This is a genomic window from Simiduia curdlanivorans (assembly GCF_030409605.1).
GTDB lineage: Bacteria > Pseudomonadota > Gammaproteobacteria > Pseudomonadales > Cellvibrionaceae > Simiduia > Simiduia curdlanivorans.
Window position 1 is genome coordinate 864,386 of record NZ_JAUFQG010000004.1, and the last position, 57,671, is coordinate 922,056.

The following is a 57,671-nucleotide window of genomic DNA, read 5'->3' on the forward strand; positions in this document are numbered from 1 at the left end:
AAATCACTCGCAGCTACCACTGTAATTCGGAGGATTGGCCTTTAAGGATTTTACAAGCGCCAAGGATGGCGCGCGAGCGACTCTGTGCAGGACAGCACTGATGGAGCGGTAAAATCCTTGAAGGCCAAGCCCTATTGCTAAATATAGGTACAAACGTCGGGATCAGGCCTTACATTTGACATTTATGGTCAGCCCCACATAAACAATACCTAAATATGCTTTTTCTTACCCTACTCTGAGAAAGCACCCATTGATTAACATTCAATCAGAAACTTTCTCAAGTATTTCTTTGAACTTCTCAGATTCAGAAAAACTCGCCATGTTACGCCGATATTTATTCATAAATTCTGGCGATACGTTTTTACAAAGTAAGGCATCTTCATGAATGACAATCGGATGTTCTTTGGCGTAGGTGAAGGGAGTTAGGTTTCTATTATTGAAGTAAAGTAGGGCATCTGGAGTGTAAGCTGCTACTGCGTCAACTCTATTAAGTTCCAGCATCTTAAATAGGCTATCAAAGTCTGATACCTGCACCGTCGCGATTTTCAATGCCTTAGTGCGTTTAATAAAACTCTTACCAAAAGACATGCCCGCTTGCAGCGCAATGGTCTTACCCGCTAGTGCTTCTATATCTTTGATCGGCATTTTATCTTTTTGTGAAAAGATATAGGCAACCGCTGAGTTGTACGCAGGCAACTGTATTGCGCCAAGCGTTTCGGCGTAGTCGTAGAATTCTGGATTGTCGTTCATGGGGCTAAGGCAGCAAGCGGAACACTGTTCAAATATGCGTAGCGCCCGTTTAGGCGGTGCAACTTGAATTTTATAGTCAAACTCTGAAGGCAAGACCTCGGCTAACACCCTATCATATTTTCCCTTTTTATCGGTCTGGTGTAAGCCTTCTATATCATAGGCAACGATATGTATTACAGACTCTGCGTAGCTGAAATAGGATGCGAAGAGGAGTAAAGTCAAAACCAACTTACCTTTTTTCATTCGTACCTTGAAAAATAATGAATCAGAAAAATGTAACTGGTTTTTTGGATTAGTGCTAAGAACAAGTAAATTTTAGTGCGGGTATTCTAATTTGGCTAGCTAAAAGCACGGAGCATGTATTCATACTCCGTGCTTCTCCTAATGATAGAAGCTCAAAAACAAATAAGTCGCTAGGATCACCGCCACCCATAACACCATACTTCCGGCTGGGTAGCTCTGAGACAGCAGGCCACTAAATCGACTATTTCTCACCGATAGGTAGGCTAAGAAAATATCAATTTTTGCGAGGAAAAAGCTTCGCAACATTTGGTCTACTTTCCAAATTACACCAAACATTCTTTGTAACATTTTCGGGAAAAATCGACGGTAGAACCAATCAACATCTAAATTCGTTGAGCGAAGCTCTGGCGGATAGAGACCCTTAAGATTAAGCCAAACAAATGCTAGCGCTGAGAAAAACAGCAGCTGTGTTTGTGCCAACACGTGGGTAGCATCATAAGGGTTATAACCCGTGTCATAAGGCAGCAACGAGTACAATGCTGCTGGATAAACACCAATCCCAATACACAATGTTGCTGCAATCGTCATAGCCACCACCATATTCAACGGCGGATCACTTGCACGCAAACCTGAGTCATGGGCGAAGAATGCAAAGTATGGAATTTTAATACCAGCATGGTGAAATACACCAGCAGAGGCAAACAACAACATTAGCCATATCCAGCCGTAGCCATTTTCCATTGCTGCCGTCATAACCATAGATTTGCTAACAAAACCGCTAAACAGCGGGAAGGCCGAAATAGAGGCAGCACCAACAATACACAGAATGGTAGTTTTTGGCATGGTTTTATAAAGGCCGCCAAGATCGGAGCCGTTTATTCGGCCCGTCATGTGCAACACGGCACCCATAGACATAAACAACAAGCCTTTAAAAATCACATCGTTAAAGGCGTGAGAAACCGCACCATTGATAGCCAGCGCGGTTCCGATACCCACACCGACAACCATAAACCCAACTTGGTTTATCAGGCTGTAAGCCAAAACTCTTCGCAGATCATTTTCAATAACGGCAAAGAAAATTGGGAAACACGCCATAGCGGCGCCAATATAGACCAGTAGCTCCGTGCCAGGGTAGCCTCGTGCTAATGCGTAAACGGCAACCTTAGTTGTAAAAGCGCTTAGAAATACTGTGCCAGTTACGGTGGCTTCCGGATAGGCATCGGTAAGCCAATTATGTGCAAAAGGAAATGCGCATTTAATTCCAAAAGCAATAAATATCAGCCAACCCGCGATGCCTTCCAAACCAATAAAGTCAAAACCAATGGTTTGATTTTCGTGCATGTAGAACAAGGCACCAGCGAGCAACAACACGCCCGAAAGCACCTGAACAATTAGGTAACGTATACCAGCCTGATAGGATCGCTCTGTTCGGCGGGCCCAGACTAGAAATACGGAAGTGAAAGCTAGCAGCTCCCAGAATACAAACAGTGTTAATAAGTCGCCAGCAAATACCGCTCCTATGCCGCTGCCTGCGTACAGCATTCCGGCCACTTGCTGAACTTTATCTTTAACATGTAAGGAATAGATAATGGCGATAAATGCCGCTATGTGAAATACATAGCCGAACATTATGCTCAATTTATCTGCTCGGTAAGGTATTAACTGGTACTGGAGAAAGCTGGTTTGTAGGTGCACACCTTCGGGCACCATCCAAAGATGTATCGCACTCAATACCGGAATTAAAACCAATATAGTGCCACGCACTTTCCCCTGGGTTACTAGGGCTAATAAAGCTCCAATATAGAAAGGAACAAACGGCGGAATTTCAAGCATCCACATAACATACTCCCATGAACGAGTGAGTCGATATGTAGCGATTGCACATTAGTAAGGCCTGACTATTCATCCTTATCCGTCCCTTCAACATCGCCATAGTAGTCCTCTGATCGCATGAGAAAAGTGCGCATCCAAGTAGCGACTATGACGAGAATGACGCAGCCGATAAATCCGTAGATAGGATAAAAGCCCCAGAGATTCTCCCAGCTATGAAGCACATGGCGGTGAATAACGAAATCAAGCAAAAACAATATTCCACAACACCCATACAATAGGTAGAGAATACGTTTTACATTCTTCGGGTCATCGAATATGCCCTTTGGGGCTAAGGCTTTTTCATCTGCATGTTCATTACTATTGTGCATATGCGGCTCCTGAAGCGTCTAGGACGGCTAAAGCCAATTCATATAGTGGTTGCGGGTAAATAAACATAACTAGGCATATGGTTGTGGTAAAGCAAATGGCAATCAAAGATGGCAGGGGTGCTTCATGAACAGTTTCATCAGGGGATGAGGCACCGTTATTCGAGAAAAAGGCGCGCAGTGGTATGGGCAACAAATAGGCGATATTGAGCAGCGAACTTAGCATTAAAATCGACATTAATATAAGTTGCTCAGCTTCTAAGGTACCCATCACTAAATACCATTTACTCCATGTACCGCCGGTGGGCGGCACACCTATGATACTTAAACTTGCTATAAAGAAGGCTGCCATGGTGATGGGCATTTTTTTGCCAAGTCCTCGCATATCGCTGATATTGGATTTATGCGCCGCTACTAGAATCGCGCCAGCACAAAAGAACAAGGTAATTTTGCCAAAGGCATGGGTGCCAATATGCATCGCACTGCCAATAATACCTGATGCATTGGCAAGTAAGGCGCCAATGGTGATGTAACCCAACTGGCTCACCGTTGAGTAGGCAAGTCGAGCCTTTAGGTTATCTTGACGCATAGCAATGAGCGATGCGAAAAGCACAGAAAATCCCGCCAAATACAGTAAAAATTGTGTACTTGGCAATTCCGCTAGCAAATCTATGCCGAATATAAAAACACAAACTTTTAATACGGTAAAAACGCCAGCCTTTACCACCGCAACAGCGTGCAAAAGCGCACTCACTGGCGTAGGCGCCACCATTGCGGCAGGCAGCCATCGATGAAAAGGCATTATTGCTGCTTTACCTATACCCAGTATAAAGAGTACTAAAAGCACTCCGGCTAAGGTTTTATCTACATCGGCGGGAAATATTCCGCCGGCAGAAAAATCTAACGACCCTGCTATATAGCCTGTACTGATGATCGCGAGTAAAAAGAAAAGAACTGAGGTACTTAGGAGTATTCCTAAATAGATTCTTCCGCCTTTCTTTGCCTTTTCGGTACCGGCGTGGGTAACCAGTGGGTAGGTGGATAAGGTTAATACTTCATAGAAAATAAACAGGGTGAACAAATTTTCAGCAAACGCAATGCCCATTACGGCACTAATAGCTATCGCAAAACAAGCATAAAAACGTGTTTGGTTTTCTTCTTCATGGCTACGCATATAACCAATGGCATAAAGAGTCGTCACTGGCCAAAGAATCCCTGCAATGAGCGCGAAGAGCATACCTAGCGGTTCAATGGAGAAGCTAAGGGACAGTCCGGGAATAACTTCCCACCAATGGACCTCTATGACTTCGCCGTTGAGCACGCCTTGATACAAATTCACCACGCAAAAAAGTACCAACGCGGTTGCAACAAAGGTGACTGCTTCTCGTAAGTTTGGCTTTGCCCCAGCAGCTACAATGCCCGCAATAGCTATCAATGGGAGAAGAATGGTCAGCTGTAACATCAACGTCAAAGACATATTCATAGCCCTGAACCAAATAGACTTTGAGCAGCGGATTGCGCCACGTCAACGCTAACCCGGGTATCTATACCAAAGTAGATATTTGCGAGTACCAATATCCATACGGGTATAAGTAAACCTAAAGGGGCTTCTTTAACATGACTGTTGGTATCTAGGGGTTGCTTAAAATACGCCGCTTCAATAATGCGCCAGACATAGATAATGGCCAGCAAAGAACCTAGCAATACAAGCACGGCTACGGGCCACCAGCCTTTTTCAAGCAAGGCGACAACTAGGTACCATTTGCTGATAAAGCCAACCGTGAGCGGCACACCGATTAAACTTAAACCGCCCACAGCGATAGCAGCCATAGTCAGTGGCATTTGCTTCCCAAGTCCCTGAAACTGGCTGAGCTGCACGCTGCCAATACGATAAATTACGGCACCTAAAGCTAAAAACAGCGCTCCTTTCATGAGCGCGTGATTGAACAAATGCAACAAGGTAGCCGTTAAGCCTGCCGCTGTGCTGACGCTGTAGCCAACAATCATGTAGCCGATTTGTGCCACGCTCGAGTAAGCGAAGATGTGTTTCACATTCTGCTGGTAGATTGCCCTAGTGGAAGCCACGAAAATGCCGAGTAGCCCCAGCGCGACGAAGAGTGTTTGTAAGGGCAGGGTGGTAAAAGAAAATGACAGCCCAAAGATGGAATAGGTGAAGCGAATTAACAAATAGATCGCCACTTTCGTTGCCGTTGCGGCAAAAAAAGCGGTTACTATCGAGGGCGCGTAAGCATAGGCGTTGGGTAACCAGAGGTGCAGTGGAAAGAGTGCCAACTTAAGGCAGATCCCAACAATAATGAAAGCAAAGGCGGTAAATACTGTTCTTGTTTGCTCTACCTCCGGCAAATGGGCGGCAAGATCACTCATGTTGAGCGTGCCAGTCATTTGGTACATAAGGCCAATGCCAATTAATATAAACGTCGCTCCTATAGTCCCCATTATCAGATATTGATAGGCAGCCCAGAGTGCACGCCTATCTTTGCCCAATGCAATGAGTGCATAGGCCGATAAGGACGATATTTCCAAAAACACAAACACATTAAAAGCATCACCTGTAGCGACGATACCCAACATGCCGGTCAGTGATAGAAGATAAAGGATATAAAAGAGTGTTTGTTTGTCTTTTGGAATTTCTGTTTCAATACTCGTTTGTGCGGCAAGAAGCACAACTGTACTGATCGCAGAAATGATTAACAGTAGGTATGCATTGAGCAGATCTATTCGATATTCGATACCCCAAGGCGGCTGCCAACCACCAAGGTAATACGAAATCACACCGCTTGTTAGCACCTGTTGTAATAACTGAACGCTAATTAGAAAAGCGATGGCGCTTGCAATAAGGCTAAACAGCCATACCACTTTAGTATGCCTAATGAAAAGGCAAAGCGGTGCCGCAAGCAGCGGTATAATAACTTGGAGTATGGGGAGATGATTTAGCACGCTTGATTATCGACCTTTTGAATTTCTGCTTCTTCGATGCTGCCATAGGTTTCTTTGATTCTAACGGTCAAAGAAAGACCTAAAGCAGTGGTTGCTATACCAACAACAATCGCAGTAAGAATTAGAACATGTGGAAGGGGGTTCGAATAAATCTCTATGCCTTCGGCCACTATCGGTGCGGTACCACCATCAATTTTCGCCATGCTGATGTAAAAAATAAATACCGATGTTTGAAAAATAGTAAGGCCGACAATTTTTTTTATTAAGTTTCCGTGGGCAATGACAATATAAAACCCAATCATCATCAATACCACTACAATCCAGTAGTTATATAACCCTAATAGCATTTAGACACTGCCTTTTTCTTTGTTTTGTCCAAGCTCGGAGCGATCTGCAAAATTATAAAAGATAATTAGCATTACCGAAGCCACTGTACACCCAACACCAAATTCAATAAGCAGAATACCCAGGTGCTGACCGGCGATAGGGTTGGTTGCCAATACGCTATAATCTAAGAAATTTCCGCCTTTTATAAAAGAAACAATACCGACACTGCCATACAAAAGAACGCCGAGTGCTGCGGTAATTTTTATAATGGAGTGGCTAATAATTCTTCGTGCTGCACTCAAACCAAAAAGCATTGAGTAAAGTATTATGCCTGCAGAGAAAATAACACCCGCTTGAAAGCCACCACCCGGGCCGTAATCTCCATGAAATTGAACATAGAGAGCAAACAGCAAAATAAACGGAATGAGAATTTTTATGGCAACGCGCAATATGAGATGCTGATCATGTAAAGAGCGATTAACTCTTTCAAACTCTTTCAAGGTCTCTTTGCAGTAAACGACTGAGAGTAGGGAAATAACAGCAATTCCAGCCGTGAAAATGACAATCGCTTCACCAAAAGTATCAAACCCCCTATAACTGGCCAACACAGAAGTAACGATGTTTATAACACCCACTTCCTGCATGGAGTCTTGAATGTAACGTGGTGCAACGTGATGGTGAATGGGCGCATCAGCACTGCCGAAATAAGGCATATCTAAAGTGCCGTAGATCAATAGACAACCTGTAACTGACACAACAAACAATGCCAATAGAGGTTTGTGTCGCTGGGGACTTTCAGCTCTACCTGTCATTGTTATTGTGATCAACATTAACAAAGTAGCTATACCAGCACCCACTGACGCTTCCGTGAATGCCACATCAACGGCATCCATGGTGACAAAAAAGCTGGCTGAAAGAAGGCCGTAGATGCCTGTTAACATAATGACAGCAAGCAGATCCTTCATTTGCACTATGGCAAGCGCAACAATTACAAGAAACGACAGTAGAACGACGTCAACAATGGAACCTACAGCTAAAGCGCCCACTTATTTATTCTCTTTTTTGTCAATAAGAGGCCTAAGCCCACTATATACTGCTGCTTTCGCTAACGCGTGACTCGCTGATGGGTTGATAAACAACATCATCATTAAAATCATAATCAATTTTACAACCACCATGCCATTCGGGCTTTGGAGCATTAACCCAATTAAAATGGACCCAGCCGCTAAGGTGTCTGTGACACTAGCCGCGTGCATTCTGGTAAAGAAATCCGGGAATCGTAAAACACCCACAGCGCCAGATACCAAAAATAGGATACCGACTAAAAGGAAACATCCGCTAAGGATATCCATTACCTGGTCCATCAGTACTCCTCGTCAATTGAATCAGTTTGTACGGCTTCGCTAAAATGCAATAAGCCAACCACACTAATGAAATTGATCAACGCATAAACAATGGCGATATCTAAGAATTCTGGACGCCCCATAACAAATCCAAGTAGCGCAATAAATAGGACGGTTTTAGTACCAAACATATTTACTGCCAAAATTCGGTCATAGAGTGTCGGCCCTACAATCGCTCGACCGATTGCTAAAATCATGACAACTAGAATAGCGATGGTGGCGGCGGCTATCATTCGCGCTCCAATTGGCTAACTTTACGGTCCATTTTGCCTTCCATTAACGTTTTAATATTGCCTTCAAGTAGTGAATGCACTAAAAATCGATCATCTTTCAAATCGACTGTAACAGTACCAGGGGTTGTGGTAATGGAGTTTGCGTATATAACTTTACCTAAACTGGTAGTTTGGCTTACCCGGATAGTCTTTAGTGTAGGCGAGATGGTAGAAGGCCCAAGCCATATATGCTTTACGACCGTTAAGTTGGAAATTACTATTTCTTTAGCCAACCAAATTAGGTATTTAGGAAGTTTAAAAGATAGCCTAATGGAATGGGATTCATGATCAACAACATCCATTCTGTGCGCCAGAAAAGCAACGAACGCGACCGAAACTGCCCCTAGGATCAACATTAGCATGTCGTAATGGCCGGAGTTTAGTATCCAGAACAATGATGTTGTAGCGATAATATATAGTATGTGACGCATTAGGTTTGCGCTCTCCAAATAACAGCCGCATCTGCGGTTCAAGGTTTCGCGTGGGTTCTACTGCACTTGTGCTGGACTTTAGCAACCTACTTGAACAGCAATTTACACAGCGCTAGTGAGCGCCACTCTTCAAGTAACTGGCTCATGCGGATTAGCACCTCGGTGTTTTTTATAATTCCCCAATACCACAGCGCTATCAATAACGCCTAAAACAGCTACCTTTCACTCGGTTTAGCCTAGTAGTGTAGATCATCAAGTTCCTACACGCTGTTTAGTTATTCGACGGACAACTCTGGCGCCTATAGAAGTTTCCAATCTATTCAAGAAATTCTTGCTATAGAGCGCCCTCGCTTCCAGTCTCAACAGGCGTGGTCGCGAGTACCTGAAAGAGGCTTATCTCGTTTGCATCCCACCTAATTGCACAAATGAACTTAGGTAGTGTGGTAACAAACCTCACGCCATTTGACGATAGGTTGGGCGCCAATCCTATTCAGCCATTGAGTGCATGCTGTTGAAACTCGGCGTTGTACCCGGTGCTACTGTGCAACTCTCGGTTATATAACCGAAGATAGCTCAACTTACAGCGCTTTTTCAACTTCTAATATAAGGCTTACAAATGGTGGCTAGGCTTCAGCCCGATTCATTAAAATGGTTATTATTGGCTTTTTCTTGAAAAATGTTGCTGAATCACACCTTAAATGGCCCATTTACACGTTTTAGTGTAGATGGGCCGGTACTTAAGCCAACACGAATAAACAAACTAGGTCTGCTTTGGTGGTATAAGGCCTGTACCCTATCTACTCAACAGTTACAGACTTCGCGAGGTTTCTCGGCTGATCTACATCTGTACCTTTTACTATGGCCACATGATACGAGAGCAATTGCAATGGGATGGTATATACCATCGGCGCAATGGTTTCAGGTACCGAATGAACGTCGATGACAGTGACATCATCGGAGTTAGGAAAGGCATCAGCTTGATCTGAGAACACAAACAACTTGCCGCCGCGCGCCTGAACTTCCTCTAGATTCGATTTCAACTTTTCCATCAGTTCATTGTTCGGCGCAACGGCAACTATGGGCATGTCGCTATCCACCAACGCGAGTGGGCCATGTTTAAGCTCACCCGCGGGGTAGGATTCGGCATGAATGTAGGAAATCTCCTTAAGCTTGAGTGCTCCCTCCATGGCAACGGGATATTCCACACCGCGGCCAAGGAAAAGAGCATGATGTTTATCGGCAAACGCTTCACTGGTTTTTTTAATGACGTCATCCAGCAAGAGCGCTTTACTGACTGCTTCCGGAAGCGAAGCCAAGGCCGACACCATGTCGGACTCAACCGATTCTGATAGACCTTGGCGGCGGCCAAGTGCAATAGTTAACAGCTGCAAAGCGACTAACTGCGTAGTGAACGCTTTGGTTGACGCAACACCGATTTCTGGACCGGCGTGGGTCATGAACACCAAGTCTGATTCGCGAACAAGGGATGAACTTGGCGCGTTGCAAATAACAAGACTAGCGAGATAATCACTCTTCTTCGCTTCTTTAAGCGCTGCTAAGGTATCGGCCGTTTCACCGGACTGAGAGATGGTAACGAATAAAGTATCCTTTGGTACGAATACTTTTCGATAGCGGTATTCACTAGCCACCTCTACTTGGCAGGGAATATTAGCGATTGATTCCATCCAATATTTAGCAACTAATCCCGCGTGGTAACTAGTGCCACAAGCAACAATCTGAACACCTTTTACGCGATCAAAAATAGCTTTTGCTTCGGTACCAAAGGCTTCTTCCAACACATGGTGTTTAGATATGCGACCTTGTAACGTTCGCTTTAACACTTCTGGCTGTTCGAAAATTTCCTTTAACATATAGTGGCGATATTCGCCCTTAGATGCAGCCTCTGCTTTATCCGTTAGCTGCACTACTTTGCGCTCTACGAGCTCTTTATCGCCATTGAAAATAGAGAATTTTTTCCGTTCTAAATGAACAAAATCACCTTCCTCTAAAAATACAAAGCGATCGGTTACTTGGCGCAACGCCATTTGATCGGATGCGACAAAATTTTCTTCGATACCCAATCCTAAAACGAGCGGGCTACCACTGCGGCAGGCAATTAATTCATCTGGAAATTTCGTGTTTACCACGGCGATAGCATAGGCACCTTCGAATAGGGCAACAGCTTGCTGAGTGGCTTCAAGTAAACTTAAGCCGTTGTTTACTAAAGCGTGTATTTGATGCGCAATAACTTCGGTATCCGTTTCTGAAACAAAGACATAACCTTGGTTTTTTAAAGCTTGGCGCAGCTCAGCGTGGTTTTCAATGATGCCATTATGAACAACGGCTATGTCATTGGATTGGTGAGGGTGGGCATTTTTTTCAGTCGGTTTACCATGGGTCGCCCAGCGTGTGTGCGCAATTCCTACTGAACCTGACGCAGGATTGGTATCTAAGTTATCCACCAATCCTTTAACTTTGCCAACCGCTTTTCTAATTTGTAGGTTGTTTTCGGTATCGATTACAGCTAATCCCGCTGAATCATAGCCTCGGTATTCAAGGCGCATGAGCCCCTCGACTAAAATCGCGGTCACGTTGCGACTAGCAACTGCACCTACAATTCCACACATATTAATTCCCTGTCAGTTTGAATTTTTAAAAGCTATTAAGCGCATTTCCACTGTTTATTTTTTTGTTGGCTTTTGCCAACCTTCTATATTGCGTTGCTTTGCTCTAGCAATGGCAAGCTCTGCTTGCTCTATATTTTTTGTAATCGTAGAGCCGGCACCAACGGTTGCATCATTCGCTATCTCTACCGGTGCCACCAATGAACTGTTTGAGCCAATGAAAACCCGATCGCCAATGTGGGTTTTAAATTTATTAACGCCGTCGTAATTGCAGGTAATTGTGCCCGCGCCAATATTGACCGCCTCACCTAGCACCGCATCGCCGACGTAACTTAGGTGGTTTATCTTGCTACCCTTACCAACCTTGGTTTTTTTGGTTTCAACAAAATTACCCACCTTGGCGTTTTCAGCCAATTCTGTGCCGGGCCTGAGTCGTGCGTAGGGGCCAATTTCGCAACCCGATGCAATAGTCGTCTGCTCGAGATGGCTATTGGATTTGATGTGTACGTTGTCAGCAACACTGACATTGCGCAGGATGCAGTTCGGCTCTATGTAGACACCGCTACCTAGCGTCACCTCGCCTTCGAAGACGCAGTTCACATCAATTATCACATCGGTGCCACAGGTTAATTTGCCACGCACATCAAATCGATAGGGGTCGAGCAAGGTTACGCCGTCATCCATTAGCTTATCGGCATTGGTTTTTTGGTAAAAGCGCTCGAGCTCGGCTTGCTGGCGACGATTGTTGACCCCCAAAACCTCTAACTCAGATAGGGGATGAACACCATTAACCAATATACCGTCGCGCGAGGCTAGGGCGATTATATCGGTTAGGTAGTATTCGCCTTGGGCATTGTCGTTGGAGAGTTCTGGTAACCAGCGCTTTAATAGCGCGCCTTTTACCGCCATCACACCGGTATTCACTTCCTGCACGCGCAGCTGCGCCGGTGTGGCATCTTTCTGTTCGACGATAGCAACTATGTGCTTTTTTTGGTTGCGAAGAATTCGGCCGTAGCCCGAAGGGTCTGTCAGTACAACGGTTAGCAGCGCCATTTCAAAGTGATTCACTTTGGTGAGCATATTGCTCAACGTCTCTTCACCGATCAGCGGTACGTCGCCATAGAGGATCAGTACGATGGCGTCGTCACGCAATTGGTCGAGTGTTTGCAACACAGCGTGACCCGTACCCAACTGCTCAGTTTGCTCTACGAAACTAAGTTTAGGTGCGCTCACTGTTTGCTTAACCTGTTCAGCGCCGTGACCTACCACCACAATGAGGTTGCTATCACCCAATGCCTGGCTGGTATCCAAAACATGCTGCAACAGAGGTTTGCCAGCCACTGGGTGCAAGACTTTGGGTTTACTCGATTTCATGCGAGTTCCCTTGCCGGCGGCAAGGACAACGATGTCTAACATAGTCATTTCTTTACTGTTGGGTTCCCGGCCGTCCCTGAACGCCCCAGCGGAACAAAATTAAGAACCTAAGTGATCTAGGTAGCTAGCAGGGAGAGCTTCCTTCTCTCTTAACGCGATGCAATCACGTTGTAGATGCCTATTGCCCAAATAAAAAAAGGGCAGCTAATGCTACCCTTTTTTACCTAACATTTCGCTCAAACTTACTTATTAAGTTTTTTGCGAATCGCCTGCAGCGTACGAAGTTGCGCAGATGCCTCGGCCAACTCAATTGCCGCGCGGGAGAAGTCTATTTCGCCGTTGTGGTTATTGAGGTCCTTAAGGGCAGCTTTCTGCGCTTCGAGCGCTGCAGCTTCATTCAGATCATCAGCACGCAGCGCAGCATCTGCCAGCACGGTTACATGATAGGGTTGAACCTCCAAGTAGCCACCAGAGAGATAGTAAACTTCCTCTACCCCTCCCTGCTTTATGACGCGAACTGGGCCTGGCTTAAGGCTACAGAGTAAGGGCGCGTGCCCGTAGGTAATACCAAGATCACCTTCGGTTCCCGCCGCTACTACTAGCTCTACCAAGCCAGAGAAGATAGCTTCTTCTGCACTGACGATGTCGCAATGGACTGTCATGGCCATATCTCTTGCCTCATTTGACGGCTATTATTTCTTCATTTTCGCAGCTTTTTCGACCGCTTCGTCGATAGAGCCAACCATGTAGAACGCCTGCTCAGGCATACCGTCGTAATCACCCGCTAACAAACCTTTAAAGCCTGCAATGGTGTCTTTTAAAGTCACGTACTTGCCAGGTGCACCGGTGAAAACTTCGGCCACATGGAAAGGCTGAGACAGGAAGCGCTCGATTTTACGCGCACGGTAAACGGTCTGCTTATCTTCCTCAGACAGCTCGTCCATACCCAAAATGGCAATAATGTCTTTCAGTTCTTTGTAGCGCTGAAGAACAGTTTGCACACCACGGGCTGTGTCGTAGTGCTCGGCACCGATGATCAGTGGATCTAACTGACGCGAGCTTGAGTCCAATGGATCGATCGCAGGGTAGATACCCTTAGCGGCGATATCGCGGCTCAATACAACGGTTGAATCCAAGTGCGCAAAGGTGGTGGCGGGCGAGGGGTCAGTCAAGTCATCAGCTGGTACGTATACCGCTTGGATTGAGGTGATTGAACCGGTTTTGGTAGAGGTAATACGCTCCTGTAAAACACCCATCTCTTCAGCCAAGGTTGGCTGGTAGCCCACCGCAGAAGGCATACGACCTAACAGTGCAGATACTTCGGTACCGGCCAAGGTGTAGCGGTAGATGTTGTCTACGAACAACAGTACGTCTTTACCTTCGTCACGGAATTTTTCCGCCATGGTCAAGCCAGTCAACGCAACGCGCAAGCGGTTACCCGGTGGCTCGTTCATCTGGCCGTAAACCATTGCCACTTTGTCCAATACATTGGACTCTTTCATTTCATGGTAGAAGTCGTTCCCTTCACGGGTGCGCTCACCTACACCGGCGAATACGGATAAACCGCTGTGCGCCTTGGCGATGTTGTTGATCAATTCCATCATGTTTACGGTTTTGCCTACACCGGCACCACCGAACAAACCTACTTTACCGCCCTTGGCGAAAGGACATACAAGGTCAATTACCTTGATGCCGGTTTCCAGCAAATCGGAAGAAGGTGATAACTCATCATAAGCTGGCGCTTTACGGTGAATAGGCATGCGAGCCTGTTCGCCAATAGGACCGGCTTCGTCGATTGGGTTACCTAAAACATCCATGATGCGACCCAGGGTTTCTTTGCCCACGGGTACAGATACAGGTGCGTTGGTGTTATTTACGCTTAATCCACGGCTCAAACCTTCTGAAGAGCCCATGGCAATCGCGCGTACCACACCGTCACCCAGCTGTTGTTGCACTTCAAGCGTCAGACCTTTGTCTGTCACTAAAAGCGCATCGTAAACCTGGGGTACGGAATCACGCGGAAATTCCACGTCAATAACGGCACCGATGATTTGTACAATGCGTCCGCTACTCATTTCCGGTTCCTCTTAAAAACCTAAATTTCAAAACTTTTTAGCTGCTGCTGCGTTTAAACCGCTGCCGCGCCGCTTACAATCTCAGACAGTTCTTGGGTAATCGCTGCTTGTCGTGCTTTGTTGTATACCAACTGCAGATCTTTAATCAGATCACCGGCGTTATCAGTGGCGTTCTTCATTGCCAACATACGCGCCGCCTGCTCACAAGCACCGTTCTCTACAACGGCCTGATAGACCTGAGATTCGATGTAGCGATCCAACAAACCATCTAACAATACTTTCGCATCGGGTTCGTACAAGTAATCCCACGCATGTGACAGTTTTTCGGTCTTCTCTGCCAACAGCGGCAGCAACTGATTCACATAGGGTACTTGTGTCATTGTGTTAACGAAGTCGTTACCGACCAAGTACAAACGATCAATCTTTGACTCGGCATACGCATTTAACATGGTTTGCACTGTGCCAATTAAGCTGGCTAATGAGGGGTTTTCGCCCACATCGCGCACAGAGGCAACAACATTACCGCCGTAGCTCTTAAAAAATGATTGAGCTTTTGCACCGATAACACAAATATCGATACCAACACCCTGTTGCGCCCATTGCTTCATGTCTTTTATGGCGCCTTTGAACATATTGATGTTCAAACCACCACATAAGCCACGGTCAGTGGATACAAGAATGTAACCAACGCGCTTTACTTCGCGCTCCTGCAAATACAAATGCTTATATTCCGGGGCTGCATTAGCAATGTGCCCCACTACAGCGCGTATACGCTGAGCATAAGGCTTACCAAGCTGCATGCGCTCTTGTGCTTTCCGCATCTTACTCGCCGCAACCATTTCCATGGCCGAGGTGATTTTCTGCGTACTTTTAATACTCGTAATTTGAGTACGTATCTCTTTTCCGGCTGCCATATTGGGCCTCAAACAGATTCGTTAAAGTTATTAACTGGGGCTTGTGCAGCCCCGGCCAATTACCAGGTTTGGGTTGCCTTGAATTTTTCCAATGCACCTTTCAACGTCGCAGCGATTTCATCGTTGTAATCACCGCTGGCGTTAACTTTCTTCATCAGATCGCTGTGTTCAGCGTTCATATAAGAAAGCAGGGCACTTTCGAAGGCACCGATCTTGGCTACTTCAACATCTTTAAGGAAGCCTTCGTTGGCGGCGTAAACCACAACGCCCAGCTCAGCCACTTTCAGTGGTTGATACTGCTTTTGCTTCATCAATTCTGTTACGCGTTCACCGTTATCGAGCTGCGCTTTGGTCGCTTCATCAAGGTCAGAGGCAAACTGGGAGAAAGCAGCCAGTTCGCGATACTGTGCCAAAGAGGTACGAATACCACCGGACAATTTCTTAATGATCTTAGTTTGCGCTGCACCACCTACACGGGATACCGAAATACCGGCGTTCATAGCTGGACGTACACCGGCGTTGAACAGGTTGGTATCGAGGAAGATCTGGCCATCGGTAATCGAAATTACGTTGGTTGGTACGAAGGCAGATACGTCGCCAGCTTGGGTTTCAATAATCGGCAGAGCGGTTAACGAACCGGTCTTACCCTTCACTTCACCCTTGGTGAATGCTTCTACGTAGTCGGCGTTTACACGCGAGGCGCGCTCGAGCAGACGCGAGTGCAAATAGAACACATCACCTGGGTAGGCTTCACGGCCTGGTGGACGACGTAATAGCAACGAAATCTGACGGTAAGCCCAAGCTTGCTTGGTCAAATCGTCATAAATAATCAAGGCATCTTCACCGCGATCGCGGAAGTACTCACCCATGGTGCAACCGGCGAAAGGCGCCAAAAATTGCATAGCCGCTGGGTCAGAGGCTGTCGCTGCGATAACGATGGTGTGATCCATAGCGCCGTGCTCTTCTAAACGACGGACAACCGCCGCTACCGAAGAGGCCTTCTGGCCAATCGCTACATAAACACACTTAATGCCAGTGCCTTTTTGGTTGATGATGGCATCAACGGCGATGGCTGTTTTACCGGTTTGACGGTCACCGATGATCAACTCGCGCTGACCGCGGCCGATTGGCACCATGGCGTCGATGGCTTTCAAACCAATTTGCACTGGCTGATCAACCGATTGACGAGCAATTACACCCGGTGCAATTTTTTCAATCGCGTCAGTTTCGGTCGTAGCGAGGGCGCCTTTGCCGTCAATGGGGTTACCCAAGGCGTCAACAACGCGACCTAAAAGACCGTTGCCCACGGGCACTTCCAAAATGCGGCCAGTACAACGAACCTTTTGACCTTCCGCTAAACCTTGGGTATCACCTAAAACCACGGCGCCGACAGAGTCTTGCTCGAGGTTAAGGGCCATACCGAAGCGGCCGCCATCAAATTCAATCATTTCACCGTACATAACGCCGGCCAACCCGTGAATACGGATAATGCCGTCGGATACGGAAACAATGGTGCCCTCATTTTGGGCTTCAGTAGACACATCGAGGTTATCGATGCGCTGCTTGATAATTTCACTGATTTCCGAAGGATTCAGTTGCTGCATGCTATTGTCCTCAATCCTATAAGAGTTAGGCGTTCATCGCTTCGGCGAGCTTGGCCAGTCGACCGCGTAAAGAACCATCTATGATGGTATCGCCAGCGCGAATTACCGCACCGCCAATTAAACTTTCATCTACGCTAGCCTGGACACGCACATCACAACTGAGTTTTTTACTCAGTGCGTTCGCCAATTTCTCTTGAAGGTCGGCGGAAAGGGTAAAAGCTGATACCACTTCCACATCGATGGTTTTTTCCTGTGCTGCTTTAAGCTGCTCAAAAATCACCGCTATGTGCGGCAACAATGCAAGACGCTTATTCGCGGCCAGGTTCTTAATAAAGTTTTGGCCCTTGGCGCTAAGCTGATCACCGCAAACATCGACAAAAATCTGGGCTTTTTGATCTGCAGTGTAAGACGGCAAGCTTAAGACCTGCTGCATTACCTTTTGCTGAGCAACGGCAGCAGCCGTTTTCAACGACACAGACCAGCCAGCAAGATCTTTTGCTGCCAGTGCGTATTCGAACGCGGCTTTGGCGTAAGGTCGGGCCAGGGTGGTCAATTCAGCCATGGAATCCTCGCTTACAGCTCTTGCGCCAATTGATTAAGCAGATCCGTATGCTTGGCAGCGTCTACTGACGAACCCAACACCTTGGAAGCACCGGCCAGTGCTAAAGTTGCTACCTGCAAACGCAGAGCCTCTTTGGCACGGTTAGTTTCCTGCACGATTTCTGCCTGAGCGGAAGCTTTCAAACGATCGCCTTCGGCGCGCGCTTGTTCTTTCGCTTCTTCAACAATTTGAACGCCGCGCTTGTTAGCCTGTTCAATGATGGCAGCCGCTTGTGCTTTGGCTTCCTTCAGTTGATCTGTGGCTTTCTTTTGCGCGAGTTCTAAATCTTTGTCGGCACGCTCTGCAGCCTGCAACCCATTGGCAATTTTATTTTCTCGCTCAACCATAACGCCCAAAAGCGCCGGCCAAACAAATTTCCAACAGAACCAAACGAATACCAAGAAGGTAACCGATTGACCTATTAGGGTTAGATTAATATTCACACTAACACCTCTTGCTCTTTAGTGAGTGGTTAAAAGGCAAAAAGGTGAACTTAGGCTGCTACTGCCAGGCTTGGCGCAACAACGAAAATCAAGTACATGCCAATACCAACACCGATCATAGGTACCGCATCTAGCAAACCAGCCATTAGGAACATTTTGGTTTGCAACTGTGGGCCTTGCTCTGGTTGACGGGCAGCGCCTTCAATTAACTTTCCACCTAAAATGGCGAAGCCAATTGCGGTACCTAGCGCAGCAAAACCAATCAAGAAAGCCGCGGCGAAATATACGAGTGAAGCTGACATAGTTATATCTCCAATATTAACAAGAAGTAAAAATTAAACCGTTAAAGCAAAATAGAATTAGTGATCTTCGCCAGTGTTGTGTGCCATTGCCATGTAAACAACGGTCAACACCATAAACACGAAAGCCTGGATTGTAATAACCAAAATATGGAAAACAGCCCAACCCCACTGAAGCACACCAGCAAATAAACCTAGAACAAAGCCGGCACCAAACATTAGGGCAATAAGAATAAAGATCATTTCACCAGCGTACATATTTCCAAATAGACGCAAGCCTAAAGACACTGGTTTAGATACGAGAGCGATGGTTTCCAATAGGAAGTTGATCGGTATAAGTAGGATATCGATATACCATTTGCCGGCGTGGAAAGGGTGCAGCGTCAGCTCTTTCACGAACCCCAGAAACCCTTTTTCTTTGATACTTAGAGCGATCATTAAGCAAAACACTGCCAACGCCATACCCAAGGTGATATTGGGGTCTGTGGTAGGAACCACTTTAAAGAACAGATGATCGTTACCAGAGATAGAGGCCGCTGCCACTGGCAGCCAATCTACGGGGATTAAATCCATTAGGTTCATGAAGAAAACCCAAACAAAAATGGTCAACGCCATTGGGGCAACCATGCTGTTTTTATAATGGAAGGTGTCGCTGACTGTTTTGTTAATAAACTCAACAATCAACTCAATCAAACTTTGCATACCAGAGGGCACACCAGCGGAAGCCTTTGCCGCTACCCGGTAAAATAGTAATGAAAATACTAAGCCCAATGCGATAGACCAACCCATAGAATCTAGGTGGATGGCCCAAAACCCCATATCCACAGCTTCCTGTGAGCTATGCGCCAAAGTCCAAACATCTTGTTCCAACACCGAAACGCTACCATCGGCGTTAATGCGCTCATAACCAGCGGGTAACTTCCCGTAAGCCATGTTTTGCAAGTGGTGTTGGATATAACCCGTTGCTGTGATTCCTTCGCTTGCCATAATGTCTCAAGCACCTCATAAAATGTAAAAAAACTGGGTTACTGTGCGCCTGTGCACTTAGCGGCTAAGCCTATCTGGAGGGCCAGTAGCAACACATAAGATACAAATACAGCGACAGCTTGCACCGGTAGCGGGGACGTAAAGATCAACCCAAAACCCACCAATGTCAGAATAAATTTACCGCTTTCACCCCGATAGAAGGCTTTGACCATCCATGGGGCAGCGCGTGCACCTGTATAGCGCCAAGCTAAACCGGCAAAATAGGCGTGGGGGATAATGGCAACCAGTCCACCCAAAAGGCAAGACACCGCTATGTAAGCCTGAGCAGGCAAGACGAGAGTTTGCAAAAACCAAGCGCCTGCCACAACCAATGTAAGAAACACCAGTTCAATTCCCAGCCACAATATTATCGGAGGCTTGTTAATACTTGCTGCTCTTACGTTTAGCGTAATGTTGTTCGCAGCTCGTTTTTCGACCATTTTGCACCAGATCAGCCTGCGCGCACCAAAGGACGGCACACGGGGCGTCGCGCATTATAGGTTTAAAGGTGGGTGCATTCAACCAGCTTGAGTGGCCCATTTACCCGATTAAGGTAAGTATTAATTGTCTGATTTGTACCTCAAATGGGCCAATATCCCATCTAATTCATCCAAACTGTTGTAAGACAAAACTAACTTACCCTTACCCTTCGCAGTTTGCTGGACTTGCACCGGCACCCCAACATGCTCGGCTAAGCCCTCTTCGAGTTTGCGAATATCGGCACTGTTGGACTCGGCTGGAACAGCTTTGGTTTGATCCTGTTGCAACTTTCGAACTAGCGCTTCGGTCTGGCGCACGGAAAAGCCCTTAGCCACCACCTGCCGAGCCACTTCGCGCTGATCTATGTCGTCCAGCGTCAATAGGCAGCGAGCATGACCCATCTCCAAATCACCGTGCTCGAGCATGATTTTGACGTCGTCTGTTAAGGCGATTAGTCGCAACAAATTAGTGACCGTAGTGCGCGACTTGCCCACCGCATCGGCCACTTCCTGATGGGTTAAATCAAACTCATCCTGCAAACGCTTCAGCGCCACGGCCTCTTCGACAGGGTTGAGATCTTCGCGTTGAATATTTTCAATAAGCGCCATGGCAATGGCCGCTTCATCCGGCACGTCGCGAATAACCGCGGGAATTTTATCCAGCCCGGCAATTTGAGTGGCGCGCCAACGGCGCTCACCCGCAATAATTTCGTATTGCTGTTGGCCAGTGGTTCTATCACCGATGGGGCGCACAACGATGGGTTGCATCACACCCTGGGCTTTGATGGACGCAGCCAACTCTTCAAGCGCTTCGGAATGCATATCGCGGCGGGGCTGATATTTACCGCGCTGAATAAATTCAACCGGTATTTCCGCGAGCTTTCCATCGACGTAAGCAGCCTGTTCGGGTTTATCACCATCGGCGGCGGTAACCGCGGGTTTGCCTGCACCCAAAAGTGCATCCAAACCTCGCCCCAAACCTCTTTTCTTAGCTGCCATTCGATATTTTCCTTTAAATTTTTATCACTGCGCTTGTGGCACGGCTTGTTTTTGATGTGCTTCGTTTCTGCGCAGCATTTCACCGGCTAGTGCGAGATAAGCAATCGCACCTTTAGACTGGTTGTCGTAGGCCAACACAGGCTGGCCGAAAGAGGGCGCTTCCGCTAATCGAACATTGCGTGGAATGCAGGTGCGATATAATTTTTCACCAAAATATTCGGTTAACTGCGCAGACACATCCACAGTTAAGCTGTTGCGTGGATCGTGCATGGTGCGCAAAATCCCCTCAATTACCAGTTCTGGGTTCAGCACTTCGGTAATTTGATTAATAGTTTCTACCAAGGCTGATAAACCTTCCAGTGCATAGTATTCACACTGCATGGGAATTATCACGCCCTGGCAGGCGGTCAAGGCATTCACGGTTAACATATTTAACGACGGCGGACAGTCTATCAACACGTAATCGTAACGGCCTGTAACTGGCTTCAGTGCTATTTTTAAGCGCTGCTCTTTGTTGTCGATGGATAGTAATCTAACTTCGGCAGCGGTTAGGTCACCGTTCGCCGGTAGCACATCGTAGCCACCTGACTCGGAATACTGGATAACATCCAAGAGCTTTGACTCGCCTAAGAGCACATCGTAAATCGATTCTTCTAATTCGTTTTTATCGATGCCGGAACCCATGGTCGCATTGCCCTGCGGGTCGAGATCTACCAGTAACACCTTTTTTTTTGTCGCCACTAAAGAGGCAGCCAAATTTACGCAGGTAGTTGTTTTTCCAACTCCGCCTTTTTGATTCGTTATCGCGTAGATCTTACTCACGGTTTTATCCTTATTATCAAACGGGTCGGCGCGCACGGGAGATTTCGAGTAAATGCCTTTCCCCATCGCAACCGGGCACGTCGAGGGAATGACTGGCTTCGACAGTATAGTGTTTTGCCAAAACGCTCAACTCTGTTTCAGGGTATACACCTTTCATAGCCCAGAAGCGGCCATTGTCGCTGAGTAAAGGCTCACAACCTTTTATCATATCTTCGATACTTGCAAAGGCACGGCTAATAACGCCATCAAATAAAGGCGTTGGTTTAAAATTTTCTACACGGGTGTTCGCTATCTGAACGTTACCTAACGCTAATTCAGTTTTTACCTGAAAAAGAAAACGGGTTTTTTTACCGTTACTATCGAGCAAAGTGTAGTGTTTTTCTGGGTTCATAATTGCCAAGGGGATACCGGGCAGGCCGCCACCGGTTCCCACATCAATGATGCGGTCACCTTTAACAAAGGGTTGCACTACTAAACTATCGAGTAAATGCCTAGAAACCATTTCCTCTCTATCGCGAATCGCTGATAGGTTATAAGCCTTATTCCACTTTTCAAATAAAACTAAGTAGCGAACCAATTGCTGTTGCTGAAACACGGTCGCAGACAAATGAATTTTAGCTAAACCACGCTCTAGCTGATCTGAAAATAGTACACTCGAATCCATGGTGTGAATTTTCCTAAACCGCTGCACTGCTTGGTTTTTTTAACAATCCGCGCTTTTTTAAATAGATCATTAGGAGAGAAACCGCAGCCGGCGTTACACCTGGAATTCGCGCGGCGCGAGCCAGCGTTTGCGGCTTGGCTTCCGACAACTTTTGTCGAACCTCATTGGATAAACCGTCAACCGCGGCATAATCTAAATTATCCGGCAACAACATAGCCTCGTTGCTGCGCAGGCGATCGATATCTTCTTGTTGCCTATCAATATAGCCAGCGTATTTGATTGAAATTTCCACTTGTTCTGAAACAGCTTCATCCAATTTAGCATCGGAAACCTGTGCGATGTCTGCATACACAAGCTCAGGCCTTTTTAATAAATCGTGTAGGCTATATTCTCGCGTTAGCGGCGAGGCAATTTTTTGCTCAATTTTTTTCGCTTGCTCACTGCCAGCTTGCACCCAAGTTTCTTTCAAACGCTGCTGCTCTAAGGTGATAGCTTCGCGTTTTTCATTAAACGCCTGCCAGCGCGCATCGTTCACCAAGCCTAACTCGCGGCCCATTTCAGTAAGACGCAAATCGGCGTTGTCTTCACGCAACACTAAACGGTATTCGGCGCGGCTGGTAAACATGCGGTAGGGCTCTTGCGTGCCCAAGGTAATCAAGTCATCCACTAACACACCGAGGTAAGCTTGTTCGCGACCAGGACACCAAGCGGGTTTATTTTGTGCACGCAGCGCCGCGTTAGTACCAGCCAATAGGCCCTGCACGCCGGCTTCTTCGTAACCTGTGGTGCCGTTGATCTGGCCGGCAAAAAATAAGCCGGCTATGGCTTTGGTTTCGAAACTGTAATTCAAATCTTGCGGATTAAAATAGTCGTACTCAATGGCGTAGCCGGGGCGAATTATGTGTGCGTTTTCAAAGCCTGCGATAGAGCGCACTAAATTTAACTGCACATCAAACGGCAAACTGGTTGAAATTCCATTGGGGTACAATTCGTGTGTGGTCAAGCCCTCGGGCTCGATAAACACTTGGTGCTTGTCTTTATCAGCGAAGCGATGAATTTTGTCTTCGATGGACGGGCAGTAGCGCGGGCCAACACCTTTGATCACACCTGAGTACATGGGCGAACGATCGAGCCCGCCACGAATAATATCGTGGGTTTTTTCGTTGGTGTAGGTGATGTAGCAACAGCGCTGCTCCGGGTGATCAGCTCTGGAACCCATATACGACATGACTGGCCGTGGATCGTCGCCCCACTGAGGCTCGAGCCCACTGAAATCAACGGAGCGCGCATCGATACGCGGTGGGGTTCCGGTTTTGAGCCTTTCAACCCTGAGTGGAAGTTCGCGCAGTCGGCTTGCCAGAGCAATTGCCGGCGGGTCGCCAGCGCGACCGCCCGAGTAGTTTTCTAAACCTATGTGTATTTTACCCGCGAGAAATGTGCCCGCTGTTAGCACCACCGACTGAGCGAAGAACTTCAGCCCCATTTGGGTGATTACGCCCTCAACCTGGTCGCCCTTAACGATGAGATCGTCCGCCGCTTGTTGGAATATCCAAAGGTTCGGTTGGTTTTCAAGGCTGTACCGAATGGCTGCTTTGTACAAAATTCTGTCGGCCTGGGCCCGGGTTGCCCGTACGGCTGGACCTTTGCGGGCATTCAACACGCGAAACTGGATGCCCGATTTATCCGTTGCCAATGCCATGGCACCACCCAGGGCATCAATCTCCTTCACCAAGTGGCTTTTTCCGATACCACCAATGGCCGGGTTACAAGACATTTGACCGAGGGTTTCGACATTGTGCGATAGCAATAGGGTTTTCATACCCATGCGCGCAGAGGCCAAACAAGCTTCTGTGCCAGCGTGTCCACCGCCAATAACGATGACGTCGAATTTCGTGGGGTAATCCATGGTGTGTTCAGAGCATTGTGAAAAAGGGCGCCGATTATATGCCTGTCTTTGAAATTGTTCAAAAAAACATCTAGCGCATTTAATTAAGATTTATTCTTTATAAATAATATATATGGAATATATATAGAGATACTTAAAGCTGTTGTTATATATAGTGCCGGCTTTTTCTGTGAGTAAGCTATTTTTCCCTTTTAAAAACAGTAACTTATAGAAAGTATAAACCCCGTATAAGCGGGTCTTAAAACTTTGTGTAATAGGCGTTTAACGTGTGATTGAAATGGGCACTTATCCACTGCTCAAAAATCACTCAGGTTATTTAGCCGATTTACTCAGTGTTTAACGGCAGGTTCTTCATGAGTTATCCACAGAAAATAATTTTGTGGAAGTAAAATCGTTTTAAAACAGCAGTTTAGTGGATAAACCTGTGAATGAGTGTTAATAACTTGCGGGTAAGCCGTTGATTAGGCTGTTATTTGGTCAAAGGAGACGGTTTTTGTCTCCTTAAGAAAGCAGTTTTTTCTGATACTGGCGGGAAAGTATTTTCATTTCCCGATACAAAATGAGGAAAATATTTTCCCAAGTAACTCGTCTGCACTCATATTTCCCGTTATTTCGCCCAACGAATGTTGCGCAGCGCGTAGATCTTCAGCTAAAAGTTCACCGGCGCCATAGCCATTGAGCTGTCGTTCACCAGCGGTTAGGTGCTGTTTGCAGCGATTTAGAGCATCTAGGTGTCGCCTTCGAGCGGTAAAATTCCCCTCTGTGTTAGTGTTGAAGCCCATCACTTGCTTCAAATGATCTCTTAACTCCTCAAGCCCCGCCTGTGTTTTTGCGCTGATGCTAAGCGTTGCCGGTGCCTGACTGATCCAGCCTGTTTTTTGCCCCTGCAAATCCGCTTTGTTGTGTAGATAGGTGATTTTATTTTTATCCAGCAGCGGTGCTAGTGTGGGTATCAAGGTTTCGAGCGTTTCTGCGTTGGCTTTGTCTCGGGTCGGATCTTGCACAATAAGGATGCGATCGGCCTGCAAAATCGCTTGTTGTGCTCGCTCTATGCCTATTGCTTCAACGATATCCGGGTTATCCCTTAGTCCTGCTGTATCTATTATATGAAGCGGCATGCCGTCGATATGTATATGTTCTTTCAGGATGTCCCTGGTGGTGCCTTCTATATCCGTCACGATAGCCGTCTCCCGACCAGCTAACGCATTCAACAGGCTGGACTTACCGGCATTGGGTCTTCCAGCGATAACCACCGTCATGCCTTCTCTTGTGAGCACGCCTTGCTGGGCTTCCTGTTCCACCAATTCGAGGTTGTTCATGATGGCTTGTAGTTGGCGCGCTACATGACCATCGGATAGAAAGTCGATTTCCTCCTCGGGGAAATCGATGGCGGCTTCCACATAAATGCGCAGGTTAGTGAGCGATTCGAGTAATTCGTTAATTCGACGTGAAAATGCGCCTTGTAAACTATTTAAGGCGTTTTTAGCGGCCTGCTCTGATGATGCATCAATCAAATCGGCTATGGCTTCGGCCTGGGTCAGATCCATTTTGTCATTCAGGAAGGCGCGCTCGGAAAATTCACCTGGCTTGGCTATGCGGGCGCCCAGACTGATGCAGTGGCTGAGTATCCAATCCAACACTATGGGGCCGCCGTGGCCCTGAAGCTCAACTACGTCTTCACCGGTGAAAGAGTGTGGGTTGGGGAAAAACAGGCTAATACCCTGATCGAGTATTTTGCCCTCGGCGCCGTAAAAGTTGCCGTAGTGGGCGTATCTCGGTTTTAGACTTTTGTGGGTTAGCTGCGCTCCTATCTTGGCAGACTGTTTGCCGGACAGGCGAATAATGCCAACGCCGCCTCTACCGGGCGCTGTCGCAATGGCAACAATGGTGTCTTTTTCAATATGGGTTTTGGGGTTGCCAGTCATCAGAGCGCCTCGTCGGTTGAGCGCTCATTATATAGAAGCAGGAAAAACAGTGATGCAAAGGCTGGCTAGAAAAAAGGGCGCTAAGAGCGCCCTTGGTGGAGTTGATTAGGCGGGATCGGCCGCCTCTATCTGTTTAGTGATGATGTATTGTTGAATAATAGAGATGGCATTGTTTGCTACCCAGTACAAGACCAAACCGGCTGGGAACCACATGAACATGAATGTCATGAACAAGGGCATCATCTGCATAACCTTGGCCTGGGTCGGATCTGGTGGTGTTGGATTGAGTTTAAATTGCACAAACATGGTTAAACCCATGATAGCCGGCAAGATGAAATAGGGGTCGCGCACAGACAGATCCTGAATCCAGCCGAGGAAGGGCGTGTGGCGTAGTTCGACGCTTTCCATCAAAACCCAGTACAAAGAAATGAACACCGGCATCTGTACAAGTACCGGTAAACAGCCACCCATGGGGTTAACTTTTTCCTTTTTGTACATCTTCATCAGCTCGGCAGACATCTTTTGCCGATCGTCGCCATAGCGCTCTTTTAGATCCGCCATCAAAGGGCCGAGCTTGCGCATTTTTGCCATAGACTTATAGCTGGCGGCTGATAGCGGGAAGAATATTGCTTTAATAACAATTGTTAATGCAATAATTGACCAACCCCAGTTACCAATAAAACCGTAAATAAAGGTCAAAAATTGGAACAAAGGCTTAGCTATCCACCAAAGCCAGCCGTAATCCACGGTCAGGTCTAGGTAGGGAGATATTTCCTCCAGGGCATAGACATCTTTCGGTCCAACATAAAAAGAAGCTGAGGTTTGGCCTTCACTTCCCGGTGCGACTTTTAGCGCCGGCGTGGTGAACCCCATGAAATACATATCGCTGTTTTTTGATTTGCGTAGGGTAAAGGTATTTTGGCTTTCCGGGTTGGGAATCCAGGCGCTGATAAAATAGTGTTGCACCATGGCAACCCAACCGCCTAACTCTTCAACCTTAATCGTTTTGGTTGCTTCGGCCATATCTTCGAAATCCACCTTGCGGTATTTTTCTTCCGTTGATGTGAGTGCTGCGCCAAGGTAAGGACTCATGCCTATGCCAACGTCGGTTGCCACAACGTGGGAATCTCTTTTTATTTGGCCATAGAGGTTGGCTTGCCAAGTATCAGCCGATTGGTTGTTAATCAAGTAACTCACGTCGACCAAGTAGCTGCCGCGGGTCAGGGTGAAGCGCTTGGTGATAGTTACAGCGTTTTGTTGGTAAACCAAATCAACGGACACTGAGTCTTTACCGTCTTCTAACACCACATGATTGTTGCTAACACTAAAGACCGGCCGGTTGCCTTGTGCATCTGTGCCGTTCTGGCCCACTAAACCACTTTGTGCCACATAGGTGTGGTCTTGGTTTTGGTTGAGCAGTACAAAAGGAGCGTCTTTTTCACCGAGTTTGGCGAGGTGCTTAGGTAGAGCGGCGTAAACGATATCACCGCCTTGGGTGTCGATCTTAAGAATGACCGTGCCAGTACTGATAGTAACGAGCTGTTGTGATGCCTGGCTCACTGCAACTGGCTCGCCGCTGCTAACTACTGGGATTTCGTCATCGCCGGTTTCTGGCAGCGTTACCATGGGTGCCGACAGGGTGGTGCTTTGCTCTAAGGCAATTTGGGGTTTCTTCGCATCTTGAAACGCGGCCCATTCTTTTACCAGCAGTAGGGCGGTTGCCACCATGCCGGCAATTAAGAGGTATTTAGTCCAATCTTTTTTCATGTTGTTTGCCGTTATCGGAATGAATATCGGGTACCGGGTCAAAACCACCCGCGTGCCAAGGGTGGCATTTTATAAGGCGGGCGAACATTAAATAACCCCCTTTTATAACACCGTGCTTATTTATTGCTTCTTCTGCGTAATAGGAGCAGGTCGGGTGGAAGCGACATTGGTTACCAACCCAGGGGCTCAGCACAAAACGGTAGATTTTGATTATTCTAACCATCAACCATTTCATGGCTGTGGCGCTTCTTTAGCTTTTTTCGCTAGACGTTTGAGTTGTTGTTCTAGCTGCTTGGTTATGGTTTCGTTATCGAGTTGATCCAAACCGCGACGGGTTAGAAAAACGCAGTCTATAGCGGGTAGCTCGTGTTGCAGATGTCGAAAGGCTTCGCGCACGAGTCGTTTGATACGGTTGCGCTGAACGGCAAGCTTGATATTTTTTTTGGCGATAACTAACCCGAGTCGCGGTGCTGATAGCCCGTTACTGGATGCCAAAAACATAAAATATTGGTGTGATGCGCGAAAGGTTGCCTGATCGAAAACAGGCTTGAAGTCACTGGGGGTCAGTAGACGCAGCGATTTGCTGAACGTAAAACTGGGCACCCCAGAACCTCGAGAGGTGATTAAGCAGCTACCAGTTGCTTACGACCTTTGGAGCGACGTGCTGCCAGAACCTTGCGACCGCCTTTGGTAGCCATGCGAGCACGGAAACCGTGAACTCGAGCGCGCTTTAGGTTGCTGGGCTGAAATGTTCTTTTCATGGAACTAAAACCTGCCAAATATTGAGCTTGGATATCAACGCGTTTGGTTTATTTATCGAAATAAATTTGCCGGAACGCGAAAAGAGGGCGGATTCTAAAGAATTGTTGCCGGTAAAGCAATCGACAAGCGTCGATAATTAGGGGCTTTTGTGATTATTTTTCTCACTATTTTGTGTACCACAATATCTTGTGGTTGAAATTTGTATAAGCAACTAGTTCAAAGATTAGTTACGGCTTTTCCCTGTTTTATACACAGAGTTATCAACAAGATGGTGTCCACTTGTAAACAGTTTTTTGTTAATAGTAGATTATCGTTTCTGTGATCTATTGCTTTGTAACTAATTGATTTATATAAAGTATAATTAAAAAAATCCATAAAATAAGCGCTCGCTTGTGGATAACTATGGTAGTTGTTCAGCTTGCAGGTTAGAATATGCAGCTCTAATCAGACGCGGTTTTTCCGCGCTCTGGGGCAGCCTAAGCTGTCACTTTCTTGTTGTTGCAGATAAAAGTCGATCATCCTTTTGGGGCTTGTGTTCGCCATAATATTGCTTCGACAAGACGCGAGAGAACACATCACTAAATTGAAATGATAAGCCAACATGTTTGGGGGGATTGCCGTTGCCAGAATCTATCTGGAATCATTGCATAACGAGCTTACAAAGCGAGTTGTCGCCAGAACAGTTTAATACCTGGATACGGCCTCTGCAGTTGGATAGCCAAGCCTTGGCTAATGAAATTTCACTTTTAGCACCTAACCAATTTATAAAATCTTGGGTGTCTGACAAATTTATGTCGCGCATTGTGGAGCTGGTTGCAGAAGCTGGCGCCACGCGTGAAACCAAGGTTGTGTTAGGTGTCGCCGCCAACTCTTTAGCCCGGCATAGACGTGTCATACCTGAACCGGACTTTAAGCCCATGGCCGTTGCGCCGGTTGTGTCCAACCATTCGGCGCCAACCTCTTCTGATATGGTTCGCGCCGATAGAGATGTGGACGTCGAAGGCGGCCTGAAGCATCAACATAGATTGAATACCCAATTTACCTTCCAGCGTTTTGTTGAAGGTAAGTCCAACCAGCTTGGTTTGGCCGCGGCTCGTCAGATTGCGGAAAACCCGGGTGGTGCTTATAACCCTTTATTTATTTATGGTGGCGTAGGCTTGGGTAAGACGCATTTAATGCATGCGGTGGGTAATGCGTTAATTGAAAAGAACCCTAACGCCAAGGTGCTTTATCTGCACTCAGAGCGCTTTGTGGCGGATATGGTAAAGGCGCTGCAACTCAATGCGATCAATGATTTTAAGCGCTATTACCGCTCATTGGACGCTCTGCTTATTGATGATATTCAGTTTTTCGCCGGCAAAGAGCGCTCGCAGGAAGAGTTTTTTCATACCTTTAACGCCTTATTAGAAGGCGGCCAACAGATCATTTTGACTTGTGATCGCTACCCTCGCGAAATTGATGGTTTGGAAGAAAGGTTAAAGTCGCGCTTCGGTTGGGGTCTAACCGTGGCAGTAGAGCCACCGGAGCTGGAAACCCGCGTTGCTATCTTAATGAAAAAGGCGACGCAGCAGCATGTAGACTTGCCCCACGACGCTGCCTTTTTTATTGCGCAACGCATTCGCTCCAATGTGCGAGAGTTAGAAGGTGCATTGAAGCGCGTGATTGCCAATGCGAATTTTACCGGTAGGCCTATTGATGTCGAGCTAGTGCGCGAATCTTTAAAAGATCTATTAGCACTGCAAGATAAACAAGTGTCTATCGATAATATCCAGCGGGTTGTGGCTGAGTACTACAAAATTAAAGTCAGTGATTTGCATTCCAAACGCCGCAGCCGTTCAGTTGCGCGGCCGCGTCAAGTAGCCATGAGCTTAGCTAAAGAGTTGACTAACCACAGCTTGCCTGAAATCGGCGAAGCTTTCGGTGGTAGAGATCACACCACCGTGCTGCACGCTTGTCGAAAAATTAAATCGCTGCAAGAAGAGAGTGCCGATATCCGCGAAGACACTAAGAATTTACATCGCTTATTAACCACTTGAGCCATATAAGTAACAGCTGTTTTATAGCAACTTATATATAATAGAAAAGATTCCAGCTCACCATTAGGCCTATAAAAAGAGACCGGTTATGAGATTTACTGTATCCCGAGATTCGCTCCTAAAACCTTTGCAGTTAGTGGCGGGTGTTGTCGAGCGTCGTCAAACTTTACCAGTCCTTTCCAATGTACTTATTGTGTTAGAGGGCGACAAGTTGTCCTTAACGGGTACGGATTTAGAAGTTGAGATAGTTGGTCGAATTCAGCTGGATCAGCCTGGCGAATCTGGTGAGATTACGGTCCCGGCGCGCAAGCTAGTGGATATTTGCCGATCCTTACCGGATTCAGCCAACATCGAATTTATAGAAGATAGCCAAAAGTTGATTGTTAAGAGTGGCCGTAGCCGCTTTACTCTCTCGACCTTGCCAGCCAATGACTTCCCTAATGTGGAAGATGCACCTTCAGATTTGCAGTTCACCTGCGCACAGAAAGACATTAAACGTTTAATTGATCGCACAGCCTTCGCTATGGCGCAGCAAGATGTGCGTTATTACTTGAATGGTATGCTGTGGGAGGTTACCCAGGGTCAACTTCGTGTCGTCTCCACAGACGGTCACCGTTTGGCTATGTGCACACGCCCTATGGATATCCAAAGCCCCGAAAAAATCCAAGCCATATTACCGCGTAAAGGAGTTATTGAGTTAGCCCGTTTGTTGGGTGATGGCGATAACGTGGCGGAAATTAAACTGGGTGCGAGCCATATTCGCGCAGTTACTGCCGACTTTACCTTTACGTCTAAGTTGGTGGATGGCAAATTCCCCGATTACGAGCGGGTACTGCCTAAGGGCGGTTCGCGGGTGATTATTGGCGTTAGAGACGAGCTTAAGCAGGCTTTTGGTCGCACGGCGATTTTATCTAACGAAAAATACCGTGGTGTTCGCTTGCAGATTGATGCCGGTCAATTAACCATTGTGGCCAATAACCCTGAACAAGAAGAAGCAGAAGAGACGGTGACAGTGGATTACGCCGGTGAGTCCATGGAAATTGGTTTTAATGTTAGCTACCTGCTCGATGTAACCAATGTCTTGAATACCGACAATGTGAAAATCACCCTAGCGGACTCAAACAGCAGCGCCTTGTTGGAAGAACCCGAGAATGGTGACTCTGCTTACGTTGTTATGCCAATGCGTCTATAGAAGAATCTACACCGGCAGTAGCGCCTGTATTGGGCACTATTGCCGGTATTGTGTATGCCTTTAAGCGCCCTTCATATCCTCAATTTCCGTAACATCGAATCCGCTGAATTGGCGCTACACCCACGGGTGAATCTTTTCTACGGAGAAAATGGCGCCGGTAAAACCAGTATTCTCGAAGCTATCTCTGTCTTGGGTCGTGGCCGCTCATTCCGTTCGCACAAGTTAAAACCATTGATTCAGCAGGGCAGTACCGGCGTCACGGTATTCGGCAAGTTGTCGGGTGACGATGGCGTGGTGCGCAAGCTTGGCGTAGAGCGCAACAGCCGCAGCGCCGATAGCTTTCGGTTAGATGGTCAATCGGTGCCGTCAGCTGCAGAGCTGGCAAAGATTTTACCGCTGCAAGCTATATTTTCAGAAACCTTTGAATTACTGGTTGGTGGCCCCCTCGAAAGGCGCCAGTTTCTTGATTGGTTAGTGTTTCACGTGAAACATGAGTTTCTCCCGGCGTGGCGGCAAGCCAGGCAAGCCCTGAAACAACGGAATAGTTTGCTGCGATCTGGTAGAATAAGCGCTGATTTATTAGCACCTTGGGATATAGAATTAGCACGTAACGCAGAAACCTTACATCTATTAAGAGAAGAGGTTTTTACCCTGTTTAACCAGGAGTTAGCGCTGCTCTTGCAGGATTTACCCGCCTTATCTTCCGTTACTATTAGTTACTTTGGTGGCTGGGAGGAGGGTGTTTCTCTGGCTGAGATACTGCAACTAAATTTTGCTCGGGATGGCCAGCTAGGTCATACCAGCGCAGGCCCCCATCGTGCCGATCTCAGGCTGCGGCTCGGTAAAATGCCAGCGGCCGAGGTTTTGTCCAGAGGACAGCAAAAGCTGTTTGTTTGTGCCCTGCGGATTTGTGCCGGCAGGGTGTTTAAGCAACTTACTGGCAAGGATTGTATCTATCTCATAGACGATTTGCCGTCAGAGTTAGATGAAGAGCATAGGCTTCGTTTGGCGAAGTGGTTAATTGAGTTGGATAGCCAGGTGTTTATTACGGGGGTTTCCCGTAAGGACCTGGAAAGTGTTTGGGATCTATTGGCTGTTCCCCGGAAAGTGTTTCACGTGGAACAGGGAAGCGTAACTGCGACACCTATAAATAACGATTAGTTGGAGTGACATGATGTCGGAACAAAAGAATTACGACTCGTCCAGTATTAAGGTCTTAAAAGGCCTAGACGCCGTACGTAAACGTCCTGGTATGTACATTGGGGATACGGATGATGGTACGGGCCTACACCATATGGTGTTTGAGGTTGTCGATAACTCTATTGACGAGGCTTTAGCTGGCCATTGCACCGAAATCCGCGTGGTAATTCATCCCAATGAGTCTATTACTGTCTCCGATAACGGCCGTGGTATCCCAACAGAAATGCACGATGAAGGTGTTTCTGCAGCGGAAGTGATCATGACCGTGCTACACGCTGGCGGTAAGTTTGATGACAACACCTATAAGGTGTCTGGCGGCCTACACGGTGTGGGTGTATCCGTGGTTAACGCCCTTTCAGAAGAGTTAAAGCTGACTATTCGCCGCGGTGGCAAGATCCACGAGCAGGTTTACCAGCACGGCGTGCCCCAAGGGCCCTTAGAAGTGGTTGGCGATTCAAAAACCAACGGCACCCAGGTCTATTTCAAGCCTTCGTCGAACACCTTCACCAATATTGAATTCCATTACGACTATTTGGCTAAGCGCCTGCGCGAGCTGTCTTTCTTAAACTCAGGTGTACGTATCGTTCTGAAGGACGAGCGCAGCGGCAAAGAGGAGGCTTATGAGTACGCTGGTGGCCTCCATGCCTTTGTAGAGTATTTAAATACCGCTAAAACCCCGATTAATAAGGTAATGCACTTTACCAATGTACGGGAAGACGGCATTACGGTTGAAGTGGCACTGCAGTGGAACGATAGTTTCCAAGAAAACATCTACTGTTATACCAATAACATCCCCCAGCGCGACGGTGGCACCCATTTGGCGGGCTTTAGAGCCGCGCTTACCCGCGGATTGAATGGTTATATTGAGCGCGAAGGCCTAGGCAAAAATGCCAAGGTGGCAACCACCGGCGACGATGCCCGCGAAGGTTTGACCGGTATTATCTCCGTCAAGGTGCCCGATCCAAAGTTCTCCTCCCAAACCAAAGACAAGCTTGTGTCGTCAGAGGTGAAAACCGCTGTGGAACAGGAAATGGGTTTGGCGTTTAACGATTATCTACTCGAGAACCCGGGCGAGGCCAAGGCTATCGTCGGCAAGATGATAGATGCAGCGCGCGCGCGCGAAGCAGCCCGCAAAGCGCGCGAAATGACCCGCCGTAAAGGCGCCTTAGACATTGCAGGTTTACCGGGCAAGTTGGCGGATTGCCAAGAAAAAGACCCTGCTCTATCTGAACTCTACTTAGTGGAGGGTGATTCCGCGGGTGGTTCTGCTAAGCAGGGGCGCGACCGCCGCACGCAGGCAATATTACCGCTCAAAGGTAAGATTCTAAACGTTGAAAAAGCACGCTTTGACAAGATGTTGTCGTCTCAGGAAGTGGGAACGCTCATCACAGCACTAGGCTGTGGCATTGGCAATACAGAATTCAACCCGGAAAAACTGCGCTATCACTCCATCATCATCATGACCGATGCCGACGTGGATGGATCGCACATCCGCACACTGTTACTGACCTTCTTTTTCCGTCAAATGCGCGAACTGGTAGAGCGCGGCCATATATTTATCGCTCAACCGCCGCTGTATAAGATTGCCAAAGGTAAGCAAGAGCAATACTTAAAGGATGATGAAGCACTAACGGCATATTTGACCCAAGCAGCCATGGAGAATTCCAGCCTCCATGTTAATACCGATGCCCCGGGTATTAGTGGCGAACCACTGGCGAGCCTGGTTGATGAGTATCGTCGGGTGATGCGTATTATCGATCGTTTGGCGCGAGTCTACCCAACGGACGTATTGGAAAGCCTAATTTACATTCCTCAATTGTCGGTGGAATCGCTGAAGGATCAGCAAGCGGTAGCCGATTGGTGCGTTAAATTATCCGAGTCCCTATCGGCCAAAGAAACCGGTACCCACCGCTATGTTGCTCGCGCAGAGGCCAACCCAGAGCGCCCAATATTCGAACCAAAAGTTGAAATCATCGCGCACGGTGTACCCACCGAGTACGAAGTGGGCATGGATTTCTTCAGCTCGAAGGAATATCAATCCATAGTTGATCTCGGTTTGAAGTTAGATGGCTTGTTTGAAGAGGGCGGCTACATGAAGCGCGGTGAACGCACCTTTGCCACTACCAGCTTCAAGGACGCGTTAAATTGGCTAATGACCGAATCCCGGCGCGGCTACAACATTCAGCGCTATAAAGGGTTGGGTGAGATGAACCCAGGCCAATTGTGGGAAACCACTATGGACCCTGAATGTCGTCGGATGTTAAAAGTGACCATCGAAGACGCCATCGCCGCCGATCAAATATTTACCTGTTTAATGGGTGATCAAGTTGAACCGCGCCGTGAGTTTATTGAAAATAATGCCCTCAACGTCGGTAACTTAGATATTTGATGTTGCTTCAGCTTAATCAAAAAAAGCAGCCTATTGGCTGCTTTTTTATATTTATAAATCAAAGAGTTACAGAGTTTATTCTGCTGGCTATCCAATTTCTAGCCTGCTCAGTAACAGCCTTACTGTTCTGATCCACAGTGCTGATGGGCGCGCCGATGAATAGGGTTATCTTGCCCGGCTGTTTAATCCAGCGGCGCGTCGGCCAGCAGGTACCGGCGTTGTGTGCCACGGGGATAATATCGAAGCCACCGGCGCAGGCGATGTCGGCGCCGGAACGGGCGAAACTGCCGAGCTCGCCGGGGGCTTTACGCGTGCCTTCGGGGAAGATTAACACGTGGTTGCCGGCATTAAGGCGCGCAACGCCACCTTGCTTAACGGCTTTTAACGCTTCCCGTGGGTTGCTGCGGTCGATGGCAATGGGCTCCATGGCGCGCAGACCCCAACCAAAAACAGGAATATTTAATAGCTCTTGTTTGAGCACGGTGGAAGCGGGCTGAAACAAGTATTGCAGTATCAGTGTCTCCCAAGCGGATTGATGATTGGCCATGATAACGCTGGGCTTTTTAGGCAGATTTTCCAAGCCAACCACTTCGTACTTAATACCGCAAATCACCTTGGCCCACCAAATCACGAAGCGATTCCACAGGGTTACCACATGGGTGCGCCGATGGAATGATGTGACCGGCCAAATAACGAGCCCGGCGATGCTAAAAATAGGCAGCGATAGCCAATAGGCGGTAAAAAATAACAGATTCCGAAGAATTAACATGCTTGTCCGTAAACGTCCTTTATAAAAGGTAGAGCGTCCAAAAGAGAGTCGAAGACCTTAACATTAACGAGGCTTTCCACAGGCGCTTGCTGTAATTTTTGCTCGGTCGCCGCGCCTTTACCCGTGCGCACCAGAATGGGCAGGCAGCCCTTGGTTAAGCCCGCTTCCAAATCGCGCAAGCTATCGCCCACTAAAGGCACACCTTCGGCACTGGTATCAAACTCTGCTTCGATAGCGTCTATAAGGCCAGGCTTAGGCTTGCGGCAATTGCATTGATCATCGGGGCCGTGTGGGCAGTAAAACACCGCGGCCATAGAGCCGCCTTGCTCTTCAACCAACTGGGCCAGCTTGGCATGCATCGCCTCTAAATCATCGAGATCGAACAAGCCTCTCGATAAGCCAGATTGATTGGTGGCCACCACCACGGTAAAGCCAGCACGGCTGAGCTCTGCAATGGCCTCAATACTACCGGGGATGGGAATCCACTCATTCACTGATTTAACAAAGGCGTCTGAGTCTTGGTTGATCACCCCATCGCGATCGAGAATAACAAGCTTAAATCCGGAGTTGGTCATAGAGCCTCTGTGTTACTTAGCGGGGACCAACAGGGAAATATCCGCGATTTGTAAAAACAAATTTCGCAGCTGCATCAATAGCGCCAAGCGGTTATTGCGCACGGCTTCGTCGTCGGCCATTACCATCACCTGATCGAAGAACGCATCCACGGCGGGCTGAAGATCCGCCAAGCTGGTGAGAGCCTCGGTGAATTTGCTACTAGCAAACATGGGTTGAGTCTTGGCCTTTTGCAGCGCAATCTGCTCTGCCAATATTTTTTCAGCGGGTTCGACTAATAACGTCTCTACAATTTGATCCGAGGGTTCGCTATCGAGCTTGGCCAGAATATTTGCCACGCGTTTATTGGCCGCCGCTAGGGCTTGGGCTGCGGGTAAGTCGCCAAACTGTTTTACCGCTCGAACGCGGTTATCGATATCCAAGGGCACCGAAAGTTGTTTGGCGCTGACCGCCATAAAAATTTCAGGAGCAAAGTTTTCATCCTCGTACCATGCCACAAAGCGTTCGAGCATGTAGCTTTGTACGCTATTAACCAAATCCTTGGCGTCGGCTTTTAAATCCTTATGTTGCGCTACCGCAGCGGTTAACAGCGCGTTTAAATCCAGCGGCAATTGCTTTTCAACTAGCAAGCGCAAGGCACCTAAACTGGCACGACGCAAGGCAAAGGGATCTTTGGAGCCGGTTGGCAATTGGCCGATACCGAAAATACCGGTGAGCGTGTCCAGTCTATCGGCTAGGGCGAGAATAGTACCGGTCATAGTGTCGGGCAACACATCGCCGGCGAAGCGCGGTAAATACTGTTCCTGTAAGGCCCGTGCCACTTCGGCGTCTTCACCATCGTTAATGGCGTAGTAGTAGCCGGCAATGCCTTGCATGGTATCGAATTCGCCTACCATGTTGGTAACAAGATCGCTTTTGCACAATTGACCGGCACGCTTTGCTAAATCTGCGTTGGCGTTAAGCTGCTGGGCAATGGCTTGTGCTAAGCCGGCGACGCGTTCGGTTTTGTCAAAAATAGAACCGAGCTGTGCTTGAAACACGATAGACTTCAAACGCTCGCGCAAACTTTCTAGCGATACTTTTTTATCGGTGTCAAAAAAGAAAGCCGCATCGGATAAACGCGGGCGAATAACCCGTTCGTTACCGCTAATGACCTGCTGCGGGTCTTTGCTTTCGATATTGGCTACAGTAATGAAATAGGGCATCAACTGTTGGTTAGCATCGAGTACATGAAAATACTTTTGGTGTTCGCCCATCGACGAGATAAGCGCTTCCGCCGGTACCGACAAAAATCTTTCTTCAAATTTACCCGCAAGTGCCACAGGCCACTCTACTAAGGCGGTCACTTCTTCTAACAGCGCCGGCTCCATGTGAGCGACACCGTTAATCTTTGCTGCAGCCGCATTGACCTGCTGGGTAATGAGTGCCTTACGCTCTTCAAAATCGGCGAGCACAAATGCCGTTGACTTCAGTTGCGCGGCATAATCGTCGGCGTGTTGAATATCGAGGCTATAGTTGAAATGGAAGCGGTGCCCACGGGTAGCTCTGCCCGCAGTTAGGCCCATCACTTGGCCGCTGACGATATCGCTACCGTAGAGCATCACCAACCAATGAACCGGGCGCACAAATTCGTCGCGCTTTGCGCCCCAGCGCATGCGCTTTGGAATGGGTAAGTCGGCCAGCGCTTTAGTGACCATAGGCGCGAGCAGCTGTGTTACGGCTTCGCCACCTTGATCAACCTGCAAAAATAACTTGTCGGCCTTACCGTCGTTTTTTACGGATACGGCATCGAGTGCAACGTTATTTTTTTCCGCAAAGGCTAAGCCGGCTTTACTGGGGTTGCCGTCGTTATCAAAGGCAATTTTCGCCGGTGGGCCCCAAACTTCCGCTTGGGTGACCGGTGTTTGTGCGGGCAGCTGCTCGATACGCAACGCCAAACGGCGCGGTGCGGCGTAGGGTGTGACGGCGCCGAATTCTAAGCCCCGGGCTTTTAGGCTAGCGACGATACTATCGGAAAAGGCTTCGGATAATTTACGCAGCGCCTTGGGTGGCAACTCTTCCGTGCCGAGTTCAACTAAAAAGGTTTGCTGAGTCATTTGCTTTCTCCACTGGCGGCGAGTACTTCATCGCGTAAGGCTGGCTCGGCGAGAGGGAAACCTAAATTTTTGCGGGCATCGAAATAGGCTTGTGCCACGGCGCGCGCCAAGGTGCGAACCCGGAGAATAAAACGCTGGCGCTCGGTTACTGAAATAGCGTGCCGGGCGTCGAGTAAATTAAACGCATGCGAGGCCTTCATCACCATTTCATAGGCCGGTAGCGGCAAGCCTTTTTCGATCAGGCGCTGGCTTTCGGCTTCGTAGGTGTCGAAGCTCTTAAACATAAACTCAACGTTGGCCTCTTCAAAATTGAAGTGTGACATTTCAACTTCATTTTGATGGAACACATCGCCATAGGTGACTTTTTTGCCGTCTGGGCCGATGGTCCATACCAGATCGTAAATGGAATCTACGCCCTGTAAGTACATGGCGATGCGTTCGATACCGTAGGTTATCTCGCCGGTTACCGGGTAGCACTCTAAGCCGCCGACCTGCTGGAAGTAGGTAAACTGGGTGACTTCCATACCGTTCAACCACACTTCCCAGCCAAGGCCCCAGGCGCCTAAGGTGGGCGACTCCCAGTTATCTTCCACGAAGCGGATGTCGTGTACTAAGGTATCCAGGCCTAGGTGTTTTAGAGAGCCGAGGTAAAGATCTTGAATATTGTCTGGCGAGGGCTTCATCACCACCTGAAATTGGTAGTAGTGCTGCAGGCGGTTGGGGTTTTCCCCGTAGCGGCCATCGGTTGGCCGGCGGCAAGGTTGTACGTAGGCACTGTTCCAAGTTTCAGGGCCGATAGCGCGCAAGAAGGTAGCTGGGTGAAAAGTACCAGCGCCCACTTCCATGTCTAGCGGTTGAAGAATCACACAGCCTTGCTCGGCCCAATATTGTTGCAGGGCTAAGATCAGACCCTGAAAGGTGCTTACGTCAGGTGCAGCACCAGACTTGGAATTAGACACTTTGCCTCCAGGCAATCGCAATCGAATCAATAGAAAGGCGGGAATTATAGCGGGGTGGCGGCGAGGGTGTAAGTGCAGACTTTGGCTGCAGAGGCGTTTTTACGGTAATCTTCGCATCCAATGTCACAATCCACTGCTCTGATTAAAATATGGCGAAGCCGAAATTGTTGTTTAAAACTCGCCTGTTAAAAGGCCTGCTCCTTGCTGTGGCACTTATCCCCAAACCCGCGGCTTGGGGCTTATCGACACTGGGCGCTAAGATAATGTTGAGACTCGATGCTCGCAGTGCTTGTACCACCGATGAAAACTTGCGCTTGGCACAGCCAGATTTGACCGATGCACAACGCCGGCAATTGACCGTTGATAGCCTCTCGCACACCTTATTCATGGCGTTCGAATTGGCCAAAGTCTGGACTCAGCCTTGGTCAAAGTTGGCGCAAACTATCGCTATAAAGCCCGAAAGCCAAGCCTTGCTAGATCAAGTCATTGACCAACAGGCAGGCGTGGTCTTTCTCGCGCCGCACATCGGCAACTGGGAACTATTGGGCTTTTATCTGCAGCAACAAACACCACTGACTGTGTTATATCAGCCTGGTCCGTCGGCGGCGGTGAATCAGCTCATGCTGGATAGGCGCGAGTCGTACGGCACCAAAATACTGCCCACCAACCGACAGGGTGTAATGGGTTTGTTTAAATCCTTAAAGCAGGGCGGCTCGACCGGGGTGTTGCCGGATCAGGTGCCTGAAAAGGCGGGAGGCGAATTTGCGCCTTTCTTTGGTGTACAGGCTTTTACCATGACCTTAATTCACAACCTTATCCAACGCACTGGTTGCCGGGTTGTGATTGCAGCGTGTTTACGAAATGCCGCCGGATTTGAAATTGTGATTCAAGAGCCAGTGGCAGATATCTATGCCGATAACCTAGAGCAATCGCTTAGCGGTCTAAACCAAAGTATCGAGCAACTTGTGCTATCAGCGCCCGAGCAATATCAGTGGGAGTACAAGCGCTATCGTCGGCTACTGCCAGGCGAGCCGAAACGCTACGTAAAAAAGAAAATTTAACGGCGCCAAAACATCGGCGAAAACAACACCAACAAAGTGAATACCTCTAAGCGCCCAAGTAGCATTGCGAAGCATAGAATCCATTTGGCTGGGTCGTTAATGTTGCCGTAGTGGGCCGCCACATCGCCCATGCCCGGGCCCAAATTGGTGATGCAGGCTCCTACCGCAGAAAAGGCGGTGATGAAATCGAGCCCGGTAGCGAGCAGCGCTAAAAACATCACCATCACGCTAATAATAAACACCGCGAAAAAACTCCACACGGCTTCGATGACGCGATTGTGCACGGTTTTTTTGCCAACTTTTATCGGAAAAATCGCGCTCGGGTGAATTAAGCGCTTAATTTCCCTGTAGCCCTGCTTACAAATTAGCATGACCCGCATGACCTTCATGCCGCCAGCGGTCGAGCCGCCACAGCCACCCATAAACGCAAACAGAAATAACATAAAGGGCAAAAAAGTTGGCCAAGAACTGAAGTCTGCGGTGCCAAAACCGGTGGTAGTTAACACCGAGACAAACTCAAAGCTGCCGTGCATTAAGCTATCAAAAAATCCGTAGGTCCCAGTACCGTACAAATACAAAACGGTAATGACCATGCCGACTAACACCCAGCCCGCATAGAAGCGAAACTCCGGGTCGGTAAAATAATGCCGTAAGCTACGGGCGCGCCAGCCAACAAAATGCAGCGCGAAATTGATCCCGGCAAAAAACATAAAAAAGGTACAGATGCCCATAATAAGCGGGCTATTAAAATAACCGATGCTGGCATCGTGGGTGGAAAACCCGCCAATCGCCACTGTCGAAAAAGCGTGCCCGACGGCATCAAATTCGGTCATGCCGGCGAATCTATAGGCCAGTGCACATAACACAGTAAGGCCTAAATACATGAAAAAAAGTGCCTTGGCTGTTTCGGTAATGCGCGGTGTGAGTTTGTTGTCTTTTACTGGCCCCGGCGTCTCGGCGCGATACAGCTGCATGCCCCCGATACCTAGCATTGGCAAGATAGCCACGGCGATGACGATAATACCGATGCCGCCGAGCCACTGCAGTTGCTGCCGGTAGTACAAAATAGATTTAGGTAAAAAATCCAAGCCGGTAAAAACTGTGGCGCCGGTGGTGGTGAGGCCAGACATGGACTCGAACAGAGCATCGGTAAAGGATGCGTTTAACTCTTCACTGATATAAAAGGGTAGTGAACCGAAGAGCCCCAACACAGACCAAAATAGGGCGGTAATTAAAAACCCGTCGCGGGTTTGTAAATCGTGGCGGGCTCTGTGAACCGGTAACCAAATGGCCAGACCCGTGCAAATAGTAATGAGAAAGGCGGTTAAAAATGCGTAGTGGTGCCCGTCGTCATACCAAATTGAAAAGCCGATAGGGGGCAACAAGGTTAAGCTGAAAATCATCAGCAAAACGCCAAGCACGCGAAAAATAACGGAGAAATGCATAGTGGCTGCCCGTTAAAAGAAAGAGAAGCCGACTTGGAACAAACGCTCCACGTCTTTGGTGTATTTTTTATTGACGAGAAAAACAATCACGTGGTCGCCGGTTTGCACCACCACATTATCGTGCGCAATGATGACCTCACTACCGGTGTCGTGCTCGCGCACAATGGCGCCGATACTCGCGCCCTCGGGCAGATCGATATCTTCGATGGCGCGGCCAACCACTTTCGAGGTTTTACTGTCGCCGTGGGCAATCACTTCTATCGCTTCTGCTGCACCGCGACGCAGCGAGTGCACGTTCACCATGTCGCCGCGCCGAACATGGGTGAGCAAGCTGCCGATGGTGGTGGTTTGCGGGCTAATGGCGATATCAATTTCGCCGCCTTGAACCAGGTCGACATAAGCGGGATTGTTGATCAAGGCCATAACCTTGCGCGCGCCGAGTCGCTTGGCGAGCATCGACGACATGATGTTCGCTTCATCGTCGTTGGTGAGTGCCAGAAACACATCGGTATCTTCGATATTTTCTTCCAGCAGTAAATCTTGATCAGAGGCGCTGCCGAGCAGCACCACGGTATCTTCCAATTCTTCCGAAAGCCGATTACAGCGCGCTTCATTAAATTCGATAATTTTTACCGAGTAGCGCTTTTCCAATTGCAGGGCGAGGCGCGAACCGATATTGCCACCGCCGGCGATGATGATGCGCTTGTAAGAGCTTTCCAGGCGCCGCAATTCGCTCATCACCGCACGAATATCCGCTTTCGCGGCGATGAAAAAAACTTCGTCATCGGCTTCTATCACCGTCGAACCTTCGGGCATGATGGCTTTGCCGCGTCGGTAGACGGCGGCTACGCGGGTATCCACCGAGGGCATATGTTGGCGCATGTAACGCAACTCTTGGCCGACTAACGGACCACCATAGTAGGCGCGCACGGCAACGAGTTGCACCCGCCCCTCGGCGAAGTCGAGCACTTGCAACGCACCTGGATGTTCAATCAAACGAAAAATATAATCGGAAACTAATCGCTCGGGGCTGATCAACACATCGATGGGGATCACTTCATTACTGAACAGGTTGCCCTGAGACAAATAGGCCTGGGAGCGAACCCGAGCAATTTTGGTTGGCGTGCGAAACAGGCTATGCGCTACTTGGCAGGCAATCATGTTGATTTCGTCGTTGCTGGTGACGGCCACCAACATATCGGCATCTTCAATACCGGCGCTAATCAGTACATTGGGGTGCGAGGCGCTACCGGTGACCACGCCAATATCGATTCTATCGCGCAGATCTTCCAGCAGCGCTGGATCTGTATCGACCACGGTGATGTCATTTGCTTCACTGGCGAGATTCACGGCGAGCGTGCCGCCTACTTGGCCTGCACCTAAAATAATAATCTTCATGGATGCGTGAAACCCTTATTTTTGTTTATGCAGCAAACAATAGTAGAAGCCGTCGCTATTGTGTTGGCCCGGTAAAATTTGTCGGCCCGCGCTTTGTTCTACACCCCAACTGGCGTCGATTTTTTGTTCTTTTGCATCGGCGGTGCGCGCCAAAAACGCTTCGATCACTTGTGTATTTTCTTCCGGCATCACGGAACAGGTTGCGTACAACAAATAGCCGCCTGCCTTTAACAGTGCCCAATTGGCCTCGAGTATGTCACCTTGCAGGGTCGCCAGCTTAGCAATATCAGCGGGTTTACGCAGTAGCTTGATATCGGGGTGGCGGCGAATCACGCCGGTGGCGGAGCAGGGCGCATCTAACAGAATGTGATCAAACGGTTTGTTATCCCACCAGCTTGCCGGCTTAGCGGCATCGCCACAAATAATTTTTGCCTGTTGCTTAGCGCGATGTAGATTTTCTCTGACTCGGGTTAAGCGTTTAGCTTCTACATCGATGGCAACCACGTCTACTTTAGCCGCTTGCAGTAAATGCAGCGTTTTGCCGCCCGGCGCACAACAACAATCGAGCACTCTATCGCCATCTTTTAACGGCAACAGCTCGCCAGCTAATTGCGCTGCCTCATCTTGAACGCTGAGATCGCCCTGATTGAAGCCCGGCAGGCTGGTTACGTCCACCAAAGTTTCCAGCTCAATGCTGTTGGCGGCCATTTGCCCAGGCTTGGCCACCAGTGATTGCGCGGCCAGTTGATCGATATAGGCTTGGCGATTGATCCAAGGTGCTAGGCGCAATGACAGCGGTGGGTGCTGATTATTGGCCGCTAAAATAGCGTCGGCATTCTCCGGCCAATGACTGCGAATAGCTTTTTCGATCCATTTAGGGTGACTGCCCTGTGCCGTCGCCAGTAAGGTGTCTTTCTGACGCAAAAAATTGCGTAAAACGCCGTTCACCAGTTTTGTCGCCCAATCCTTTTTTAGGTCGCGACAGGCTTCTACGGTATCGGACAGGGCGGCGTGATCGGGTACACGCAGGTGCTCGATTTGGTAGATACCCAACAGCAGCAGCGCATGAATATCGGCATCCTTGGGTTTAAAGGGCTTGGCGAGCAGGGCTTGAATGATTGGGTTATAGCGGTAAAACCACCGGCAGGCGCCAAAACACAATTCCTGTACCAAGCCCTTGTCTCGGGCTTGGGTCCTAGCTAGGTAAATCGGTAGCAGCGCCGATAAGGAATGGCCTTTATTGAGAAGATCAGCGAGGCAGAGCGCGGCAATGGCGCGGCTATTCATCGGCCGGCTCGGCCGAGATGAACTGAGTCCCCTCGGCAAATTTAGCGCTGCTACCGGCGAGCAAATCGGCGATGGCGAGTGCCTTTTTGCCGGGCAACTGCACCGAAGTGAGCGCCAACTGACCTGCTCCACAGGCAATCACAAGGCGGCTTTTGCTACCGTACTGTTCAGACGAAACAATGGAGCCCGGTGGTGCCGATGTTTGCTCTGACACCACGGCGGCTTGCCATATCCTCAGTCGCTCTTCGCCCAATAAGGTAAACGCCACAGGGAAGGGGTTAAAGGCGCGAATCAAGCGATCAATTGTGTCTGCAGGTTGGCGCCAGTCTATTTGCGCTTCTTCTTTGCTGAGTTTATGGGCGTAATTGGCCTTGTTGTGGTCTTGTGGCACCGGCTTGACGCTGTTGTCGGCCAGTTGATTGAGTGTGTCTATTAGCGCGGGGCAACCAATTGCGCAAAGTTGATCGTGTAATTCGGCTGCCGTGGTGGTTGGCTCGATGGGGCAGCGGCTGACGGCGAGCATATCGCCAGTATCCAGCCCCACATCCATCTGCATGATGGTGACACCCGTTTCGGTATCGCCGGCCTGAATGGCGCGCTGTATTGGCGCCGCGCCGCGCCACCTAGGCAAGAGCGAGGCGTGTACATTAATGCAACCCAGCCTCGGCAGGCTTAACACCGCCTTCGGTAGCAATAGTCCGTAAGCCACAACCACCATCACATCGGCCTGATATTGCTCCACCAGCGCTTGGTCTTCGGGTGTTTTTAAGTGAATAGGCTGGTGCACCGGCAAATTGTGGCTGAGTGCCAAGGTTTTTACCGGGCTTGCCTGTAATTTTTTTCCGCGCCCAGCGGGTCTATCAGGCTGGGTAAAAACCGCCACCACTTGGTGTTGGCTGCCGAGTAGCGCCTCTAGATGATGTGCGGCAAATTCTGGCGTGCCGGCAAAGATAACGCGCAAGGGGCTCATGGCTGAGAACTCAAATTAGGTAAAGTGCTTAAGCCTGCTGGCGGTGTTGTTTTTCGAGTTTTTTGCGTATCCGATCGCGCTTCAGGTTCGAAATGTGATCCACGAATAGCTTGCCATTTAGGTGATCCAGCTCGTGTTGGATACAGGTAGCCAATAAACCATCTGGCACCATTTCGAAGCTTTTACCGTCACGATCAAGTGCTTTTACCCGAATATGCACGGGGCGCTCCACGCTTTCATAAAACCCCGGGACTGAAAGGCAGCCTTCATCATAGCTGCCAGTCTCTTGATCCAAAACATCGACCGTGGGGTTGATGAAAACCATCGGTTGGTTTTGCTCTTCGCTAATATCAATGACCACAATGCGCTTGTGAACATTAATTTGCGTGGCCGCCAAACCAATACCAGGGCAGGCATACATGGTCTCAAACATGTCGTCGATGAGTGTGCGTACCTCGTCGTTAACGTCGGTAACGGGCTTCGCGAGGGTGCGTAACCGAGGGTCTGGAAATTCTAATATATCGAGCTTAGCCATAAACGGTGTGACAAACTTCTAGTAAAAAGATAACAGTCGCTGCTAACATTATGATCAAACAGCATTTACGCCAAAATTTAGCAGCCCAGAGTGATCTTGCCATGGGCAAAATGTAAAGCCGTTGTAGTCTTTATTCAACGGTGGCACATTGTCACTCAAGCTGTGCTGGATTGACAGCGGCAGGGCATTTGGTTTTGGTACGCTATTATAACGTCTAAATTCTCCAAAAAGGCCGAGATTTCCCCAAAGGCCAAGAGAAACAGGATAGGTTTCTATGAAAAAGCTATTTGTGGGTCTGGCAGCATCTTTGTTGTTGTCATTGGCAGTAACCGCAGAAGAAGTCCAGATTCGCGACGATCGTCCAGACAGCTATCGGGTCACCGAGGGCGATACTCTTTGGGATATATCTGGGAAGTTCCTAGAAAACCCGTGGATGTGGCCGGAAATTTGGCAGGTAAATCCCCAGATCGACAACCCCCATCTCATTTACCCAGGTGATGTCATCACCTTGGTTTACTTAGACGGCAAGCCCCGCTTGGCCATTGAGCGCGGCGTACCTACCACTAAGCTGTCTCCCGGCACTGAAAAACTGTCGCCAAAAATTCGCTATCAGCCTGTTGCTGCGGCAATTCCCGCCATTCCACTGGATGCTATCAACGCCTTCCTAACTGGCAGCCGAATCGTAACGCCCGAGCAATACACCGATGCGCCATACGTACTGGCGGGTGAGGATGCTCGTTTGATTACCGGTGCAGGCGATCATTTATACGCGCGTGGTGAAATTGATGAGAATGTGCCTGTGTACGGTATTTACCGCAAAGGCAAAAGTTTTAAAGACCCAGTCACAGGTGAGTTTTTAGGCTATCAAGCCTTGGACGTTGGCGCCGCCAGTGTTGCCGCCATCAACGGTGACATCGCCACCATGAACGTGACCCGCACCACCCAAGAAATTCTGATCGAAGACCGTTTACTGCCTAGCGCCGATCGCGCCGTTGAAAGCACCTTCTACCCTAAGGCACCGGACCAAGATATCAACGGTGTCATCATGACCGTTGAAGGCGGCGTAACTCAAGTTGGCAGGATGAACGTGGTTGCGATTAATCGCGGCAGTCGCGAAAGCCTCAGGGCCGGTGACATCTTAGCCATTCTCAAAGATGGCCCCATAGTACCCGACCGCATTACCGGCAAGAACGTCAAGCTGCCAGACGAGAAGGCGGGCTTGTTGATGGTGTTCCGGGTGTTTGAAAAAATGAGCTTTGCCATCGTTTTAGATGCTAAACGTCCACTAGCCATTAACGACAAGGTGGTTAATCCTTAAGGGATTCCTTCTAAAATGGTTAGTGATTGACATGAGAAACCGGCGTAAGCCGGTTTTTTTTGCGCTAAAGTTTGAGCTAGAGTTAACGCAACCGCGCACGCCCTAACTAACAATTCAGTTCAAGGATGAACACTATGCCACCCTCTGAGCGCGATATTCTTATCGCACTGCACCATCTCCCAGGTTTAGGCCCGCAAAAGTGGTTGACGCTGCAACACACTATTCAATCACCCGCCGACCTGCTGGATTGGCCCACTGATAAATTGATTAAAAGCTTGGGCCAGAACGCCGCGCAGTTGTTTGCCCTGTGGCGCGCCGGTGAACAGGGCTGGCTAGGGGCGAGGCTCAATGCCTTAGCGCGCTGGCTGGAATCCGACGGGCATCATATTGTCACTCAATTTGATGAGCTATATCCGCCACTGCTAAAAGAAATCAACGGTCCCTTATTGCTCTACGTGGCCGGTGATCCGCTAGTACTGAACTTGCCGCAAATTGCCGTGGTTGGGGCGCGAAAAGCCACCGCCGCTGGGGCAAAAACGGCACATCATTTTTCCCAGGCCTTGGCCTCAGGCGGCTATGGCATTACCAGTGGCTTAGCGCTCGGCATCGACACCCAGGCGCACTTAGGAGCGCTTGCCGGTGCCGGCAAAACCGTGGCGGTATTGGGCTGCGGTTTGGATAAGATCTATCCGGCGCGAAACCTAGCCCTAGCGGCCCAGATAATCGAACAAGGTGGCGCCCTTGTGTCCGAATTTGCCTTGGGCGTAAAGCCAGAGCCCGGCCACTTCCCGCGCCGCAATCGCATTATTAGCGGCCTGAGTGTGGCGACCCTGGTGATAGAGGCGGCGATGAAAAGTGGTTCATTGACCACAGCGCGCCAGGCCTTGGAGCAAAATCGCGAGGTGTTTGTGATTCCCGGCTCAATCTACAGCGAGGTGAGCGAGGGCTGTCACTGGCTTATTCGCGAGGGCGCAACGCTGGTGTATAAACCTGAGCAAATTGCCGAGCAGCTCGGCGCTCAGTTGGCGCTGTTCGATTTGCCCGAACCAGCGATAGAGGTTAACGATGAGCTGGTGCCTAAGCACAAAAAGCTATTGCAGCTGATTGGTCGAGAGCGAGTGGAGTTCGAAGCGCTGTTGGCATTGTCACACTTTAACCTTAGCGAATTACATCAAGCTCTGGGTGAGTTGGAAATGCTTGGCCTTATCGCCTCTAGCGAACAGGGTATAGAGCGGCTTTTCGCCGGCAGTTAGGCAGAGGCAGTTGGGCAATTGCTTGCGCTAAGCGTAGGTGGGACAATGCGCATCGCAAAAATACTAGGCTCTCTCAATGACAAACCCTTGGTTAACCCATCCAGATATATTAGCGGCGGTAGAGGCTGTCAAAGCCGGTGGGGTCATCGCCTACCCCACCGAAGGTGTTTGGGGTTTGGGCTGTCTGCCCAATAACGAACAGGCGGTGGCGCGAATCTTAAAGCTTAAGCATCGCGCGGTTGAAAAGGGCTTGATTCTCGTTGCCGCCGATATCAATCAAGTGATTCCTTGGTTAGATACGCTCGATAGCGCTCAGCTTGGCCTGCTATCAGAGACTTGGCCAGGGCCCAATACTTGGCTGGTGCCGCACGCCAACAAAGTGCCTGCGTGGATAACCGGTGAACACGAAAAGGTGGCGCTGCGCGTCAGTGCCCACCCTATCGTACAGGCCCTGTGTCTGTTACTCGATTCAACCCTAGTGTCTACCTCGGCCAATCCGCAAGGTGCACCAGCGGCGCTGTCTGCAATGCAGGTAAGTGCTTACTTTGGTGCCGATATTGATGCCTTGGCGCCGGGTGATCTAACCAACCCAGGGCGTCCTTCGGTGATTCGCGATTTGATCACTGGCGCCGAAATTCGGCCCGCTTAATGGTCCAACCTTGGAAGATAAAACATGTCAGTGGTTGAAGTAATTGATAAGGAAGCGGTCAAAACCTATTTGCTCGAGTTGCAAGACAGCATCTGCGCCGGGCTGGAAAAGATCGACGGCGGCAGTTTTACCGAGGAGACTTGGGAGCGTGCCGAGGGCGGCGGCGGGCGCTCGCGCGTACTGGCGGAGAGCCGGGTATTTGAAAAGGCCGGGGTGAACTTTTCCCATGTCTTCGGCACCCAGCTGCCACCTTCGGCCACGGCTGCGCGTCCCGAGCTCGCCGGTCGCTCCTTCGAGGCCATGGGTGTGTCGCTGGTGATTCACCCGAACAACCCTTATGTGCCCACCAGCCATGCCAATGTGCGCTTCTTTATTGCCGAAGCCGAAGGCGAAGAACCGGTTTGGTGGTTTGGTGGTGGCTATGACCTCACCCCTTTTTATGGCAATGAGGAGGATTGTCAGCACTGGCATCGTAGCGCGCAGGCGGCCTGTTTACCGTTTGGCGACGATCTCTACCCGCGCTTAAAAGACTGGTGTGATCGCTATTTCTATCTCAAGCATCGAGATGAACCGAGAGGCGTGGGCGGGTTGTTTTTCGATGATTTTAATGAACTCGGTTTCGAGCAAAGTTTCGCCTTTACGCGCTCGGTGGGCGACAGCTTTTTAGACGCCTACCTACCAATCGTCGAGCGCAGAAACTCGCGCGCCTTTGGCGAGCGCCAGCGTCAATTCCAGCTCTATCGACGCGGTCGCTACGTGGAGTTTAATCTGGTGTTTGATCGCGGCACCTTGTTTGGTCTGCAAACGGGCGGCCGCACGGAGTCAATTTTGATGTCTCTGCCGCCCCTAGTGCGCTGGGAATACGGCTATGAGCCAGAGCCCGAAAGCCCCGAGGCAGAGTTAACCGAGTTCTACCTAAAAGCGCGGGACTGGGTGCAATGACCAAGCATTATCAAGTGGTAGGCAACCCCATAGCGCAATCTAAATCGCCCTTTATTCACATGGCCTTCGCGCAGCAAACCCAGCAACATATATCCTATCAGCGCGCCTGCCCTGAGGTGGATGGCTTCTTGGTTGAAGCGCAGCGCTTTTTTGCCAGCGGCGGTTTGGGCATGAATGTGACGGCTCCATTTAAGCTCGACGCCTATAATTTCGCTAGTCAACTGACGCCGCGCGCGACCTTGGCCGGCGCGGTTAACACCCTCGCTGTGCAGGAGGAAGGCAGCATATTGGGCGACAATACCGACGGCTACGGTCTTGTTACCGACATTACCCAGCAGTTGGGTTGGCCGCTTAGAGATAAAAAATTACTCGTGTTGGGCGCTGGTGGTGCTGTGCGCGGCGTTTTGCAAATGCTGCTCGAACAGCGGCCAGCACAATTAGTGCTGGCCAATCGCACCTTGGTCAAGGCCGAGGCGTTAGCCAGTGTATTTGCCCCTATCGGGCCAGTAGAGACGGTTGAGTTTGACGCGCTGTCGGGTTTTGCCCACGGGCATTTTGATCTCATCATCAATGCTACCTCGGCTAGCCTTGCCGGTGATTTGCCACCGGTGCCCGAAACGCTGATCGCACCAGCAACCTATTGCTATGACATGACCTACGGCGCCCAACCCACGGTGTTTTTGCGCTGGGTAGCGTCTTTAGGCGTGCGGGTGAGTGCCGATGGTTTGGGCATGTTAGTGGGTCAGGCAGCCGAGTCCTTTCGCCTCTGGCACGGCGTTATGCCAGAGGTCAAACCGGTAATGGCGGCGCTGCGTCAGCATTTAAAAGCTTAACCAAGGCGCAACTGGGTCCCGTAAGTTATTGACCCAGTGCCGCTATGTGTTGGTCCTTCAGCTTGACGTAGTTATTTGCCGAGTATTGAAAGAATTGCCGCTCCTTCTCCGACAAGGGCCGCGCTTGGCGCGCCGGCGCGCCCATATACATAAAGCCAGATTCCAAGCGCTTACCCGGCGGCACTAGCGTGCCGGCGCCGATAACCACCTCATCTTCGACAATCGCGCCATCTAAAATAGTGGCGCCGATGCCCACCAAAATGCGATTGCCCAAGGTGCAGCCGTGCAACATGGCGCCGTGGCCGATGGTGACATCGTCGCCAATGGTCAAAGGCCAACCATCGGCGTTAAAGGGTCCGGCATGGGTAATGTGTAATACCGCACCGTCTTGCACACTGGTTCGCTTACCGATACGAATCCGGTGCATGTCGCCTCGGATCACCACCATCGGCCAGACGGAGCTGTCTTCACCGAGTTCGACATCGCCGATGACGACTGAGCTCGGATCGACAAAAACCCTAGGGTGAAGTTTCGGTGTGTGTTGTTGAAAGGTCCGGATTGGATTCATCGGTTGTCGCCAAAGTAGGGTAAAATGGCATTTTACCTTGTCACTCCCACCAGCGGTAACCCGATGACTCAGCCAGCGACAAACCCACTGTTACTCGACCCCTATTTCCCGCCCTTTAACGACTTTACCCCTGCCCAAGCTCAGGCGGCGGTAGTCACCGTCATTGGGCAAAATCGCGCGGCCATCGACGCCGTGGTTGCGGCGGGTTTAAACCGGCCGGCAGCGGAAATATTGCGCGAGTTGGAAGCCATCGACGATAAGTTGTCGCGCGTCTGGTCCCCCGTTGGTCATTTAAATGCGGTGCAAAATAGCGAAGAACTGCGCAAGGTATACGAGGCCAGTCTTGCCGAGTTGACGCAATACGGCTCGGACATGGGGCAGCATCAAGGGCTGTATCAACTGTATGCCTATATTCAGGCGTCGCCCGAATTTAGCCAGTTAAGTCAGGCTCATCAACAGGCCGTTAAGCATGCGCTGCGGGATTTTACTCTGGCGGGTATCGCCTTACCGCCGGCGCAACAAACGCAATTTAAAGCGATTAAAAAGCGCTTAAGTGAGCTCAGCAATACATTCTCAAATAATGTATTAGATGCAACGCAGGGTTGGCATTTACACATTACCGATGAAAAACAATTGGCCGGCCTTCCCGACAACGCTAAAGCCCAGGCGCGCAAAGCGGCCGAGCGCAAAGCGCTAGACGGCTGGGTCATTACCCTAGATTTTCCTGCTTATTTAGCGGCGATGACCTTTGCCGAAGATAGGTCGGTGCGCGAAGCCCTGTACCGCGCTTACACCACGCGGGCATCGGAGTTCGGCCCGGCAGAGAGAGATAACAGCACACATATTGTCGAACTTTTACAATTGCGCGCCGAGTTGGCGCAACTATTAGGGTACAAAAATTATGCCGAGCTATCGCTGGCCAAAAAAATGGCCGATAGCTGTGCCCGGGTGACGGATTTTCTCGAAGATTTGGCGCAAAAATCTAAGCCTGTCGCACAACAGGAGTGGCAGCATTTACAGGCCTTTGCGCAACAGACACTAAAAATTGATAACTTGTGCGCGTGGGATGTGAGTTATGCCGCGGAAAAACTCAAGCAGCGCGACTACGAGCTCTCACAGGAAGAACTAAAACCCTATTTTCCCGCGCAAAAAGTACTGGCCGGTCTTTTTTCCGTGGTGGCAAAGCTCTTTAACATCAGCGTTGAAAAGTACTCGGGTATTGCCGTGTGGCACCCAGATGCCGAAGTCTTTCAAATAAAACGACAGGGTCAAACACTGGCGTATTTTTATTTAGACCTCTATGCCCGCCCGGATAAACGCGGTGGCGCATGGATGGATGACTGTCGCGTCAGGCGCGCGACGTCGGATGGCATTCAATTACCCATCGCCTATCTGACCTGTAATTTCACGCCGCCATTGGGCGACACGCCGTCGCTGTTAAGCTTCGACGAAGTGACCACGCTGTTCCACGAGTTCGGCCACGGCTTGCACCATATGCTGACCGACATTGATGTCGCGGCTGTGTCTGGCATTAACGGCGTGCCATGGGATGCGGTTGAGCAACCGAGCCAGTTTTTAGAAAACTGGTGCTGGGAGCCGGACGCCATCGGGCTAATTTCCGGCCATTATCAAACCGGTGCGCCCTTACCTCAGCAATTGTTAGACAAAATGTTGAAAGCGAAACACTTCCACACAGGCTTGTTTATGTTGCGCCAATTGGAATTCGCGCTGTTTGATTTCCGCTTGCACCAGCGCGACAAAGTAGAAAATATTGCACAAGTGCAAGCTTGCTTGGATCAGGTGCGGCAGCAGGTGAGTGTGGTGTTGCCGCCTGACTTCAACCGCTTTCAGCACAGCTTTAGCCATATTTTTTCCGGCGGTTACGCGGCCGGCTATTACAGTTATAAATGGGCCGAGGTGCTGTCTGCCGATGCCTTTTCCAAGTTCGAGGAAGAGGGCATATTCAACCCAGCGACGGGGCAGGCGTTCTTGGATACGATTTTATCCCAAGGCGGATCGCGCGACGCTTTGGCACTATTTAAAGCCTATCGTGGTCGCGAACCGGAAGTGGACGCACTGCTAAGACACAGCGGAATAAGAGCGTAAATATGGTCAGTGTTAAAAAGAGGTTTATTGCCGGAGCCGTGTGCCCAAGCTGCAGTGCCATGGATCGCATTGTGATGTACCGCGAAGGCGAATCGGATTTTCGCGAGTGTGTCGAGTGTGGTTTTAAAGATGAGATGCGCTTTAAAACGGCGGTGCGCGAATTAGATACCCGAGTTAATCAGGACGAGGTCAAAGTAGCGCAGGAAACGCAGGTGTTACAATTTCCGCCCATTGAGAAATGATGCCCTAGTGCAGGTGGGGGCTGTCGGCCTTTTGGGCAAATTTTAAATCGATGCACAGGTCGCTTATTAAACAGGGGTGCTGGGTAATTTCTACATCCCAGCCGCTTAGTTGATGCATTCCTACATAGCGTTGAAAGGCATCTGAGGTTAATAGCCTATCCAAACTCGAGCCGCGCATGAGCAGCATTTCGACGGAGTATTGCACTGCGTGATCTAAATCATTGGCAAAGGGCTCGCCAATAAGGCTGTGGACAATCAAGTTGGCTTTTGTCATATCCATGGGTGCGAGTGGGATACCGAACCTTGCACAAATATGGTCGTTGACCTCCTCAATAATTCTATGTGCCAGATAGGCTTCGTCTAACAGCGCCGCTATACCGGTATGGCCGTCAATCAGTTCTGGCGGGCTCAAGAAAAAATCTTGCGCGATGCGCAAAAAAGGCGTGGTGACATCTTGAATATTGTGCGATTTACCAATTTTATTGACCGCGTCGATAAAATCCGGCACGTGACGAATATAGCTGATAACAAATTCCAAGAGCGCCTCGGGGCAGGCGTTGGGTTTTCCATCGCTGCCTAAGAAAGCAATGGCGTTATGTAACTTATTAAAATTGCTGGTTACAACCCGTAAAAAGATACCTTCTGAGCGTTCTTGGGCAATAGCCTCGGCAACAATTTCTTTAATTCTGGCGAGCTCCTCCGCGGTGGGTAGCTGCTCGCACCAGCTATTGCGATCAGATCTCTGTCTGTGAAATAACACCCTAACCCCTTACCGATAATTGTTTATTTTACGTCTGTGCGTTTCTAAGGCTTAGGCCGCCCAAGCCATGAAATTGGGCAACCCACAAATACTAGTACCAATTTTAAAAATAGGTAGTGCTTTTTATGACCCTCAAAAATTTTGGCTGCCTTTTTAGTTTCTGCACACGTGTGCTGTTTGAAATTGACTTGCTTATCACAGTGGAAACTTTAGCAGAGCAAAATCCTTAGCTAAGAACGAGTCATTCTAATGTAATCGTAATTGAGATCGAAGTGGTGGGATAACCAGATATGCCAAACTAATGCCTCGCACTAGGTTGAATACTGCAAACGCGAACCAAAGGCCGTGATTGCCCAGTGGCGTCGTTAGATACCACAGCGGTAGAAAAACCATAAAGCAGGAAAACAATAAACTGTTGCGCATAGCCTGGGTTTCGCCGGCACCGATGCAATAGCCATCCAGAACATAGGCTCCCACGGAGATAGCGGGCAATAGGGCACACCAAAAGAAGTAGGTGCTTACACTTTGAGTGACTGCCTCAATGTCGCTAAACAGTGGAATTAAGCTCTGTTGGCTGAACCAAAAGCCGGCGCCCATGACGACGGCGACGACGAAAGACGTAGAGCTAATGTTGATCAGCAGTTGCCATAGTCTATCGGCGCGCTTTTGGCCCTTGGCCTGACCCGTCAACGCCTCGGCGGCGTGAGCCAGGCCATCGAGGGCATAGGAGGCCAAGTGCACCAGTTGTAGCAGAATGGCATTGCTGGCCAAGATAGTATCGCCAAATTGGGCGCCTTGGCTGGTAAAAAACAGCAAGACAAACATCAAGCAGCAGGTGCGAACAAACAAGTGTTGATTTAGCGTCAGTACCGACCGCCAGCGGCCGGGTTGGTTGATAATGAAGCTCAAACTCAGTGTCGGCTTTCGGCGCAAATACAGGCCAATAGCGACAATTAAGCCAATATATTCGCTCAGTACTGAGGCCCAAGCGGCACCAAGGCTGCGGAAATCCCAATACACGATGAACAGTAGGTCGAAGCCAATATTGGCGGCGTTGGTGACCAGTAAAATGATGAGTGGCAACTTGGTCAACTGCCGGCCAATAAACCAACCTAGCAACGCATAGTTCAGTAGTGTTGCCGGGGCGGACCAAAGCCGGGTTTGGCTATAGCTAAGCGCAAGAGCAGACACCTCGCTGCTGGCATTCATCGCCGAAATGGCAAGGGGCAGCAAAAATGGCCCCAGCAACAGGATCATTAGCGCTAAGCCTAAGGCTAAGAGGCAGTTTTGCGCCAAGGCCTTTTCGCCGGCTGCGGGGTTATCCTCGCCCAGAGCCTGCGCAACGTGGCTGGTTGTGCCCATGCGCAGGAAGCCGAAGCCCCAAAACAGCAGTGTCAGAATGCTCGCGCCAAGGGCACAGGCACCAATATAGACTTGACTGGGCAGGTGGCCAAGTAAGGCCGTATCAACCAGCCCGAGCAGTGGCTGGGTGATATTCGACAGCATGAGCGGCCACGCGAGCAGCCAAATTTTTTGCTGAATGCCTTGCTTGTTAGGGCGCAATGAGGCGCCTCATTGGAACAAGTCTAGGCCGCTGAATACCATTAAAAACTGAGCGTAACTTAATAAATTTGTTGATTTTTTTACTCGCTTATGGCCTTCTTAGAACCGCATATGAATGCGACGATTTGCCGCAGTTTGTTGGATGTAACCCTCGGTTGACTGAAAAGTACCTGGTATCGCCTCAAATAAAAGCGCAGATCGCACTAGCTGGTATCAGTGTGACGGCTTTGCTGTACCCGTGCTTGTGATGAACAAGTGCGAAAAAAGATACGCAGGATCTCGGTTTCGGCCGAGCTATTTTGAAGTTTACCGTTGTTACCGGCACGGGCAACCTTTTCGGTTACCGCCTTTACGCTGGGTTCATCCGTTAAGTAGTCATAAAAAGCATAACTAGCTACACGGAGACAATGGGCATGCTGAAACAAGCAAAGAGCAGTTTTGCTTGGTTGCTTGGCTTCTCGTTCTTTAGCCAATTTGCGTTGGCGGACGAAGTCGAGCGTTGGGGGGTCAACATGACCCAGGGGGTTACCGCTGTAAGCCATGAGATCTATGGTTTGCATATGGATATCTTCTGGTGGTGTGTGGCCATCGGTGTATTGGTTTTTGGTGTGATGTTTTACACCATGATTGTGCATCGGAAAGCCAACGGCGCGAAAGCGTC

At 49.2% G+C, this 57,671-nt stretch carries 55 protein-coding genes (1 of these 55 cut by a window edge); 13 read left to right on the forward strand and 42 right to left on the reverse strand.

Annotation, left to right across the window (positions count from 1 at the left end; genetic code table 11):
* Positions 1-261 precede the first annotated feature (261 nt).
* The 30 genes from QWY82_RS04020 to rpmH form a co-directional block, all read right to left on the reverse strand.
* On the reverse strand, positions 262-993 hold the full coding sequence (locus tag QWY82_RS04020; protein ID WP_290260140.1) for a substrate-binding periplasmic protein: 732 nt from the start codon (positions 991-993) through the stop codon (positions 262-264).
* Between the two features lie 138 nt (positions 994-1,131).
* Positions 1,132-2,832: a Na(+)/H(+) antiporter subunit D gene (locus QWY82_RS04025; RefSeq protein ID WP_290260142.1), complete on the reverse strand. Its 1,701-nt coding sequence runs from the start codon at positions 2,830-2,832 to the stop codon at positions 1,132-1,134.
* 59 nt (positions 2,833-2,891) lie between these two features.
* Positions 2,892-3,194, reverse strand: coding sequence for a hypothetical protein (locus QWY82_RS04030; RefSeq protein WP_290260144.1), 303 nt, complete (start codon positions 3,192-3,194; stop codon positions 2,892-2,894).
* Positions 3,184-4,674: a monovalent cation/H+ antiporter subunit D family protein gene (locus QWY82_RS04035; RefSeq protein WP_290260146.1), complete on the reverse strand. Its 1,491-nt coding sequence runs from the start codon at positions 4,672-4,674 to the stop codon at positions 3,184-3,186. Before QWY82_RS04035 ends, QWY82_RS04030 begins: the two co-directional genes overlap by 11 nt.
* On the reverse strand, positions 4,671-6,068 hold the full coding sequence (locus tag QWY82_RS04040) for a monovalent cation/H+ antiporter subunit D family protein (protein ID WP_290260149.1): 1,398 nt from the start codon (positions 6,066-6,068) through the stop codon (positions 4,671-4,673). The genes QWY82_RS04035 and QWY82_RS04040 overlap by 4 nt, the downstream gene beginning before the upstream one ends.
* A gap of 74 nt (positions 6,069-6,142) precedes the next feature.
* Positions 6,143-6,496 carry a cation:proton antiporter subunit C gene (locus QWY82_RS04045; RefSeq protein WP_290260151.1) on the reverse strand — a complete coding sequence of 118 codons (354 nt, stop codon included), beginning with the start codon at positions 6,494-6,496 and terminating at the stop codon, positions 6,143-6,145.
* The gene (locus QWY82_RS04050) at positions 6,497-7,522 is read right to left on the reverse strand and encodes a Na(+)/H(+) antiporter subunit B (RefSeq protein WP_290260152.1); all 1,026 of its coding nucleotides are present in this window, start codon (positions 7,520-7,522) and stop codon (positions 6,497-6,499) included. It lies immediately after the preceding gene.
* Positions 7,523-7,840 (reverse strand): monovalent cation/H(+) antiporter subunit G, encoded by a 318-nt coding sequence (gene mnhG, locus QWY82_RS04055; protein ID WP_290260154.1) that lies wholly within the window; start codon positions 7,838-7,840, stop codon positions 7,523-7,525.
* Complete coding sequence (locus QWY82_RS04060; protein WP_290260156.1) at positions 7,840-8,112, reverse strand: MrpF/PhaF family protein; 273 nt, start codon at positions 8,110-8,112, stop codon at positions 7,840-7,842. The genes mnhG and QWY82_RS04060 overlap by 1 nt, the downstream gene beginning before the upstream one ends.
* On the reverse strand, positions 8,109-8,582 hold the full coding sequence (locus QWY82_RS04065; protein ID WP_290260157.1) for a Na+/H+ antiporter subunit E: 474 nt from the start codon (positions 8,580-8,582) through the stop codon (positions 8,109-8,111). Before QWY82_RS04065 ends, QWY82_RS04060 begins: the two co-directional genes overlap by 4 nt.
* 797 nt (positions 8,583-9,379) lie before the next feature.
* A complete protein-coding gene (glmS, locus tag QWY82_RS04070) occupies positions 9,380-11,209 on the reverse strand; it encodes a glutamine--fructose-6-phosphate transaminase (isomerizing) (protein ID WP_290260159.1) in 1,830 nt (609 codons plus the stop codon).
* A 54-nt stretch (positions 11,210-11,263) separates the two neighbouring features.
* The gene (gene glmU, locus QWY82_RS04075) at positions 11,264-12,622 is read right to left on the reverse strand and encodes a bifunctional UDP-N-acetylglucosamine diphosphorylase/glucosamine-1-phosphate N-acetyltransferase GlmU (RefSeq protein WP_290260161.1); all 1,359 of its coding nucleotides are present in this window, start codon (positions 12,620-12,622) and stop codon (positions 11,264-11,266) included.
* 200 nt (positions 12,623-12,822) lie between these two features.
* Positions 12,823-13,248 (reverse strand): F0F1 ATP synthase subunit epsilon, encoded by a 426-nt coding sequence (locus tag QWY82_RS04080; protein ID WP_290260164.1) that lies wholly within the window; start codon positions 13,246-13,248, stop codon positions 12,823-12,825.
* 24 nt (positions 13,249-13,272) lie between these two features.
* Positions 13,273-14,655: a F0F1 ATP synthase subunit beta gene (gene atpD, locus QWY82_RS04085; protein WP_290260165.1), complete on the reverse strand. Its 1,383-nt coding sequence runs from the start codon at positions 14,653-14,655 to the stop codon at positions 13,273-13,275.
* Between the two features lie 53 nt (positions 14,656-14,708).
* Complete coding sequence (atpG, locus tag QWY82_RS04090) at positions 14,709-15,569, reverse strand: F0F1 ATP synthase subunit gamma (protein WP_290260167.1); 861 nt, start codon at positions 15,567-15,569, stop codon at positions 14,709-14,711.
* 59 nt (positions 15,570-15,628) lie between these two features.
* Positions 15,629-17,173 carry a F0F1 ATP synthase subunit alpha gene (gene atpA, locus QWY82_RS04095; protein WP_290260169.1) on the reverse strand — a complete coding sequence of 515 codons (1,545 nt, stop codon included), beginning with the start codon at positions 17,171-17,173 and terminating at the stop codon, positions 15,629-15,631.
* Between the two features lie 25 nt (positions 17,174-17,198).
* On the reverse strand, positions 17,199-17,735 hold the full coding sequence (locus QWY82_RS04100; RefSeq protein ID WP_290260171.1) for a F0F1 ATP synthase subunit delta: 537 nt from the start codon (positions 17,733-17,735) through the stop codon (positions 17,199-17,201).
* Positions 17,736-17,746: 11 nt separating this feature from the next.
* Complete coding sequence (locus tag QWY82_RS04105; protein WP_290260173.1) at positions 17,747-18,217, reverse strand: F0F1 ATP synthase subunit B; 471 nt, start codon at positions 18,215-18,217, stop codon at positions 17,747-17,749.
* Positions 18,218-18,267: 50 nt separating this feature from the next.
* A complete protein-coding gene (atpE, locus tag QWY82_RS04110; RefSeq protein WP_380736105.1) occupies positions 18,268-18,519 on the reverse strand; it encodes a F0F1 ATP synthase subunit C in 252 nt (83 codons plus the stop codon).
* 57 nt (positions 18,520-18,576) lie between these two features.
* Positions 18,577-19,503, reverse strand: a complete 927-nt coding sequence (atpB, locus tag QWY82_RS04115; RefSeq protein WP_290260175.1) for a F0F1 ATP synthase subunit A — start codon at positions 19,501-19,503, stop codon at positions 18,577-18,579.
* Between the two features lie 38 nt (positions 19,504-19,541).
* Positions 19,542-19,982 carry an ATP synthase subunit I gene (locus tag QWY82_RS04120; RefSeq protein ID WP_290260177.1) on the reverse strand — a complete coding sequence of 147 codons (441 nt, stop codon included), beginning with the start codon at positions 19,980-19,982 and terminating at the stop codon, positions 19,542-19,544.
* 120 nt (positions 19,983-20,102) lie between these two features.
* Complete coding sequence (locus QWY82_RS04125; RefSeq protein ID WP_290260179.1) at positions 20,103-21,020, reverse strand: ParB/RepB/Spo0J family partition protein; 918 nt, start codon at positions 21,018-21,020, stop codon at positions 20,103-20,105.
* A 24-nt stretch (positions 21,021-21,044) separates the two neighbouring features.
* Complete coding sequence (locus tag QWY82_RS04130) at positions 21,045-21,842, reverse strand: ParA family protein (RefSeq protein ID WP_290260181.1); 798 nt, start codon at positions 21,840-21,842, stop codon at positions 21,045-21,047.
* 16 nt (positions 21,843-21,858) lie between these two features.
* The gene (gene rsmG / locus QWY82_RS04135) at positions 21,859-22,506 is read right to left on the reverse strand and encodes a 16S rRNA (guanine(527)-N(7))-methyltransferase RsmG (RefSeq protein ID WP_290260182.1); all 648 of its coding nucleotides are present in this window, start codon (positions 22,504-22,506) and stop codon (positions 21,859-21,861) included.
* Between the two features lie 13 nt (positions 22,507-22,519).
* A complete protein-coding gene (mnmG, locus tag QWY82_RS04140; protein WP_290260184.1) occupies positions 22,520-24,412 on the reverse strand; it encodes a tRNA uridine-5-carboxymethylaminomethyl(34) synthesis enzyme MnmG in 1,893 nt (630 codons plus the stop codon).
* Positions 24,413-24,954: 542 nt separating this feature from the next.
* The gene (gene mnmE / locus QWY82_RS04145; RefSeq protein WP_290260186.1) at positions 24,955-26,337 is read right to left on the reverse strand and encodes a tRNA uridine-5-carboxymethylaminomethyl(34) synthesis GTPase MnmE; all 1,383 of its coding nucleotides are present in this window, start codon (positions 26,335-26,337) and stop codon (positions 24,955-24,957) included.
* Between the two features lie 105 nt (positions 26,338-26,442).
* Positions 26,443-28,104, reverse strand: a complete 1,662-nt coding sequence (gene yidC / locus QWY82_RS04150; protein ID WP_290260187.1) for a membrane protein insertase YidC — start codon at positions 28,102-28,104, stop codon at positions 26,443-26,445.
* Complete coding sequence (gene yidD, locus QWY82_RS04155; protein WP_290260188.1) at positions 28,085-28,339, reverse strand: membrane protein insertion efficiency factor YidD; 255 nt, start codon at positions 28,337-28,339, stop codon at positions 28,085-28,087. The genes yidC and yidD overlap by 20 nt, the downstream gene beginning before the upstream one ends.
* Complete coding sequence (gene rnpA / locus QWY82_RS04160) at positions 28,336-28,707, reverse strand: ribonuclease P protein component (RefSeq protein WP_290260189.1); 372 nt, start codon at positions 28,705-28,707, stop codon at positions 28,336-28,338. The genes yidD and rnpA overlap by 4 nt, the downstream gene beginning before the upstream one ends.
* A 20-nt stretch (positions 28,708-28,727) precedes the next feature.
* Positions 28,728-28,865, reverse strand: coding sequence for a 50S ribosomal protein L34 (rpmH, locus tag QWY82_RS04165; RefSeq protein WP_290260190.1), 138 nt, complete (start codon positions 28,863-28,865; stop codon positions 28,728-28,730).
* Between the two features lie 621 nt (positions 28,866-29,486).
* Between rpmH and dnaA the strand changes: the two genes are divergently transcribed.
* The 4 genes from dnaA to gyrB all read left to right on the forward strand — a co-directional run bounded on the left by dnaA (position 29,487) and on the right by gyrB (position 35,683).
* Positions 29,487-30,902: a chromosomal replication initiator protein DnaA gene (gene dnaA / locus QWY82_RS04170; RefSeq protein WP_290260191.1), complete on the forward strand. Its 1,416-nt coding sequence runs from the start codon at positions 29,487-29,489 to the stop codon at positions 30,900-30,902.
* Positions 30,903-30,990: 88 nt separating this feature from the next.
* Positions 30,991-32,094, forward strand: coding sequence for a DNA polymerase III subunit beta (gene dnaN / locus QWY82_RS04175; RefSeq protein WP_290260192.1), 1,104 nt, complete (start codon positions 30,991-30,993; stop codon positions 32,092-32,094).
* 54 nt (positions 32,095-32,148) lie between these two features.
* On the forward strand, positions 32,149-33,255 hold the full coding sequence (recF, locus tag QWY82_RS04180) for a DNA replication/repair protein RecF (RefSeq protein ID WP_290260193.1): 1,107 nt from the start codon (positions 32,149-32,151) through the stop codon (positions 33,253-33,255).
* 10 nt (positions 33,256-33,265) lie between these two features.
* The gene (gyrB, locus tag QWY82_RS04185) at positions 33,266-35,683 is read left to right on the forward strand and encodes a DNA topoisomerase (ATP-hydrolyzing) subunit B (RefSeq protein WP_380736103.1); all 2,418 of its coding nucleotides are present in this window, start codon (positions 33,266-33,268) and stop codon (positions 35,681-35,683) included.
* Between the two features lie 58 nt (positions 35,684-35,741).
* Here gyrB and QWY82_RS04190 read toward each other — a convergent pair whose 3' ends face one another.
* Genes QWY82_RS04190 through glyQ form a run of 4 tightly spaced genes read right to left on the reverse strand, consistent with a single transcriptional unit; the run spans position 35,742 to position 40,080 of the window.
* Complete coding sequence (locus QWY82_RS04190) at positions 35,742-36,452, reverse strand: lysophospholipid acyltransferase family protein (protein ID WP_290260194.1); 711 nt, start codon at positions 36,450-36,452, stop codon at positions 35,742-35,744.
* A complete protein-coding gene (gene gmhB, locus QWY82_RS04195) occupies positions 36,446-37,027 on the reverse strand; it encodes a D-glycero-beta-D-manno-heptose 1,7-bisphosphate 7-phosphatase (RefSeq protein WP_290260195.1) in 582 nt (193 codons plus the stop codon). The genes QWY82_RS04190 and gmhB overlap by 7 nt, the downstream gene beginning before the upstream one ends.
* Positions 37,028-37,039: 12 nt before the next feature.
* Positions 37,040-39,121, reverse strand: a complete 2,082-nt coding sequence (glyS, locus tag QWY82_RS04200; protein ID WP_290260196.1) for a glycine--tRNA ligase subunit beta — start codon at positions 39,119-39,121, stop codon at positions 37,040-37,042.
* Positions 39,118-40,080 (reverse strand): glycine--tRNA ligase subunit alpha, encoded by a 963-nt coding sequence (gene glyQ / locus QWY82_RS04205; protein ID WP_290260197.1) that lies wholly within the window; start codon positions 40,078-40,080, stop codon positions 39,118-39,120. The genes glyS and glyQ overlap by 4 nt, the downstream gene beginning before the upstream one ends.
* A 149-nt stretch (positions 40,081-40,229) precedes the next feature.
* Between glyQ and QWY82_RS04210 the strand changes: the two genes are divergently transcribed.
* Positions 40,230-41,141 carry a lysophospholipid acyltransferase family protein gene (locus tag QWY82_RS04210; protein WP_290260199.1) on the forward strand — a complete coding sequence of 304 codons (912 nt, stop codon included), beginning with the start codon at positions 40,230-40,232 and terminating at the stop codon, positions 41,139-41,141.
* Here QWY82_RS04210 and QWY82_RS04215 read toward each other — a convergent pair.
* The 5 genes from QWY82_RS04215 to def are packed head-to-tail and all read right to left on the reverse strand — an operon-like array spanning position 41,138 to position 46,776.
* Positions 41,138-42,586 (reverse strand): TrkH family potassium uptake protein, encoded by a 1,449-nt coding sequence (locus QWY82_RS04215; RefSeq protein ID WP_290260202.1) that lies wholly within the window; start codon positions 42,584-42,586, stop codon positions 41,138-41,140. The genes QWY82_RS04210 and QWY82_RS04215 overlap by 4 nt on opposite strands.
* 12 nt (positions 42,587-42,598) lie before the next feature.
* On the reverse strand, positions 42,599-43,984 hold the full coding sequence (gene trkA / locus QWY82_RS04220; protein WP_290260204.1) for a Trk system potassium transporter TrkA: 1,386 nt from the start codon (positions 43,982-43,984) through the stop codon (positions 42,599-42,601).
* A gap of 15 nt (positions 43,985-43,999) precedes the next feature.
* Positions 44,000-45,271: a 16S rRNA (cytosine(967)-C(5))-methyltransferase RsmB gene (rsmB, locus tag QWY82_RS04225; protein ID WP_290260206.1), complete on the reverse strand. Its 1,272-nt coding sequence runs from the start codon at positions 45,269-45,271 to the stop codon at positions 44,000-44,002.
* Positions 45,264-46,241: a methionyl-tRNA formyltransferase gene (gene fmt, locus QWY82_RS04230; protein WP_290260207.1), complete on the reverse strand. Its 978-nt coding sequence runs from the start codon at positions 46,239-46,241 to the stop codon at positions 45,264-45,266. Before fmt ends, rsmB begins: the two co-directional genes overlap by 8 nt.
* A gap of 28 nt (positions 46,242-46,269) precedes the next feature.
* Positions 46,270-46,776 carry a peptide deformylase gene (gene def / locus QWY82_RS04235; RefSeq protein ID WP_290260209.1) on the reverse strand — a complete coding sequence of 169 codons (507 nt, stop codon included), beginning with the start codon at positions 46,774-46,776 and terminating at the stop codon, positions 46,270-46,272.
* A gap of 274 nt (positions 46,777-47,050) precedes the next feature.
* On the opposite strand from def, the gene QWY82_RS04240 reads away from it, so the two are divergent.
* The 5 genes from QWY82_RS04240 (at position 47,051) to aroE (ending at position 51,771) form a co-directional block, all read left to right on the forward strand.
* Complete coding sequence (locus QWY82_RS04240) at positions 47,051-48,094, forward strand: LysM peptidoglycan-binding domain-containing protein (RefSeq protein WP_290260211.1); 1,044 nt, start codon at positions 47,051-47,053, stop codon at positions 48,092-48,094.
* Between the two features lie 134 nt (positions 48,095-48,228).
* A complete protein-coding gene (gene dprA, locus QWY82_RS04245; RefSeq protein WP_290260213.1) occupies positions 48,229-49,347 on the forward strand; it encodes a DNA-processing protein DprA in 1,119 nt (372 codons plus the stop codon).
* A gap of 76 nt (positions 49,348-49,423) precedes the next feature.
* Positions 49,424-49,996: an L-threonylcarbamoyladenylate synthase type 1 TsaC gene (gene tsaC / locus QWY82_RS04250; RefSeq protein WP_290260215.1), complete on the forward strand. Its 573-nt coding sequence runs from the start codon at positions 49,424-49,426 to the stop codon at positions 49,994-49,996.
* Between the two features lie 24 nt (positions 49,997-50,020).
* Complete coding sequence (hemF, locus tag QWY82_RS04255; RefSeq protein ID WP_290260217.1) at positions 50,021-50,938, forward strand: oxygen-dependent coproporphyrinogen oxidase; 918 nt, start codon at positions 50,021-50,023, stop codon at positions 50,936-50,938.
* Positions 50,935-51,771 carry a shikimate dehydrogenase gene (aroE, locus tag QWY82_RS04260; protein WP_290260219.1) on the forward strand — a complete coding sequence of 279 codons (837 nt, stop codon included), beginning with the start codon at positions 50,935-50,937 and terminating at the stop codon, positions 51,769-51,771. Before hemF ends, aroE begins: the two co-directional genes overlap by 4 nt.
* Before the next feature lie 25 nt (positions 51,772-51,796).
* Here the strand turns inward: aroE and QWY82_RS04265 are convergent, their stop codons facing one another.
* Positions 51,797-52,339 carry a gamma carbonic anhydrase family protein gene (locus QWY82_RS04265; protein ID WP_290260220.1) on the reverse strand — a complete coding sequence of 181 codons (543 nt, stop codon included), beginning with the start codon at positions 52,337-52,339 and terminating at the stop codon, positions 51,797-51,799.
* 63 nt (positions 52,340-52,402) lie between these two features.
* On the opposite strand from QWY82_RS04265, the gene QWY82_RS04270 reads away from it, so the two are divergent.
* Together QWY82_RS04270 and QWY82_RS04275 are read left to right on the forward strand one after the other, a co-directional pair.
* Positions 52,403-54,445 carry a M3 family metallopeptidase gene (locus tag QWY82_RS04270; protein ID WP_290263444.1) on the forward strand — a complete coding sequence of 681 codons (2,043 nt, stop codon included), beginning with the start codon at positions 52,403-52,405 and terminating at the stop codon, positions 54,443-54,445.
* Positions 54,446-54,447: 2 nt separating this feature from the next.
* Positions 54,448-54,687: a YheV family putative zinc ribbon protein gene (locus QWY82_RS04275; protein ID WP_290260221.1), complete on the forward strand. Its 240-nt coding sequence runs from the start codon at positions 54,448-54,450 to the stop codon at positions 54,685-54,687.
* 4 nt (positions 54,688-54,691) lie between these two features.
* Here the strand turns inward: QWY82_RS04275 and QWY82_RS04280 are convergent, their stop codons facing one another.
* Positions 54,692-55,447, reverse strand: coding sequence for a hypothetical protein (locus tag QWY82_RS04280; RefSeq protein WP_290260222.1), 756 nt, complete (start codon positions 55,445-55,447; stop codon positions 54,692-54,694).
* A 246-nt stretch (positions 55,448-55,693) separates the two neighbouring features.
* Positions 55,694-57,010, reverse strand: coding sequence for an MATE family efflux transporter (locus QWY82_RS04285; protein WP_290260223.1), 1,317 nt, complete (start codon positions 57,008-57,010; stop codon positions 55,694-55,696).
* Positions 57,011-57,423: 413 nt separating this feature from the next.
* On the opposite strand from QWY82_RS04285, the gene coxB reads away from it, so the two are divergent.
* Positions 57,424-57,671: the 5' end (the start) of a cytochrome c oxidase subunit II gene (gene coxB / locus QWY82_RS04290; RefSeq protein ID WP_290260224.1), read on the forward strand. The gene runs 886 nt beyond the window's last position; 248 of the gene's 1,134 nt are visible here — the first part of the coding sequence; it begins with the start codon at positions 57,424-57,426; the stop codon falls past the right edge of the window.

What these genes read in the sequence shown, in the direction of transcription:
- def (WP_290260209.1), bottom strand. Translation starts at nt 46,776, where the DNA reads ATGGCTAAGCTCGATATATTAGAATTTCCAGACCCTCGGTTACGCACC.
- QWY82_RS04270 (WP_290263444.1), top strand. Translation starts at nt 52,403, where the DNA reads ATGACTCAGCCAGCGACAAACCCACTGTTACTCGACCCCTATTTCCCG.
- aroE (WP_290260219.1), top strand. Translation starts at nt 50,935, where the DNA reads ATGACCAAGCATTATCAAGTGGTAGGCAACCCCATAGCGCAATCTAAA.
- yidC (WP_290260187.1), bottom strand. Translation starts at nt 28,104, where the DNA reads ATGAAAAAAGATTGGACTAAATACCTCTTAATTGCCGGCATGGTGGCA.
- mnmE (WP_290260186.1), bottom strand. Translation starts at nt 26,337, where the DNA reads ATGACTGGCAACCCCAAAACCCATATTGAAAAAGACACCATTGTTGCC.
- rsmB (WP_290260206.1), bottom strand. Translation starts at nt 45,271, where the DNA reads ATGAATAGCCGCGCCATTGCCGCGCTCTGCCTCGCTGATCTTCTCAAT.
- QWY82_RS04100 (WP_290260171.1), bottom strand. Translation starts at nt 17,735, where the DNA reads ATGGCTGAATTGACCACCCTGGCCCGACCTTACGCCAAAGCCGCGTTC.
- QWY82_RS04020 (WP_290260140.1), bottom strand. Translation starts at nt 993, where the DNA reads ATGAAAAAAGGTAAGTTGGTTTTGACTTTACTCCTCTTCGCATCCTAT.
- QWY82_RS04120 (WP_290260177.1), bottom strand. Translation starts at nt 19,982, where the DNA reads ATGGTCGAAAAACGAGCTGCGAACAACATTACGCTAAACGTAAGAGCA.
- QWY82_RS04190 (WP_290260194.1), bottom strand. Translation starts at nt 36,452, where the DNA reads ATGTTAATTCTTCGGAATCTGTTATTTTTTACCGCCTATTGGCTATCG.
- mnmG (WP_290260184.1), bottom strand. Translation starts at nt 24,412, where the DNA reads ATGGATTACCCCACGAAATTCGACGTCATCGTTATTGGCGGTGGACAC.
- QWY82_RS04045 (WP_290260151.1), bottom strand. Translation starts at nt 6,496, where the DNA reads ATGCTATTAGGGTTATATAACTACTGGATTGTAGTGGTATTGATGATG.
- atpE (WP_380736105.1), bottom strand. Translation starts at nt 18,519, where the DNA reads ATGTCAGCTTCACTCGTATATTTCGCCGCGGCTTTCTTGATTGGTTTT.
- gyrB (WP_380736103.1), top strand. Translation starts at nt 33,266, where the DNA reads ATGATGTCGGAACAAAAGAATTACGACTCGTCCAGTATTAAGGTCTTA.
- hemF (WP_290260217.1), top strand. Translation starts at nt 50,021, where the DNA reads ATGTCAGTGGTTGAAGTAATTGATAAGGAAGCGGTCAAAACCTATTTG.
- QWY82_RS04265 (WP_290260220.1), bottom strand. Translation starts at nt 52,339, where the DNA reads ATGAATCCAATCCGGACCTTTCAACAACACACACCGAAACTTCACCCT.
- atpA (WP_290260169.1), bottom strand. Translation starts at nt 17,173, where the DNA reads ATGCAGCAACTGAATCCTTCGGAAATCAGTGAAATTATCAAGCAGCGC.
- QWY82_RS04060 (WP_290260156.1), bottom strand. Translation starts at nt 8,112, where the DNA reads ATGATAGCCGCCGCCACCATCGCTATTCTAGTTGTCATGATTTTAGCA.
- QWY82_RS04080 (WP_290260164.1), bottom strand. Translation starts at nt 13,248, where the DNA reads ATGGCCATGACAGTCCATTGCGACATCGTCAGTGCAGAAGAAGCTATC.
- glyS (WP_290260196.1), bottom strand. Translation starts at nt 39,121, where the DNA reads ATGACTCAGCAAACCTTTTTAGTTGAACTCGGCACGGAAGAGTTGCCA.
- dnaN (WP_290260192.1), top strand. Translation starts at nt 30,991, where the DNA reads ATGAGATTTACTGTATCCCGAGATTCGCTCCTAAAACCTTTGCAGTTA.
- yidD (WP_290260188.1), bottom strand. Translation starts at nt 28,339, where the DNA reads ATGAAATGGTTGATGGTTAGAATAATCAAAATCTACCGTTTTGTGCTG.
- rpmH (WP_290260190.1), bottom strand. Translation starts at nt 28,865, where the DNA reads ATGAAAAGAACATTTCAGCCCAGCAACCTAAAGCGCGCTCGAGTTCAC.
- glmU (WP_290260161.1), bottom strand. Translation starts at nt 12,622, where the DNA reads ATGTTAGACATCGTTGTCCTTGCCGCCGGCAAGGGAACTCGCATGAAA.
- QWY82_RS04035 (WP_290260146.1), bottom strand. Translation starts at nt 4,674, where the DNA reads ATGAATATGTCTTTGACGTTGATGTTACAGCTGACCATTCTTCTCCCA.
- QWY82_RS04275 (WP_290260221.1), top strand. Translation starts at nt 54,448, where the DNA reads ATGGTCAGTGTTAAAAAGAGGTTTATTGCCGGAGCCGTGTGCCCAAGC.
- trkA (WP_290260204.1), bottom strand. Translation starts at nt 43,984, where the DNA reads ATGAAGATTATTATTTTAGGTGCAGGCCAAGTAGGCGGCACGCTCGCC.
- atpG (WP_290260167.1), bottom strand. Translation starts at nt 15,569, where the DNA reads ATGGCAGCCGGAAAAGAGATACGTACTCAAATTACGAGTATTAAAAGT.
- QWY82_RS04240 (WP_290260211.1), top strand. Translation starts at nt 47,051, where the DNA reads ATGAAAAAGCTATTTGTGGGTCTGGCAGCATCTTTGTTGTTGTCATTG.
- glmS (WP_290260159.1), bottom strand. Translation starts at nt 11,209, where the DNA reads ATGTGTGGAATTGTAGGTGCAGTTGCTAGTCGCAACGTGACCGCGATT.
- atpB (WP_290260175.1), bottom strand. Translation starts at nt 19,503, where the DNA reads ATGGCAAGCGAAGGAATCACAGCAACGGGTTATATCCAACACCACTTG.
- QWY82_RS04125 (WP_290260179.1), bottom strand. Translation starts at nt 21,020, where the DNA reads ATGGCAGCTAAGAAAAGAGGTTTGGGGCGAGGTTTGGATGCACTTTTG.
- QWY82_RS04065 (WP_290260157.1), bottom strand. Translation starts at nt 8,582, where the DNA reads ATGCGTCACATACTATATATTATCGCTACAACATCATTGTTCTGGATA.
- dprA (WP_290260213.1), top strand. Translation starts at nt 48,229, where the DNA reads ATGCCACCCTCTGAGCGCGATATTCTTATCGCACTGCACCATCTCCCA.
- gmhB (WP_290260195.1), bottom strand. Translation starts at nt 37,027, where the DNA reads ATGACCAACTCCGGATTTAAGCTTGTTATTCTCGATCGCGATGGGGTG.
- mnhG (WP_290260154.1), bottom strand. Translation starts at nt 7,840, where the DNA reads ATGGACCAGGTAATGGATATCCTTAGCGGATGTTTCCTTTTAGTCGGT.
- QWY82_RS04210 (WP_290260199.1), top strand. Translation starts at nt 40,230, where the DNA reads ATGGCGAAGCCGAAATTGTTGTTTAAAACTCGCCTGTTAAAAGGCCTG.
- rsmG (WP_290260182.1), bottom strand. Translation starts at nt 22,506, where the DNA reads ATGGATTCGAGTGTACTATTTTCAGATCAGCTAGAGCGTGGTTTAGCT.
- recF (WP_290260193.1), top strand. Translation starts at nt 32,149, where the DNA reads ATGCCTTTAAGCGCCCTTCATATCCTCAATTTCCGTAACATCGAATCC.
- QWY82_RS04030 (WP_290260144.1), bottom strand. Translation starts at nt 3,194, where the DNA reads ATGCACAATAGTAATGAACATGCAGATGAAAAAGCCTTAGCCCCAAAG.
- QWY82_RS04215 (WP_290260202.1), bottom strand. Translation starts at nt 42,586, where the DNA reads ATGCATTTCTCCGTTATTTTTCGCGTGCTTGGCGTTTTGCTGATGATT.
- fmt (WP_290260207.1), bottom strand. Translation starts at nt 46,241, where the DNA reads ATGAGCCCCTTGCGCGTTATCTTTGCCGGCACGCCAGAATTTGCCGCA.
- tsaC (WP_290260215.1), top strand. Translation starts at nt 49,424, where the DNA reads ATGACAAACCCTTGGTTAACCCATCCAGATATATTAGCGGCGGTAGAG.
- atpD (WP_290260165.1), bottom strand. Translation starts at nt 14,655, where the DNA reads ATGAGTAGCGGACGCATTGTACAAATCATCGGTGCCGTTATTGACGTG.
- QWY82_RS04025 (WP_290260142.1), bottom strand. Translation starts at nt 2,832, where the DNA reads ATGTGGATGCTTGAAATTCCGCCGTTTGTTCCTTTCTATATTGGAGCT.